Origin of the sequence: Nonomuraea sp. NPDC050383, from assembly GCF_044459125.1 — a bacterium.
GTDB lineage: Bacteria > Actinomycetota > Actinomycetes > Streptosporangiales > Streptosporangiaceae > Nonomuraea.
In genome coordinates this window covers 355757-411192 of the sequence record NZ_JBITIP010000005.1, presented here as the reverse complement: position 1 = coordinate 411192, position 55436 = coordinate 355757, and the positions used below count along the sequence as shown (strand labels likewise).

Sequence of the window (55436 nt, the reverse complement as noted above, 5' to 3'; positions counted from 1 at the left end):
CGGCGGACATCGCCACCGTGTCGGCTGCGGTCGACGAGGCCCCGCTTCCGGCCTGGTCGGTGGCGCGGCCGCTCGCCGCCGACCGCATGTTGGCCGTCCTGCCCAGCGGCCACGAGTTGAGCGTCCGCCATTCGTTGCCGGTGGCCGAGCTGGCGCGGCACCCTTTCATCATGTCCACGGGCGGGTGCGAGCCGCTGATCACGGCGATCGCGCGGGCGGCTGGTGCGAGCCTGAAGTGTCACTACCGAGTGCGCGATACCAACAGCATCCTCGCCATGGTCGCCGAAGGGCTCGGGCTGAGCATCGTCCCCGAACTGTCGCTGCCCGCCCACCACGCCGGCGTGCACGCGATCCCGCTGGAGCCCGCCGCCGAGCGGATCATCCTCCTCGCCTTGCCCGCGGACCCGCTCCCCACAGCCACCGCCTTCGCCGAACTGGCCACCGCCCACCATGCGGCGTCCCTGTGAACTCACGAGCGGTCGGTCAGGCTCCACAGCGCCGCCCCCAGCGGTCTGCGCAGGTCGGCGCGGCGTACGCACAGCTCGACGGGGAGCGGCGCAGGGGCGGGATCGGTCGGGCCCCGGCGAGCGCTCCGGGACGCGGTCGCGCGGCACGGCGGAGAACATCGCAATGCCCTACAACATCGGACCGGTGCGGGAAACGATCATCCGATGTCCGGGAAGCGATCTTCAAGCAGGTCATCTTGCTGGACAACACGACTCGGAACATCCCACCTAGGGCCGTTCGTGAAACGGCTGGACTGAAGTTGACGGGATCCCGTCTGATCACCGCGATCAGGCGGGATCTTGTCGTTTCGGGAGTTTCCGAATCGGGTTCGTCCTGGTTTGGGGCTGCTGAGCGTGTGTTCGGGGAGCCCCGGTGGTGTCAGGGCGCCAAGCGGTCGTTGGCGACGGTGATGAGCAGCGCCACCAAGATGGTCTGGGCGACACGGCCGTGGGCGAGCCGGTTCTTTGGATCACCCAAGTCGAGGTCGTGGCCTTTGAGTCGGCCGTTCAGCCCCTCGGTGTTTGCTCTGGCAGCGGAGTACGTCCCCCGCCACGAGGGCTGAGGTAGGGCAGATCCTGGCGGAACTTGTCGAGGTGTCCGAGGTCGCCGGGGTGCAGGGTGATGGTGTGCTGGTGGCAGATCTTCGGCAGTTCGCCAGTCTTGTGGTCGAGGATCGGGAGGGCAGGACGCGGGGTTTGGCCGCTGGGTGGGCGGCTCGCTGCCGGGCATCGAAGCACCATCGCCTCCTTGTCCCTGCCGGCTGGGAATTCCAAGAGATATTCACCCCGCCGCTTGGTATCGTCGGGCCCATGGAGGTTTCCTCGCGCACTCTCGCCGCAGTCGCACGAGCTACTCGCTCGTCGGTTGCCGCTGCCTGACCTCCTCTACACCGCCGGCGACCGGAAACGGCCGCAGGTGTGTCGTCTGGACTGTGTTGATCGCAGCCCGTTTCTTGTGGCCCTTTCCGGTCTCTCATGACCATGAAGGGCTTATCCCAATGAATGTCGACCAGACCGTTGGCACTTTCCTTGACTTCTTCCGCGAGCGCGGACACCAGCGCATCACCGGAAGTTCGCTCCTCCCGCCTCCCGGAGATCCGGTGCTGTTCACCACCTCCGGCATGCATCCGCTCACTCCGTACCTGGAAGGCCGCCCGCACCCACTCGGACGCCGCCTGGTCAACCTGCAACGCTGCCTGCGCACCACTGACCTGGACGAGGTCGGCGACAGCACTCACCTGACGGTGTTCGAGATGCTGGGCTCGTGGTCGCTGGGTGACTACGACCACCAGCAGAGCCTTCGATGGGGCTACGAGCTGCTGCGCGACGGGTTCGGCATCCGCTCCGACCGCCTGTACGTCACAGTCTTCGGCGGCGATGAGCAGGTTGGGCCCGATACGGAGTCGCTGCGTACCTGGAGCGAGCTGGGCGTGCCGGTGGAGCTGACCGGTGAGGACAACTGGTGGTCCAACGGGCCGACCGGTCCGTGCGGTCCTGACTCGGAAATCTTTGTGTGGATCGGGGATGGACCGCCACAGGGCACCCCGTCCATTGACGAGCGGTGGGTGGAGGTGTGGAACCACGTGCGGATGCGCTACCGCCGCCACGAGGACGGCAGCCTCGAACCTCTGCCACGGCCCAGCATCGACACGGGGATGGGACTGGAACGGCTCCTCGCTATCTTGCAAGGCCAACCGTCGATCTTCAACTGTGATGTGTTCCAGCCGTGGATGAAGACCATCCCGTCCCTGTGGAGGACGGACGAGACGTCGTTACGCGTTATCGTCGACCACGTGCGTTCCGGCATCGTCGTCATCGGCGACGGGGTCATGCCGTCCACCACCAGGCGCGGCTACGTGCTGCGCCGACTCACCCGGCGTGTGCTCACCACTTTGTGGCGCGACGATCCATCCCGTACCTTGTCCGACCTTCCTCGGGACTTGATTGAGCACACGCTGGAGCATTTTCGGCAGCCGTGCGAGGTCAGCCATGTGCGGGAGGTGTTTCTCGATGAAGAGCGACGCTTCTCCGAGCTGCTCAGGAGAGGCCGGCAGGTACTGACTCGAGAGGGTTTCATCAGGGAATTGAGTGAGGAGGACTTCGACTATCTGCACCAGACCCATGGCCTGCCCCGGGACCTTGTTGTCGGCCTCCTAGCCGAGGGCGGATCAGATCCATTCACTCACACACCCGGCTCTCGGGGTTAGGGAAAGCCCAGTCACGGTAGCCGTAAGCCGAGCCCGGCGACCACATCACACCGCGGGCTTCCTCGGTGCGGATGCCCGTGGTGAGGCTGATCACCACATAGGCGTGCAGCTCGGACGAGGCTGCGGCCTTGAGCACCGCTTGTGCCTGGTGCCGGTTGAGCGCCTTGCTCGGGCGCCCGTCCGTGCCCTTCGGCGTGGTGACCAGCTCGGCGACGTTAGACGTCGCCTCCCGAGAGGAGAAGCAGTCGCATTCACCCGCCGCACACGCCATGCAGCCAACAGCTCCACGCTGTAAATGGCAAAACACTGCAATCACTACGGCGTTTCAAGATCCTTGGGCCCTAGATCACACACCTCATGGACGGCCCCACATCGCACTCGCGAACACCCTCAATACGGGCCGATTCCTGCAGTCGCCGGCCACGGTCCCACGCGCCTGTCCAGATCCACTATTGGCATCATGTGACCGTGGGCATGTTCGAACGCATTGAGCGGGACGCTGGCGTCTCAGGCCTGGTCGAGATTCTCGCTGCGCTCGCCCCGTCGGACCTCCAGTCGGTCTTGCTGGGCGTTTACCGGCTCCGGGCCGACAACCTGCAGCCGGCACAAGTCCTACGCCGCTACGAACAAGACCGGTTCTCCGTTCTGCCCGCGTCCGATCCGAGGGCACTTATGGCCTTCGACCTGCAGGCATTCACTGTCCTGGCGGAGTTGGGCTTCACCACCGTGGAACTATCTCCGGTGTGCCCCCTCGGCACGGTCTCCACCGTCGCCACCGTGAACCAGAACAAAGTGGTGACAACTGCGCGCAACGGTGAAGTAGTGGCCGACCCGACCAACGTGCTCGCCCTGGAGGCCGCGGTGCGGCGCCGTACCCAGGGAGTGGTCCGTCTGGCCACGTCTCATCGCGTCGTACGCGCGCAGATGTTTGACCAGCCTGGCGCGTTGCCGCATTTTCGTCTGCTGGCGCTGGCAACGGCGGGGCGAGACCGCGGCTCCAAGCGCTTTGAGCTCGCTGCGCTGGCAGAGCATCTTGACGCCTATCTCCGCCTCGTCGAGGGACTACGCGTTGAGTTGACGGAACTCCCGGACGGGCCCCGTACACAGGACCTGGAAGAACAGGTGATCGGCCCACTGACCGAGCGTTATCCGAATGCGTCGATCGGTCTGGACAACTCTCGGGAGAGTGGGCGCGGCTACTACATCGCCGCCTGTTTCAAGCTGCGGCTCGGCGGCGTTGAGGTCGGCGACGGCGGCTTCACCACGTGGACCCGCCGACTGCTCGGCAATGCCAAGGAACGCCTGCTGATCAGCGCGCTGGCTCAGGAGCGGACACTTCAGGTGTTGAAGTAGCAACGTCGGGCCACAGGCGCTGACCCGTGGCGGGATCTTAGCGTCCAGAGTCACTTATGCCACTGGTCGCGTCAGCAGAAGAGGCACAAGGATCCTTCCATGCCATCTGTGCTTCCTAGGCCGCCCGCACCTCTTGAGCAGGCCGTCGACCACTTCACCGTCAGGCGGTCCTTCGAAACCGAGGTCGATCACGACTGCAGGCCGCTGCGCCCAGACTCGCGATGATGGACACCCGCAGCGTCACCTCCTGCACAGGATCCGGCTGCAACGGCGTCAGCCCGTCCACCCTCGTGTTCCCCGGGCTTGGGTACCCGATCAAGAAGATGATCGATGTGGCAGCGGTCCCTGAGGGAGTGACGCGTGCCTGCTGAGCAGATGCCCCAGCAGAGCGCGTCCAGCCAGACGCCGTCATATGAGAGTCGGCGCAGGTGGCGCGACTTCCGGCTCCTGTGGAGTGGTCAAAGCGTCAGTCTGCTCGGCGATCAGGTCTTTCTGAACCGCCCCGGCTTTCTCGGAGGCTCTGGTGTGCCCAAGCACGTTCAACCATGAGCCAAATCCCTGTTCGCGCAGCAGGGCGTTCGCCACCGCCGTCACCGTTTCGCCTGTTGCCGTTGCTGTTGGGCAATCCTCAGCGCCGCGCGGCACCCACCCCTTGTCGTGGTGAAGGCCGCCGCCGACGGCTCGGGACCGCCCGAGGGCACGCGTCTCCTCCTTCGCAGGCACAGGTGGGTGGGCTGAGCTGCGTGCCGTCGATACCGCGGACCTGGCCGTTGTGCCCAGCGGTGTCGATCTCGGTGCAGCTTGTGCCCTGCCCGCGGCCGGCGCGACAGCCCTGCAAGCGGTCCGCCGGCTGGGCTCTGTCCTCGGCCGCCGCGTGCTGGTGACCGGGGCATCAGGAGGTGTGGGACGACTCGCCGTGCAACTGGCCGAGCGCGCAGGCGCGCAAGAGGCCCGGATACGACCTCACCCCCAGATAGCCGGACGATTCCTCGGGCTGCGTCCACCAGTCCCACGCGTAGAATCCGGGGAACAATCAAGAGCGGCTCGGGAAGCGATCTACAGAGGGGTGTTTCACCCCCGGGTCACACCCACTCGTGAACGGCCCACCCAGGTCGATGGCCGTTACCAAGAGATTGGTAGCGGCCATTTGCATTGCTGAGTGACTAACTGAGTGACTACGCCAAAGGGAGAGCCAGCGATGCGGACCCGTCGAGGTGCTCGGATTGTGCTGCTGGACCAGGACGATCGGATTCTGATGATCCGGCACAGGTACGACGGCGTCATCGTCGTTCCCGGGTCTCCAGTCCGGGAGTCTTTCTGGGTGCCCCCGGGCGGAGGGCTGAAGGATGACGAGGACTTCCTTCAGGCCGCCCGCAGAGAGTTGCTGGAGGAGACCGGACTGACGGAAGTCGACTGGGGGCCGTGTCTGTGGACCCTCGACGTGGACGTCTCCTGGGCCGGCCAACCGCTGCACATGCATGAGAGCTACTTCTTCGCCCGAGTTCGCAGCAGTCAAGACGTCAGCAGAAACTACCTGGAGCCCGGAGAACGCGACGCGATCGCCGAACACCGATGGTGGTCGCTCGCCGACCTGGTCACCGCACAGCTCAACCAGACCTTCCGGCCTCCAGGGCTGCCTCTCCTCCTCGCTGACCTCTTGAGCGGGAAAGGATTGCCCAGCGAACCGCTCGCCTTGGACGTGGAGGCCGGCTGACCACGCCGGGGAACGATCAGCCGGGATCTGGGAAGCGATCTTCGGGTGGCTCCTGTCCCGCCAGGTCGTTACCTCTCGTGAACACCCCATCACGATCGCACTCGGAAGGAACCCGACTTTCCCGGAGGGCCAGGCGCACCTGTACTGCAGACCACCCAATTCTCCTGAAGAGCCACGGCTAGTCTTGATCAGCCGCATGATGCTCAGGGGAAGGGAGTCACCAGCTGTGCAGTCTCTGCAAGGACAGGACCCCGACCGGATCGCCGGCTACCGGCTCATCGGCAGGCTGGGGGAAGGCGGCATGGGCGTGGTCTACCTCGCCCGCTCGCCGCGTGGCCGGATGGTGGCGGTGAAGACCATCCGCGCTGAACTGGCGGCGGCCCCGGATTTCCGCCGTCGGTTCGCCCAGGAGATCGCCGTGGCGCAGCAGGTAGGCGGGGAGTGGACGGCAGCCGTGCTGGCCGCCGACCCCGACGCGGCATTGCCCTGGGTGGCCACGGCTTACGTTGCCGGGCCGACTCTGCATCAGGTGGTGACGGAGCAGGGTGGGCCGCTGCCAGAGAGCTCGGTGCGCGGTCTGGCCTCCGGATTGTGCCGGGCGCTGGGCGACATCCATGCCGCCGGGATCATCCACCGTGACTTGAAGCCGTCGAACGTGATGGTGACCATCGACGGCCCGAAGGTGATCGACTTCGGCATCGTCCGCGCCTTGGACGCCTCCACCGCCGGGGGCCTCACCTCCACCGGGGCATTGATCGGCTCTCCCGGTTTCATGTCGCCGGAACAGATCCGGGGCGAGAAACTGACCGGGGCGAGCGACATCTTCTCGCTGGGCACGGTGCTGGCCTTCGCCGCCGCCGGGCGGCTGCCGTTCGACGCGCAGGACAGCCAGGTACACGCTCTGATGTACCGGGTGGTGCACGAGCCGCCGGACCTCACCGGTGTGCCAGGGCCGCTGCTGGGGCTGATCAAGGATTGCCTGACCAAGGACCCGGCCGGCCGACCGACCCTGGACGAACTGCTGGCACGGGAAGAGATGCAGTACCGCTCGCTGGGGCCGTGGTTGCCGTCGGAGGTGCTGGTCCGGCTGGGCCAGGAAGCGGTGCAGCTTCTGGACCAGGAGGATCCGCGCACCCGGATGATCCTCGCGGCGGGCGCCGCACCTGGCGCGGACCCGGTCACCGAAGCAACGGCCGTGGCCCTGGCCGCCTCACCGCAACCGCTCACAGCCCGGCTCACCAGGTCTTTCGCTGACCCTGAGGACCCTGTCGCCGGCGATCAGCCGCATCAGCGGGCTGCCCGGGCCGGGCAGTCGGAGGCACCACAGTCCCGGCTGGTCGACGAACGCCGCCGCGCGCGCGGTCGGGCGCTCCCGGCCGACGGGTACCGGGCCGCTGTCTACTGGCTCCTCGCCCTCTTCACCCTCGTCTCCGTGCTCACAGCCGTCCAGCAGCTCGTTGTCGCTGTCGAAGGAGCAGACCAGGAGGGGTTGTGGGGCTTGTGGAATTATCGGTCAGAAATCGAGGACATCGCCTACGTCCTGCTGGGCGCCCAGGTTCTCATCGGCGTCGGTCTGGTGGTGGGCTGGCTGATCTGGTTCGCCCGGGTGCGCGCCGTCGCCGAGCGGCTCGCGCCCGGACAACTGCGGTACCGCGAGTCCATGGCGGTAATCGGCTGGTTCGTCCCGGTGGGGAACCTCTTCCTTCCCAAGCAGATCGCCAACGACGTCTGGCATGCCTCCAGTCTGTCCGGCCGAGGCGGCGGCATGGACCCCGCAGGTCTGCTGCACACATGGTGGTTCGGCTGGCTGGCCACCTTCCTGACCTGGCCTCTCTACTGGACCCCATGGACGGAGATGGCCGATACAAGGTTTTCCGACGGTGACCAGCCCTCCTGGTACGAGTTCGAGTCGCTGACCTGGATCAGTCTGGCCCTGCACGTGCTGGTTGTGCCGACGACGGTCGTGGCGGCTCTTTATGTCCGCCGGCTGACCGCCATGCAGGCGGCCAAACTCGGCGAGCGACCGCCCACCCGCGCCCCGGCGGTGTGACATGCCGGGCACTGCAAGCAGGTGGCGCCGCCTGCATTCGGGCTCTGTTTGAGACGCAGCAAGGACGGCTCTCGCGCGGTGATCAGCGCGGTGAGTTCTTGCGATGGTGTGCGGATGGCGGCGTCGTCCAGGCCGGTGGTGGCCTGCGCGAGCCTGCCGGGCATCAACGGGCATGCCAGGGAGCCGTCGATGAGCAGCGCGCCGTGGGCGCTGCCCCGCACTCCCCGCTCATCCTCTTTGTCATCGAGCGTCGCCGGCTGGCCAGTCAGGTGGCAGGCGTGGACTGACGGGCGCGGTGGCGGCGGACCGCATCCCGGTTGGCGCACGGCTGGGAGCAGTAACGCTGCCGTGCGGTGCGTGAGGTGTCCGCGAAGATCGTCTCGCAGCCGGCGGCAGCACACCGTCCGAGCCGGTCCATGCCCCGGCTGACGAGGTGCATCGCAGTGCCCACGGAGATCAGCGCGAACAGCACCGCGCCGAGCGGCTGCATGTCGTCGCGATAGTGCAGGTGCCAACCATGAGCGTGGTCGGTCAGCCGGGGGTAGGCGGCCGACCGGGCCAGCATCTCGTTGACCAACTCGGCCTTCGCGCGCTCGCCCGTGGCGTCGACGACGTTCGTCCAGGCGTCGATGACGGCGAGGGTCTGGTCGAGATCCGCCTGTTCGACGGGGCGTTCCAGCACCAGACCGGCCGTGCGGCAGCGGTCGGCGAGTTCATTGGCGCTCGCCGGTGGGCGGTTCGCCAGTTCCGCGGCGAAGTTCACCACGTCCGCGCCGTAAGGGTTGAGGTGCACAAGCTCATTACATCAGCCTGTACGCCATGACTCGAACAGCAACAGAGCACGACATTCCGGAACTCGTCCACCTCCGGGCACAGCTCTTCGACGACCTCGGCGGCGACTTCTTCAACCCCGCTGACGCCGGTGACCACTGGCGCGACGCGCTCGCACGGGTTTTCAAGCAGAAGCTGACCGAACCCGACTGCCAGATCCTGGTCGTGGACGGCGACACCGGCCTGGCCGCCTGTGGCATCGGCACGATCGAACAGTGGTTCCCCGGCCCCCACTCCCGCAACGGGAGGATCGGCCACGTCATCGGCATGGTCACCGACCCGTCGTACCGGCGGCGCGGGCACGGCCGGGCCATCATGCTCGGCCTGCTCGATCGGTTCCGCGACCGCGACGCCGTACGGGTCGACCTCACCGCCTCCCACGAGGCGGAAGCGCTCTACCGGCAGCTCGGCTTCTCCGGCCACCCCGATCCCCTGCTGTGCTGGAAGCCGTGAAGACATCGCCATACCGCTGGGTCATTCTGGGTGTCGCGACCTTCACTCAGGCCGCGGCCGCGTTTTTCGTGCAGGGCATCGGCGCGATGAGTGTCCACCTGCAACGAGACCTGGAGCTGAACACGACCCAACTGGGCCTGCTGCTGTCGGCGGCTCAGTTACTTCCTCTAGCCGGACTACTCGTGGCGGGACGACTGCTGGACCGCCACGCCGAGCGCTGGATCGTCGGGATCGGTGCCCTTGTGGTCGCCCTCGCGCTGGCCGCCGGCAGCGCGGCCCCGGGGTACGTCTCCTTGCTCGTCGTCCTGCTGATCGTCGGTGCGGGCTACAGCACCATTCAGCCGGGCGGCAGTAAATCGGTGGCGTCCTGGTTCGACGCCTCGCAGCGTGGCTTGGCCATGGGCATCCGCCAGGCGGGGCTCCCGCTCGGGGGCGTCCTCGCCGCCTTCGCACTTCCCTCACTGGCGACGGCCTTCGGCTGGCGGTCGACGCTCGTGGCCGGCGCGCTCGTCGCACTGTCGGGCGCCGTCGCCTTCATGACCTTCTACCGCAGCCCACCGGACCAACGCCCCACGCTGACCACGTCCCGCGTGCGGCTGGAACTGCTCCGCGAGCCGTACATGAAGAAGATCATCTTTTCCGGTACGAGCATGGTGTCGGTGCACAGCGGCGTGGGCGTCCTCACCGTGCTGTACCTGCACGAGGTGACTTCCATGGACTCCGCCTCGGCGGCCTTGGTCTACGTCGCGGTCCAGTGCGCGGGCGCGCTGGGCCGTATCTGCCTGGCGGCCTGGAGCGACCGCCACAGGTCCGGCCGCTACGCCTGCGTCCTGACATGCCTGATCGCGGTGATCATCGGGATGGCGGTGCTGACGACCCCCATCGGCGGCTCCCCCGTCGCGGCCTGCCTGGCCTTCATCTGGCTCGGCTTCTTCGGAATCGGCTGGTATGGCCCCTGGGTCGCCTACGCCGCCGAATCGGCGCCGCCGGACCACACCGGATTCGCCCTCGGCCTGGCCATGGCCGTCAACCAGGTGGCGGTCATCCTGGCGCCACCCGTGCTCGGCCTGCTCACGGACCTGACCGGCAGCTTCGCGCCCGCCTGGGCCCTGCTCGCCGCGTTGACCGCTGTCACCCTGACGACGACAGCCCGGCTGTGACCAGTTCGGACGGCAGCCGCTGCCGCCCTCGGACGACGGCCGGCGTCTCCGCGAACGCCGCCGCTACGACGGGATCGCTGTGCAGAAGACGCGTCAGATGCTCCAATGCGTGCGCCACCGCCGTACTCGTGGACGTCCCACCCAGGGGGTCGTTCTTGGTACGGCCGGACTGAAGTTGACAGGATCCCGTCTGATCATCGCGAGCAGGCGGGATCTTGTCGTTTCGGGAGTTTCCGACTGACCCGGACCGGTTTCACGGCCGACCACGTCCCCTTGCCGGATCGCTACCAGGGCAGGGGGCCGTCCTCACTGAAGAACCCGCCGGTCGGGCCGCCCTCGCCGAGGGTGGCCAGGCGCACGACCACGGCCGCGCCCTGCGCCGGGGTGAGGAAGCCGCTGTGGCCGTTGATGTCGGTGTTGACGTAACCGGGGGCGGCGGCGTTGACCAAGATGTTCTCTTTGCGCAGCTCGTTCGCGTACTGCACAGTCAACGCGTTCAGCGCGGCCTTGGACGGAGAGTAGGCCGCTGACGTCAGCCCCGAGAAGGGCCCGTCGACCTCGGCGGTCAGCGCCAGCGAAGCGGCGTGGCTGGAGAGGTTGACGATCCGGGCGGCGGGGGACCGCCGCAGCAGCGGGAGCACCGCGTTGGTCACGGTGATCACTCCGAGGACGTTGGTTTCGAACACCTCGCGGACCAGATCCACGTCGACGGCGCTGGGGATGCGGTCGAGGGCGTCCTGGGGCGCGGCCTGACCTGATCCGGTGATACCGGCGTTGTTGACCAGCACGTCCAGGCGGCCGAAGCGGTCGTCGATCCAGGAGGCGGCCGCCTGGGCGGTGGACGGGTTGGTGACGTCCAGCTCGATCGCGTGCGCGTCGCCTCCCGTGGCGCGAATCGCCGCCGCGGTCTCCTCGCCGCGGCGCGGGTCACGGGCGCCGACCAGGACGGTCACCCTCTGCGCGGCCAGCAGTTCGGCGACCGCGCGGCCGATTCCCTTGTTCGCGCCGGTGATCAGGGCCACCTTCGGCTGTGACGTGTACTCGTTCATGGGTTGAACTTCCTTCCGGTCCGGGCATGTGATGTGTCGCGAGCGTCGCCGCCCTGTCCATGGAGACGCCGCTCCCGTGGATCCTGTGACGGTTTGAGCATGTGGTGTGCGTCACCTCATTGGCGGGATCGTTCGAGCCCAGCCCTGAGCCGCGTTCTCGCCCCGGTCCGGCCGTCCGGAGCCGGCCAGGATGACGGCGACCCGGCTCGCCGGTACGTCGGGCTCCTCGGCGCACCTCTACGCCCAGCGCACGGGGGACACCTGGCGCAGGTGGACGAGCACGTCGAACGCGTCGGGCAGGGAGGCGACGGCGAGATGTTCGGCCGCGTCCCTGGAGGGGTCGTAAACGCCGCTGATGACGCGTGCCTTCATCGGCCCCTCCCATCCGCCGTCACGCACGTCGAGCCAGCGGGCGGGCTGGTCGGTGGCGCCGAGGCGGGCGTCGAGCCAGTCGGAGGCCGGTTCCGGGACCGTGACGGCGCCGAGGTCGCCGTGGTGGAAGCCGATCGCCGCAGAGACGTAGCCGGTGCCGTCCCAGTAGGCCGCGCGGCGGCAGGTCCGCCGACCTTGGCATACGGCCGGATGCGAAAGGAACCATGGCGATCCCCGACGGCGGCCTCGACCGGCTGATGACCTATCCGATCAAGAACGAGATGTACGTCCTGGACCTGGCCGCGATCAGGTAGGGGTGCCGTGCTTTACGGCACCCCACACCATCGGACCGGAAATCACCTGTAGAGAACGTCCGTTTCGGCCTGGTTCACGGTGAGGGACTTGGATGGTCGGCCCTTCTTGCGCTGGGGGATCTGGCACAGTAGGACCACATTGCGCTTCACCTTGTCGCGGGCCTGAGCGCGAGAGACTGGTGCGGCGTTGACTGCGTTCAGGTGAAGCCCACCCCCAGAGAATCAGGCGGAGGGCAAGACCGTTGGATTTCACGATCTGCGAGTTCCTCGGGCATGTCTGCGACGACAATGATTCGTCGTTCGACTGGGGCGAAGAGATGCAGGTGGCGGCGCATGCTCACCTGCTGAACCGCTGGCTGGACGAGGACGCGGCCGAAGATCCGGCAAACGCCGCGCGCCTTGTGGTGGACGTCCGGGACCATGAAGGCCCGCTGCTTGCCGCCTCCTTGCTGGAGTGCGGGATTTTCCCCCTCCTGTCGCCGGACGGACCGATGCGCGAGCCGTTAGCCTGTGAGCCGGTCGGCATCCAGGACGCTGTCATGGCCGTCCGGCAGGCTCTGTTTCGCGTTGGGCCATCGCGACGCCTGGAACTGCTCTCCGCCGCGCTCGACAGAGCCATCCTCGATTGGGCGGATGAGGCGGTCCTGGTGGCGGTCACCGACCCTGCCACCGGAGAGGTCGTCCGGGACGAGACTCATGTCGTTTTCGCGTTCTGCTCCAGGCTGATCCGCATCAGCGTCAGTCGCGTGGCCGGTCGACGGGTCGACCGGGACCCGGCTTGCTCGTTCGCCGGACATTGGTGCGCGGCCCATGCTCCCCTGCTGGACGCCGGTCTCGCGCTCGCCGAGATACGACTGCGTGCCGTCTGCGCCGGAACGATTCTGCGGGCCCCGCTGAACCTTGCCGGGCACGCCGCGTTCCGGGTGGGCCTGGCCGAGCACGAGCTGCCGCCCGCCCCCGATCTGATCGCCGTCCGCCAGTGGTGGAGCAGCACCGAATGGTGCCGACGCTATGAAGAGGAGTATCTGGAGGACGAATACCCCGTACCCGACGACCCGCAGGCGCAGGAATACGATCTTGATGAGATCCTCCCTGTGGAGGAAGGCGATCCACTCGAACTGGGCGATCCGGCGCAAGGCCTTGAGCCGACAGGATGGATTCCGGGCGAAGGGATGAAGCCCCTGACGGCGGCGGGATTCCTCGCCGAGGTCGAAGCGTTCGCTGTCGCCTGCCGGGAGGAAGCCGCCGGGCACGAGGAGGACGAGCTCGTCTCCTTTCTGCTGGACGAGCTCCTCCACGAGCCCGTCCGGTACGTGGGCGGTCCGCAGCGCCGCCTGCTGGTGTGGGCTGACGCCGAGCACGACGGCCGCTTCTGGCGGACGGAGGAAGGCGGCCTCGAACGGTACGGCGAAGCGCGCAGGGTCCTGGTCGTGGGGCCGAGCCGGGCACTGTACCTGGTGTTCAAGGAGGAGAAGAATTGCTGAATGTGCATCCGACACATTCAGCGGATGCGTGTTCGGCCCGGTGCCGTCCTGCTCGTAGCCCGGACTGCGGTCGACGGGATCCCGTCCGCGGCAAGGTCAGACGTCGGCTCTGGCGTTCGCGTGGCGGCCTCCGGAGTGGAAACCGTGCCAGTCCAGGCACAGGACGGTGGCGTCGTCTTTCACGTGGCCGTTGCAGGCGTCGTTGACCGCGGCGATCAGAGCGCGCACGGCCTCGCGCGGGTGCTCCGCTGCGGTATCACGGATGAGGCCGGGAAGGTCGACCGACTCCGCCTGGCGGTCTTGCATGCCGTCGGTGTAGAGCACGAGGCGGTCACCGGGGCGCAGGTCGAAGTGCTGCACCTGGTACGAGCCCTGCGCCGGGAAGCCGAAGGGCAGGTTCACGGCGAGTTGCAGAACCTCGACCATGCCGTCGCGCAGCAGCAGTGGCCAGGGATGGCCGGCGTTGACGAGCTGGGCGCTGGATCCGTCCAGGGCGATGCGCAGCAGCTGGCCGGTGGCGAAGGTCCCTCGCCCGTGGTCGAGGAGGGCCTGGTGGGTCTGACGGGCCTGCTCGGCGAGATCCGCCCCGGCGCGGCGGGCGCCGCGGGAGGCGTTGACCAGGAGGATGGCCATGAGCGAGGCGTCGACGTCGTGGCCCATGGCGTCGGTGATGGACAGGTGCACGGTGTCGTGGTCGAGGCCGTAGTCGTAGGTGTCACCGTCGATGTCGGAGGTCGGGACCAGGGCGCCGGCGAGGGCGAACTGGGCCGCCTCGCAGGAAGCGGCTGAGGGCAGGAGCTGACGCTGGATCTCTGCGGCCAGGCTGACCGAGGTGGTGCGATTGCCCCAGTAGTAGAGGTCGGTGAAGCGGCGGTCGGCCACGATGATGTACGCCAACGCGTGCGCAGCCTCTTCGACCTGCTCAAGCACGTCCTGGGTGACCTCGGGGAGGAACAGCTCCAGGACCCCGATGGTGTCGCCGCGGTTGGTGACGGGGGCGAGGACCCGCCGTCCTTGCTCCTCCTGTGGCGCCTGTACCAGCTTCTGGGTGCGCAGGACCTCGTCGTAGACGCTGCTGCCGGCGAGGGCCACCTGTTCGGCGTGGCGCTCCTGGTGCGTAGCCGCCTGCTCGTACCCACCAGAAGGCGGGTGGCGTTCCGCGGAAATCCGTTTCGAGTCCTGCCGCGGTGCCTCTACTGTGGCGCGGTGATGACTGAGGTGATCGTTCTCAACGGTGGTTCCAGTTCGGGGAAGTCCGGGATCGTCCGGTGTCTGCAGGCGGTCCTGCCGGATCCGTGGCTGGCGCTCGGGACCGACACGCTGGTTGACGCGATGCCCGCGTTCCTGCAGGTGTCGGATGCGGGGATCGAGTTCGCACCGGACGGAGAGGTGATCGTCGGGCCGGAGTTCCGGACGCTGGAAGCGGCATGGATCGAGGGGGTCGCCGCGATGGCCCGTGCGGGCGCCCGGGTCATCGTCGATGAGGTCTTCCTCGGCGGAGCAGACTCGCAGCAGCGATGGCAGAAGGCTCTGCGTGACCTGTCCGTGCTGTGGGTCGGCGTCCGGTGTGAGAGTGCGGTTGCCGCTGGCCGTGAGGTCGCACGGGGCGATCGGACCATCGGGATGGCCGCGTCCCAGGCAGATGTGGTCCACCGGGGCGTGGTCTATGACCTGGAGGTAGACACCACGCATGCCGAGTCGATGGAGTGCGCACGGACCATCGCTGCACATGTCAGGTGATCGACGGCCCGGCTCTCCGCTGCTGACCGCAGCGCAGCCGCAGCAGCCGTGGAAGTAGGTGACGCCGTGGGCGCGGTGGTAGGTGGCCCGCAGCCGGTCCGGCTCGCCCGCGGGAGCCCAGCCTGTTCCGGCGGTGGGGCGGATCCTAAGTTTGGGATGGATGACCGGTTGCGTCACCTGGCCTCTTGAGCGCCGATCGAACGTGATCAGCACCATCCAACCGGCAATACCGTTCATGCGTGTCCGAGACGGACAGCTCCTCGCTTCATGCGCTGCCTGCTGTTCGATGGCCATCCCGGCAGACCCTCCTTCGAGGCCGACGGCGTCAGCTTCGGCCGCGACGCCGCCGGCACATCGAGATCCAGGGCCGTCGTGCCGGTGCAGCACCAACGGGCGGGTGCGGTTGCCACGTCCCTTCAGGAGATCTTCTCGGAGACCGCCTCATCGGGCAGCCTGGCCGACAGCCGCAGCAGGCCAACGCAGGCCAGCGCCAGCAGGACAGCGAGCACGCCCCACAGCAGAGGTGGTGCCACGCCGAGCAGAAGTGAGAACCCGGCGGGTGCCAGGACCTGGCCCACGGACCAGGTCATCTGATGGATGGACAGGTAGCGGCCCCGCAGGGCGGGGGGCGCGACGCCGGCCGCCAGGGAGGAGGAGGGGGTGGCGTGCATGAGTTCGGCGAGGGTGAAGACGAGGGTGGCGGCCACCAGGGCGGCGATGCGGGGCGGGCCTGGCTGGAGAAGGGCCGCGAGGGCGTACAGGGCGCACGAGGCGATGAACACCACACCGGACAGGGCCATGGCGTGCGTGCGGCGGGCGTGCCGCTGGAGACGGCGCACCCCCATCTGCCCGGCCGCAACCAGCAGGGTGTTGATCGTGTAGAGGATGCCGAGCACGGCAGGTGGGGCGCCGAGCACGGACACCGCGTACAGCGGCAGGCCCACGGAGAGGATGAGCTTGGTCAGTGTGAATGCCTGCTCGACGCTCACGAGGCCCATGAACGGCCGATCGGTGAGCACCTGGCGGTAACCGCCGGGGGCCGTTCCCGGGAGGCGTTCACCTGTGGCGGGGCGGGATCGCAGGAGGCAGGCCGAGGCGATGACGAAGCTGGCCGCGTTGAGCGCCGCGATCAGGCCGTAGCCGCCGGCCGAGGACACGGCGACGGCCGACAGCAGGCCACCCAGACCGAAGGCGACGTTGCGGGCCGTAGCCATGAGCGCGTACATGCGGTCTCGGCCGCCGTCCTCGGTGAGCACCGCGACGTAGCTGCTCGAGGCGGGGTAGAAGGCGCGGTCCCCGCACGAGATCACAGCGGCCACCGCGATGAGCGGGCCGAAGCCGGACACGATCGGATACAGGGCGAAGCCGAGCGCGCGGACCAGGTACGTGCCGATGAGAACGGTACGGGCGTCGAACCTGTCGATGAGCACCCCGGCCAGCGGGTTCGCGGCCAGTCCGATCGTCGCCGCCACGGTCACTCCCAGCCCCACGACAGGCGTGGGCAGGCCGGTCACCTCGCGAATGAAGAGCAGGGTGAGCGGAACGTAGAGGCCGTTGCCCAGCGCATCGACGAACATGCCCACGAGGAAGGGGCCGGTTGTTGAGGCCCTGGTCCGGGGGGAGAAGCGCAGCATGGCGGCCAGTGTGGCAAGAGGAACATGCGTGACGGATCGGGCGCTGGTCGTAGGTCTGAGGTCTGAGGTCTGAGGTCTGACGGAGATCCGGCTGCTGCGCACCCTGGGGACCAAGCCGCAGCAGCTCACCAGGATGGTGTGCTGGGAGACGCTGACCGTGACGTGCGCCGGGACGCTGCGCGGAACGGGCATCGCCGCCGCGTCCCTCACCGCGCTCGGCAAGGCCGCGACCGGCCGGTCGCGGTTCGCCTACTCGGTGCCGCAGTACGCGGGGCTGGTGCTGGTCTGCGTCGTGAGCGGCCTGGCCGGAGCACTGGCCTCCATGTGGAAGGCGCGGCACGGGTCGCTTCGGCCCGATGACTGACCATGAAGGCGTGACGTCGTCATGGTGGGTGCGGATGTTCGGCCTCACTCCCGCCCAAGGTCAGGCCTACTCGTGAACAACCCACCAGAGGCCGTTTTCGAGAGATCGGAAGTGGCCTTTGTCCTGTGGCGCGGCGAACCCTCGCGCGGAACGGCTTCGAGAACGTCCGCGCCCAGCTCAAACGCCTGGTCGGTAAGCGCATCCTGGTGGAGACCGAACCAGGCTTTCGCTCAGGCGGGCACGGGCTCCTGGTCGGCATCGTCGAAGGGGGGACAGCTCTCGCCGGCCATGCGATCGGCTGCAGCGATGTAGTCGGCAAGGGCGTCGCGGGATTGAGCAAGCCTGTCCATCTGATCGTCGAGTCGCCGCAGCCGTGATCGCATCGCGGCCAGCAACTCGGGACATCCGAGCAGCTCCGGGGCCTCTCCGACCGCACAAGGCAGCAGGTACGCGATGTCCTCGGAGGACAGACCCGCACCGAGCAGGTGCCGGATCTGCTTCACCCGCAGCACGGCGTCCTCGTTGTACTCGCGGTAACCGTTCGCGCCGCGGTCTGCCTCCAGCAGACCCTGGAGTTCGTAGTAGCGCAACTGATGGGCGTTCACGCCTGTCCGGCGACTGAGTTCCCCGATCAGCATCGAACCTCACTTGACCTTCATACCGGTATCAACGTTGACGATGCTGCCATGGACCCCAGAACCGGTACACCCGTGACAGTCATCGGACTCGGACTGATGGGCCGCGCGCTCGCCGGCGCGTTCCTGAAAGCCGGGCATCCCACAACCGTGTGGAACCGCACCACCTCCAAGGCCGATCAGCTGGTGGCCGAGGGTGCACGGCCGGCCCCAACGGTCGGCGACGCGCTCGAGGCGAGTTCTCTGACGATCATCTGCGTCACCGACTACCAGGTCATGTACGAGCTGCTCGGCACGAGCGATGTCGAGCCGGACGGCAAGATGTTGATCAACTTGACCTCGGGCGACTCGGCCCAGGCCCGGGAAGCCGCCCGATGGGCCGAGCAGCGCGGCGCCCGTTACCTGGACGGCGCCATCATGGCCATCCCGCCGGCGATCGGGACCGCCGAAGCTGTGATTCTGCACAGCGGGCGGCGGCCGGACTTCGAGGAGCACCGGTCGACGCTCGACGCGCTCGGCACCGTCACCTACCTTGGTGCGGACCATGGGCTGGCGTCTCTGTACGACGTGGCCGGCCTCGCCATGATGTGGAGCGTCCTGAACGCCTGGCTCCAGGGCACTGCTCTGCTCAGGACGGCCGGTGTGGACGCCGTGACGTTCGCGCCGTTCGCCCGGCAGATCGCTGCCGGCGTCGCCGAATGGCTGCCTGGGTACGCCGAGCAGATCGACAGCGGCTCCTTCCCGGCCGAGGTGTCGGCCCTGGAGACCGACGCGCGGGCGATGGCACACCTGATCGAGGAGAGCGAGGCGGTGGGCGTCAACGCCGAACTGCCGAAGCTGATCAAGGCGATGGCCGACCGCTCGATCGCCGCCGGACACGGTGGGGAGCAGTATCCCGTGCTGATCGAAGAATTCAGCAGACCTCGCAACGACTGACCGATCCCGGTACTGGGGTCGGTCGTGCCGGCTCGTCAGCTGATGAAAGTTTCACGGATGTGCACAGTCATGCCGGCGAGTTCGGCCCTGTGGTGCACAAGACGTGCTGCTGGAACGGTCCCCCGAAGCGGGCGGCGTTGACAGGTTCGGCAGGGCTGGAGAAACCTGCATGGGAGCGCTCCCATTCCTGGCTTCGTTTCTGAGAAAGGGCAGTGGATCTGTTGAAGAAGCATCAGGACCTCTTCCTGGCCCTGTACCGGTCGGTGATCGGACTGCTGTTCGCCTGCCATGGCGCGGCCACCCTCTTCGACGTGCTGGGAGGGCCGGAGGGTCAGGCACCCGGCTTCGGGCAATGGCCCGGATGGTGGGCCGCCGTCATCGAGCTGGTCGGCGGCGCCCTCGTCCTGCTCGGGCTGGCCGCCCGCGCCGCCGCCGTCATCTGCTCGGGCACCATGGCCTACGCCTACTTCATCGTCCACCAGCCGCAGGCGTTGTTCCCGATCGAGAACGGCGGTGAGAAGGCCGCGCTCTTCTGCTGGGGTTTCCTGCTCGTCGCCGTCCTCGGCCCCGGCCGCTGGGCACTGTCCGCGCTGCTCACGCCGTCGCGAGCCCTCGCAGAAGACCGGAGGTGAGTGTCTGGGCGCCCGGCGCCTGAACGGCCGAGGATGATCAGTCAGCGCGGCGGAAGGCCGCGCGGTAGTCCCTCGGGCGTTGTCCGGCGTGCTTGGCGAAGAGGGCGGCGAACGTGCTGGGGTCCCTGTACCCGACCGCGGCGGAGATGCTGGCGACGGTGCGGTTCGTGGTCTCAAGGAGATGGCGGGCGCGGCGGACGCGCGACGACTGCAGGTACTCCAGCGGGCTCTGGCCGGTCTCCTCCGCGAAGCGCCGCAGCAGCGTCCGGGTGCTGACCTTGAACGTGTCCGACAACGCGGCGAGGTCGTATCGCGCGGCGAGGTCCTGGTCGAGCCGTCGCATGACCTGGTGGGAGAACGAGTTCCCGGCCTGCGGAAGAAGTCGCGTGTCCACGTACGGAGTCTGGGACGATCGCGCATCGTCGACGAGCGCCACCCGCGCGGTGGTCCGTGCCACGCCGGCACCGCTGTGCCGGCGGATCAGATCCAGCGCGAAGTCGTACATGGCACTGAAGGCCGCCGTCGTCGTCACCCCCGTGTCGGTGACGACCAGACACTCGGGTCGGACGTCAGCCTCCGGGCAGCGTCGAGCCAGCTCGTCCGCGAGAAGCCAGGCTGTCGTGGCCCGGCGTCGGTCGAGGAGTCCGGCCTCGGCGAGCAGAAACGCACCGACACAGATCGAGACGACGACGCTGCCCGCAGCAGCGTGTGAGCGGATCGCCGCGACCTCCGGGGCCAGGGGTGCGAGCTTCGCGTCCACATCCAGGCTGGGCAGGAGCTCGAACCCGGGCACGACCAGGACATCCACCTCGCGCAGCGGAGCGACGTCCAATGCCGCACCGCCCGATGCGGCGACACGACGACGAGGCGAGACGATCGACACCTCGTATCCGGGGCCGCCCGGTCCGGCGACGTGCGTGGCCATCGTCAGGAGGTCGGGTACGCCGAACACCTCGGACGCGAAGCAGCCTGGATAGGCCAGGACACCAACCCGGAGCGTGCTCACGCTCGCCTCCTCACCACCTGCCAATGGCGAGATTACCCGCATACATGGCGATCCGGCCTCTCGCCCTGCGCGGGGGCGTCGGTCCACGCTGTGACCATGAGCGCTCCCAGCGGACGACTTGACGACATGATCACGGACTTCTCCCGCCGACTCGTGGACGTGGAGGGAGTGGTGAAGACGGTGTACGTCGCGGGTTCCGGGCCGGCCGTCGTGTTGATGCCGGAGATGCCCGGCATCAGTCCTGACGTCCTTCGACTGGCGCGGTGGGTGCGGGATGCGGGCTTCACCGTCCAAGTCCCCTCACTCTTCGGCGTCGACGGCGCCTATCCCACGGTCGAGGGCGGTACGGAGGTCGTCCGGCGCGCGTGTGTCAGTGCCGAGTTCCGAGCGTTCGCCGGGGGCGGCACCAGCCCGGTCACGGCATGGCTGCGTGGGCTCGCGCGCCAGGCCCATGCCGAATGCGGCGGGCCGGGAGTCGGGGCGATCGGGCTGTGCTTCACCGGCAACTTCGCCCTGACCATGGCGCTTGAGCCGGCTGTCATCGCGCCAGTGGTCAACCACCCGTCGCTGCCGCTGGACGACCCTGCCGGGCTCGAGATCAGCGACGAGGACGCGCGCGCGGTCCGGGACCGCGTCGCGCGCGACGGGCTGAAGGTTCTCGCCTACCGCTTCGACGACGACCGCTGGTGCACCGGCCGGCGCTTCGCCGCCTACCAGGCACTCCTCGGCGACGCCTTCGACGGCCGTGTCCTTCCGGGCAGCTCCGCGAACACCAGCCCGCCACCGTTCTTCGGCGACGTGGTCGAGACTCCCCACAGCGTGGTCACCGCCCACCTCGTCGACGAGAACGGACACCCCACGCTGAAGGCCAGGGACGAGATCATCGCTTTCCTCGCCGACCGCTTGAGCCCGTCCGGACATGCCGCGACGACATCCGGCTGAGCGCAAGGCCCTTCCGGGAAGCGATCTTCCCGGCCTGCTCTCAAGCAGGTGCGCCGTCAAGAACGGAAACTGTAGGCGCGCTCGACGCGGGCGATCTGGATGTCGTAGTACTCGTACCAGCGCTCGCGTCCGAGTCGTTGCGCCTCCAGGTGCTCGACATCGGCCTTCCAGCCGGCGATCGATTCGGCGTCGGCGTAGTAGATCACGGTCAGTTCGTGGCCATCGGCTCTGGCGACGGACTCGCGGCCCAGGTAGCCCGGCCACTTGGTGCCGAGCTCGACCATCCGGGCCGCCATCTCGTCATACCCCTCCAGGTCCGTGTCCTTCAGCTTCTGGGTGATGATCACCGCATAGTAGGGAGGTGTAATCGGCGTCATGTGCTCATGCTACTGACATCTTTCCTGATCGCCGGATTTCGGTCGTTGTGGTGGGGAGTCCCGGCTCGGCGGGCGTTTGCGGGGGGCTCAGTCTCTGCGGACGGTTCTGAAGGCGGCGTCGACCAGGCCCACACGGTGTGCGACCACCGCAGCCTGGATGCGGTTGCGCAGTCCCAGCTTCTCCATCACCCCCGCCACGTGCGTCTTCACCGTCGTCACCCCGATGTGCAGCTCGTCGGCGATCTCGGCGTTCGACAACCCCGTCCCCAGCAACGCCAGCACGTCCAGCTCCCGCTCCGTCAACCCCGCCGGCGTGGGCAGGTCCGCGTGCGCTTGGGCGTCGAGCGCCCGTTCCACGACCCGGCGCAGAACGGACGGCGCCAGGAGCTGCTCTCCCGCCGCGGCCCGCCGTACGGCCTCCACCATCCGCTCGGCCTCGTCGTCCTTCAGCAGGAACCCGATCGCTCCCGCCCGCAGCGCCGCGTACACGTCGGCGTCCTCGGCGAAGGTGGTCAGGACGACGATCCTGGCCGCGGGACTGGACGACAGGACGCGCTTGATGGCTTCGAGCCCGTCGACCCTGGGCATGCGCAGGTCCATGAGGATGACGTCGGGCTTGTGCAGCTCTGCCAGCCGTACGGCCTTGGCCCCGTCATCCGCCTCGCCCACCACCTCCATGTCGCCGCTCGCCTGCAGCAGCATGCGCACGCCCGCCCGCACCAGAGCCTGGTCGTCGGCCACGACGACGCGGATCACGCCGTCTCCCTGGTGGGCAGCAGGACGGTCAGCAGCCAGCCGCCGTCCTCGTCGGGACCGGCGGAGAGGGTGCCGCCGAGCGCGCGGGCGCGTTCGCGCATGCCACGGAGCCCCTGCCCGGAGGAGGGCAGGCTGCGCCAGGCGGTGGGCGGGGGACCGTTGCGTACCTCGACGGCCAGCCCGTCGGGGGCCGAGGTGAGGCTTACCCGCACCTTCGTGCCCGGGCCCGCGTGTTTGAGCACGTTGGTGAGACCTTCCTGGATGATTCTGGTGGCGGAAGCGCGGGCAACGAGGGGTGCCTGCTCCACTTCCGGGCCGACGTCGAGCTCGACGAGCAGCCCTGCCGCGGCCATGCGTTCCGCCGACTCGCGCACCACGTCGGCGGGATCGGCCGGGTCGGCCGGCAGGTCGGGCCGTTGGCCGGGATCGCGCAGCAGATCGAGCAGGCCGCGCAGGTCTTCGAGCACCTGGTGGCCGGTGTCGCGGATGTCGGTGAGCGCCTGAGCGGAGGGTCCGTTGGGGTCGGCGTAGCGGGCGGCGCCGGCTCGCAGGGCCATGGCGCCGACGTGGTGGGCGACGATGTCGTGCACCTCGCGGGCGATGCTCTCACGCTCGGCCAGCTGGTCGGCTCGCATCTGGGCCAGCGCCAGCCGCTGCGACTCGCGTACGCGCAACCGTTCCGCCTCGCCCGCGGCCTGCCTGACCCGCAGGTAGCGGCCGATCGCCACGGGAGCGACGACGAGCGTCATCAGCACCACGACGCGCATCGGCTCCACCTCGGCGCCCGGCCCGACGATGCCGATGGCGACGGTGAAGAGGGCGACAGTGAGGACGGCGACGAGGTAGACGACGAGCGTCCAGAGCCAGGAGGCCACGCGCATGGCGAACACGCCGGCGGCGATGAGGACGAGCATGACGCAGGTGGCCGTCGCCGCCTGGAAGTACTGGTCGGCCAGCAGCATGAGGGCGACCTGCAGGACGAACACCAGCCCCGGCAGGCGCCGCGCGACGCCGAGGGACAGGCCCGCGAGCACCACCAGCGATCCGACGACCCAGACAGGCAGGCCGGAGGCGTCCCACTCCGTCCAGGTGTTCAGTACGGTCAGGGCGACGCCGCCGCCGGCCAGCAGCACGTCGGGGGTGATGTCGCGCTCGGTGAGGCGCCCGGCCGGGCCGCGCAGGTAGGCGCCGATGAGGACGGGCACGACGGCGGCGCCGGCGGAGTACCACCACGAGTTGGCGGTGAAGGCGAGGCCGGGATCGGCGAGGTTGAAGCCGGTGGCCACGGCGCCGAGCGCGGCGGAGCAGAGGACGGCGAGCGGGCGCGCCTTGTAGGCGACGACGCCGAGGCAGGCCAGGAGGAGGATCTGCACGGTGTTGACGGTGAAGGCGCTGATCTGGTCGGTGAGGATGAGCAGCCCGGACAGGTAGCCGGCCACCGGTACCGGCCACTGCCGTACGAACCCCATGGGAACCCCGGCGAGGACGGAGAACCCGGCGCAGACCACCGCGGGCGCCGAGGAGGTGCCCCAGGTGTGCCACGTGGTCATGACGTCGAAGCCGATGGCGGCCGCCACCAGCAGAACGTCCAGAGCCTGACCACGCCGTCGCATGCGTCAACGGTATCCAGGACGTCACGGAGATCGATCCTCCACAAGGAGGAAGCCGCCTCCTCCAACTGGCCGCAAGCCGGCCGCCAGGCGGACCGAAGCCGAAGGATTTGTCAGGGTTTTCGTCATCGATCCGGCCGGCGTACGGGTGCCTCTACCTGATCCACCTGGATGTGGACCCGTGGTGGCACCCGCACACCGACATCCCGCCGAGCAGGCAGCTCAGCGATGCAGTGTCCGGAACAGCGTGATCCACTGATCCGGGTGGACGAAGGCCACGACCGTGTCCGGGGCGATGCCCGCGGCGCAGAGGGCCTGGGGGACATGTCGGTAGTGCCGTTCGAGTGAGGCGCGCAACGAGCCGCCGACACCGGCGAAGCCCAGCTCCACCAGCTCCCGGTAGGCCCGCTCATCCACGCCCAGCGGGTCCGGCCGCCGGTCGATGCGCAGGATGGCCGAGTCGACCGAGGGCACCGGGCGGAAGCTGGTCCGTTCGATGCGGCCGAGCAGCTCCCAGGTGAACCACGGCCAGCTGAGCACCGTGACCAGGCTCCAGCGGCCGAAGTCGCCCGAGCGCTTGCGCGCGTACTCGAGCTGGGTGAGGAGGGTCGCGGAGGTGAGGTGCTCGGCCGCCAGGCACCAGTTCACGATCTTCGAGGTGATCGAGTACGGAATGTTGCCGACGACCGCGAACGGCTTCGCCGGCGGCCGGGCCGCGGTGAAGTCGCCCTTCACGATCTCGATGCCCGAGCTGTCACGGGTTCTGGCCCGTAGCTTGGCCGCGAGCAGGGGGTCGAGCTCATAGCCGATGACGTGGGCGCCGGTCGAGGCCAGCGCCGTGGTCAGGACGCCTTCACCGGCGCCGGGTTCCAGAATCAGCCCGGCGGGTGCCGCCGCCTTGACGACCTGCTCGACGGCATGCCGATCGACCAGGAAGTTCTGGGAGAGCTCGCGTCTGGCCCGATCTCTGGGCGTGCGACCTCCGCCCTTCCTCTGGGCGGCCTTCTTCTGGGTGTGGGAATATTCGCCGAATGCGAAAGACTGCGCCACAGCAGTTGCCCTTCTGGGTCTTCGAGAGAACTGGAATCTCGAAGGGCCCCGGGCACGCCGGAGGCGATGGGGGGATCGCTCCTAGCGGGCCTGGGCCCGGCTGGAGCGGATGCGAGTGAAGCAGATGCAGGTGCAGGTCATGCGCGAGACGATAGGGAACGGTCCATTTCGACGCAACGTATTATCCGCGGCGTTCCCGGCGTGGAACGTGGTCGACGATGATCCGACCACCGGCTCGGGTCGCCGTCGGACTCCATGGACCCGGACGGGAACCACCCAGTTACCGTCCGGGACCACAGCTAGTTCCAGGCGCCGGGCACCTGGTACGGCACCTTGTCCTTAAGTTGCTCCTGGTCGAGAACATCGCCCCGCAGGGGCAGCAGAACGGTGACCTGCCGTCCCCAGGCGGAGTAGCGGGTGTCCGAGGTGACCCGGAGCGAGCCCTTGCGGGAGCGCAGGACCCCCTCGGCCGACAGCCGCTCCACCAGCCCCGACGAGCTCAGCCGGAGGGTGTAGGAGACGGTGCCGACGGGCTTCTTGCTTCCGGCGTACGCACTGAAGCGTGAGGCGAAGGAGGGGGACGCCTTGGCCAGCTTGTCGGTCTTGATCGTCCCCTTGAGCACTCCGCCCTGCCAGGAGGTGCGGTGCGCCAGCAGCGCCTTGAGCGTGGCGGGCTCCAGGACCTCCAGCAGCAGATTGCTGGCCGGCAGGTCGGTATGCGGGTAACGCACCCAGCTCGCGTCCTGCGGCAACGCCTCGGCGAAGCGCGGGCCTGCGACGTAGTCGTCGTGGCCTGACGAGATCACCTGCAGAGGCATCTCCTCCAGGGCGGCGTCCTCCGCCATGCCGGACTTCTTCAGGCCGCTCATCGCCTTCTTGCTGAACTGCAGACGCTGCGACGTGTCGGAGGCGAGCTCGCCTTGCGGGCCGAACCCGACCGTGCCGTCCACGTACGAGGTGTAGAACACGCCGCTACCGTGATCGACTTTCGCGGTGGACACGATGTTCACGCCCATGCCGCGTGTCCATACGGCTTGGAGGGCTTTCGCCGGGTCGGTCCCGGCTGCTGCCTGCGCGGGGGTGGCGGTCAACTGCGCCAGGCCCGCGATCAGGGCCACGCCCACGACGGTCCGCTTCATCACGATTCCTTGAAATAGTGCGGAAAGACGCACTAATCATGTGCACAAAAGATCGACTGTCAAGCCGAACCGGTCGTGGCAGGTGGAACGCCGCGCACCACCCGTTCACGCTCCGGGCCACCTGAGCAGAGCGCCATCCTCGTGCGCGGTCGCTAAGGTCGCCGCCATGAGCGCTGCTGACACCTCTCGCCACCCCTGGCCCGACCTCCTTGGACGTGTGGGTCAGGTCGCCTCGTCCGGCGCGACCGAAGATGAGATCAGGCAGCTCGAGGAACGTCTCGGTAGCGGCCTGCCGCCGAGTTACCGGGCATTTCTCCACGTCGCCAACGGATGGCGCGGGGGCACGTTGCGGGCGACAGGCGAGGTCGGATGGGTGCGTGATCTCGACGAGTACCTGGCCGCGATGGGGTCCGAGGACGACGAGTACGCGATGACGAGTGCGTCGGATGAGGACTACTTCGTCTATGGCGACGATCAGGACACGGTTTTCTACCGGCCCGAGTATCTGCCGGACATGCTTCTGATCGGCGAGTTCGACGACGGCGTCTACCTGCTCAACCCGCACATCACGACTCAAGAGGGTGAGTGGGAAGCGTGGTATTTCGCGCCCTGGTTGCCGGGCGCTCAGCGCTTTCGCTCCTTCTGGGATCTCATGAATGACGTGTTCGAGAGGCGCCAGTCGTAGTTTGCTCGACGGCAACCAGGTCCATGCGACTGGCGCGCGTGGGAGACACGCGTCTGTACGGGTGTCGGCGGGCTGAGAGGGCGACGCTCTTCCTCCTGGCCCCGTGGGCGTCGACCCGCCGGCCGGCTGTTCGGCAGGGTCACGGCCACATCCTGAGCGGCGGGCCGTCCGGGGCACGACCTCGGTCCCACGAGCGAGCACTGCGGCCGGGCCGGTACGGCGAGGTACCGGCCCGGCCCGGCGAACACGATGGGCGGGTCTGCTACGGCGTTGCCGTCCTGCCGCCGAAGGTCACGACCAGGCGGCCGTCCGCGGCGAACGACCAGCTCAGGGCGCCGGTGTAGGAGGAGCACCGGGACCCGTTCGAGCCGTTCCAGAACTGGTTCGAGCTGTCGGCGTCGCCGACGATCCGGTCGTTGCTGCCGCTGCCGCTGCGGCAGGAGACGTTGTCGCGGAACACCGAGGTGCCGCCGTCGAACGAGTAGTTGCGCTCGGTGTTGTCGATGCTGACGTTGCTCGATATGGACATCGTGCCGAGGTTGCGGTTGTAGGTGAAGCCGTGCTTGCCGTTGTGGTAGGCGATGTTGCGCCGGATGACGTGGTTGACCGCGATGTCCTCGCCGCCGAGCTTGTAGCCGTTGCGGTCGCCGTTGCCGGCCTGGCTGCCGTCGCTGAGGGTGCCGTTGTCGTAGGAGAGGGAGTCCTCGATGGTCACGGGGCCGATGGGGCCGGTGTCCGTCTTGGTGTAGAGGTCCCAGCCGTCGTCGATGTTGTTGTGCGACACGGCGTAGCGGAAGACGTTGCCGGAGCCGACCGTGAGCTTCGCGGCGAAGCCGTCGGCGTCCTCGCCGTCGGAGTCGGCGTTGTCGTGCGACTCCGCGCTCAGCACGAGGTTGTTGGAGGGCCACTGGTCGCGGGGGGTGTCGGAGACGATCCGCGAGAGCTGCAGCCCCGTGTCACGGTTGAACCGCGTCACCGTGCGCTCGAAGATGTTGTTGCTGCCGCCGACGAAGATGCCGTTGTCGCCGGCACGCTCGACGACGATGCCGTAGACGTGCCAGAACGACCCGTTCACGGCGAGTCCGCGGTTGGCCGGGTCCTCGCTCTGCGCCGCGAAGTTCAGCACCGGAGTCTCGCCCGGGTAGGCGGACAGCTTCTTGCGGGCGCTGGAGGTGCCGTTGTTGCCCGGCGCGATGGTGACGGTCTGCGAGAAGGGATAGGTCCCGCCGCGCATGTAGATCGTCCCGCCGGGGGCGATGCGGGTGATCGCCGAGGTGAGGGTCGTCGGGTCCGACTGCGTCCCGGTCGCGGAGTCCTTGCCGCTCGGCGCCACGTACAGCGTGCCGCCCGGCGGGGGTGTCGTGCCGCCCGCGTCGACGTCGATGTAGTCGATGTTGGGCAGCCCGTTCGAGGTGGTCGGGTTGAACCGGATGGTGTTGCTGCCCGAGTTGACCGGCACGGTGAGCGTCTTGGTGACCCAGGTGTTCCACGCGCCGGTGGTCTCGAAGGAGACGCTCTGGACGGTCGAGCCGTTGACGATGAGGCCGGCGGACCGGGTGCTCGTGGTCCCGTTGGCGAACCGCAGGCCCAGCGTCGCCGTCCCGGCCGCGCCGGCGTTGGCGGTGAACTGGGCGTAGGCGCCGGTGGCGTTGGTGCCGTTGCAGAAGCCGCTGCCCGAGTACCCGGACCAGTTGCTGTCGATGGTGCCGGTGCAGACCGCGGGCGAGCTCTCCGCCTCGTACCTCGTCGGCGCGGCGTGCGCGGCGGTCTGTGACAGTGCGACGAATGCGCCCGCCAACAGGCTGGCGCACGCGAGGACGGCTTTCAGGCGCATCATGCTGCTCCCATGGTGTTCGGTACGGCGGCGCGGGCGCGGGTTCCGGCGCCGGCCGTCTGTGTCCTTGGCCGGGCAAAGCATGGAGACATCGATGAAACCGAGGTCAGCGTAGGAAAGCGCTTTCCCTAGGTCAATGGGCGCCGGGTGTCGTCGTGGGGGGCGTAAGGCATCGCCGCTGGCCAGCGACGAAACGGGCATGTGGCTGTCTGTGAAACTTTCATGGGTGGCGGGCCGAAAGGGGCTCCCGCCTCGGACCGGCGCAGCGTCAGGGCTGTCGCAGCGCCGCGTCGAGGATCGTGTCGAGCATCCGCTGCGAGCCCTGGAGCTGGGCGATCAGCTGGGCGACGTGGACGCGTTCGCGCCGCAGCTCGTCGACGAAGGTGGGGCAGCCGGTGGGCACGATCAGCTCGTCCTCGCCGTGCACGCAGCGCAGGACCCTGGCGATGACCGCGGTGGAGAGCCCGGCGGCGAGCAGGGCGCGGATGTGGCGCACCGTGGCGACGTCGGCCTCGGAGTACTCGCGGTAGCCGTTGTCCAGCCGGAGCGGCCTGAGCAGCCCCTGCTCCTCGTAGTAGCGCAGCAGCCGCTTGTTCACCCCGGTCTCACGGGCCAGGTCGCCGATCCGCATCCCTTTGACCTTCACATGGTGTGACGCCTTACCGTCCCCAGTATCGCTGATCGACGAGAAATGAGGAGCTGTCGATGTCAGGTGCAGTGATCATCGGTGCGGGTCCCGGGATCGGGCAGGCGGTGGCCCGCCGGTTCGCCCGGGAGGGCCTGCCGATCGCGCTGATCGCCCGGAGCGAGCGGACGCTGCGTGCCGCGGCCGAGGCGGTGGCTCCCAGCGGTGTCCCGGTGGTCGTGCTGCAGGCCGACAGCGCCGACCAGGCCGGGTTGACCGCCGCGCTGGACAAGGCCGCCGGCGCGCACGGCGTGCCGGACGTCGTCGTGTACAACGCCGCGATCATCCGGGCGGACGCGCCGGGCGAGCTGTCGGTACGCGGTCACATGGAGGCATGGGCGGTCAACGTGGTCGGCGCCCTCAACGCCGCGGCTCACGTCGCGCCCGCCATGGCGGCACGCGGCAGCGGGACGTTCCTCATCACGGGGGGCATGCCCGAGCCCAAGCCGGAGTACGTGAGCCTCTCGCTGGGCAAGGCAGGCGTCCGGACCCTGGTCACGCTGCTCGACCAGGCGTACGGACCCGCCGGGGTGCATGTGGCGAGCGTCACCGTGGCCGGCCCGGTCGCCCCGGGTACCGACTTCGACCCGGACGACATCGCCGAGCACTACTGGCGGCTGCACACGCAGCCACGGCAGGAATGGGAAGAGGAGGCTCTGCACGCTGGGCGCTCGCGATGACCGGCGCCGCGGCCGCCGACGTTCTCGCCGGGTTGCTGGACGACTGGCGGCGGGCCTTCGACGGACACCGGCCGGCCGAGATGGTCGCCCTGTTCAGCCAGAACGCACTCTTTCAGGGCATCAGTCCACGGCTGCGACATGGTCCGGGCGAGATCTTCGAGTATTACGACAAGGCCGCTCCCGGTACGACGGCGCAGGTCACGGTGGTGTCCGCCGCCCGGCTGGGGCAGACCGTCGTGCACGGATTCGCGGAGGTGACGTTCACCGCGCCCACGGGTGGCACCCACCTGGTACGCCTGTCCGTCGTGGCCGAACAGGCAGGGGGCGCCTGGCTCATCCACCAGTACCACGCCGCCACACGCCTGTGACGCCTCATCGGTAGAGGGCGGCCTCGGCGTTCTCCCGCAGACTCCGGGCCACGCTTTCGGCTGCCTTCTGCAGTTCTTCCTCGATCTGTTCCATGGGCGGGGCGGACACCCGGGGCCGCGTGTACGGCAGGGCCAGGAGGCGTCGCACGCGTAGGTGCGTCGGGGGATGAGTCGTGTCCACCCGGGTCCTCTCGGCGCGGGCGGCCTCGCGGCGTCGTTCGAGCTCGGCGTCCGGGACGGCGTCCACGGTGGACCGGAGGGCCGCCCACAGGTTTCCGGTGCCGACGGCCACCGCGCTGGAGCCGAGGAAGCGGCCGACGGATTCGGTGCCGGCTGTCCGGGCCTGCATCTCGTCGGCACGGTATTCGGCGTGCTGGGAGGAGCGGTACAGCAGGAGCTCCTGCAGGAGGATCACACCGCGGACCGGGATGCCCAGGAGGGCGTGGAGGCACTCGGTGATGAAGGCCGACACGCCGTCACCGGGCTGCCATCCGAAGCTCGCGAACAGGCGGAGCTCGTGGAGTGAGTGGAGCGCGCTGCCGACGACGAGGCCGTGCCTGGCGTCGCCGTTGCTGGAATGGGCCATCTCGTGGGCCAGGAGGGCGACGCGTTCCTGCGGGCCGAGGAGCAGCCAGAGCGGGTAGCCGATCTCCACCAGGTGCCTGCGCCGCCGGCCGTACGTGCGGAACGAGGCGTTGACCGCGCCGCTGATGGCGATCAGGTCCGTTCTCGGCGCCCCCAGGTCCGCGCCGATGCGGTCTACGAGCGCGTACAGCCGCGGGGCGTCGGAGCGGGTGAGGGGGACGGCGGAGGCGGGGAAGGGCACCCCGGAGACGCGGTCGGTGATGCGGCGGGCATGGCGGACAACGTGCCAGAAGCCCGGCATGGCGGCAAGACGCCCGCTCCCGCCGGTGGACGTCAGCGAGCCGGCGTCCAGGCCGCGACCAGGTCCAGCAGGCCGGGGAAGCGGGCTTCGAGGTCGGCCGTGCGTACGTGGCTGCGGCGCTCCAGGCCGTACTGGCGCTGCCTGATGATCCCGGCCTCGCGCAGGGCCTTGAAATGGTGGCTGAGCGACGACTTGGGGCGGTCGAGGCCGAACCAGCCGCAGGGGTGGTCGAACCGCTCGCGTTCCAGCAGCAGTTTGCGCACGATGCGCAGGCGCAGCGGGTCGCTCAGCGCGCCGAGGACCACCTCCAGGCGCAGGTCCTGGGGTGCCGGCTCCGGCAGCGGTTCGGGCAGGCCGGGTGGCTCCGGCAGCTCCTTGATGGCGGCCGTGACGGGGGGCGTGGTGGCGGACGCGGTGGCGCGGGCGGGTGTGGTGGCCACGGTCGGTGGCACAGGCGACTCCTCGTGACGGGATCCCGTAGTTCGACTCCAATCGTACTGGATGTTAGGTTCGATTCCATTCGTACTGGTTCGACTTTTTTCGTACTGATGGGAGAGTGCCGTGTCAGAGAGTTCGATCGCGGTCCGTGGGCGGCGGGGGGCCGGTGCCCGTCACCCCCGCCCGGCTCCGGCCTGGTGGATATGGCTGGCCGCCTGGCCCGTCAGCGCCGTCTTCGTGCTGTCCAACGCGGCGACCCCGCTGTACGTGCTGTGGCAGCGCGACATCGGCTTCTCCAAGGGCACGCTCACCGTCGTCTTCGCCTTCTACATCGTCGGGCTGCTCGGGTCCCTGCTCGTCTCCGGCGTGCTCTCCGACCGGCTCGGACGCAGAGCCGTGCTGCTGCCCGCGCTCGGTCTCGCCCTCGCCGCTTGCGCGATCTTCGCGACCGCCCAGGGCGTGGCCGCGCTGATCGTGGCCCGCCTGTTCACCGGCGTCGCCGTCGGCGCCGTCGTCTCGGCCGGCATGGCCGCGGTCACCGACGTGGCCGGACCGGAGCGCAGGCGGCCGGCCGCGCTGCTCGCCTCCTGCTCGATGGTGTTCGGCGCGGGACTGGGGCCGCTGCTGGCGGGTGTGCTGTCGGAGACCGTGCCGGGCCCGACCGTCACCGTCTTCATCGTCGAGGCCGCGCTGCTGGTGACCGCCGTCCTCGCGGTGTCGCGCATGCCCGTGTCCCGCCCGGCCGGGCCGGGCTCCGGCGCCTGGGTACGCGTCCCGCGCGTTCCCCGCGGCGCCGGGGCGCGGCTCGTTCCCGGCATCGCTGTGTTCGCTCCCGGCATCACCGCCACCTCGTTCGTGCTGTCCCTGGGGCCTTCGCTGCTGTCCGCTCTGCTGGGTACGACCAGCCGCATCGTCGCGGGTGCCATGGCGTTCGTGATGTTCCTCGCCGCCACGGGGATCCAGTTCGCCGTCCAGCGGCTGGACCGGCACGTCATCCTGATCGCCGGCGCCGCGAGCACCACGGCGAGCATGGTGACCCTGGTCGTCGCGGTGCACGCCTCCTCGGTCGCGGCGCTCATCGCCTCCGCCCTGCTGGCGGGCGCGGGCCAGGGCATGGGGCAGCTCGGCGGCCTGTCCCTGCTCAACTCCGGCGTCCCGCCCCGGCGTCTGGCCGAGGCCAACGCCGCCCTCAACGTCGGCGGTTACCTGCCCGCCGGTGCCCTGCCCGTAGCGGCCGGCTACCTCAGCGACGCCGCCGGTCTGACCACCGGGGCGACCGTCTTCGGCTCCGTGCTGACGGGCCTCGCGGTCATCGGCGGCATCGTGGTTCTCACCGGCAGGCGCGCTATGGCGCCCGGCTCGGGCTGATCGCGGGTACTCTGCCGGACGTGCGGCGAATGATCACTTCTCGCGGGTTATGGCGTGCGCTGTTGGCCGTCGCGGTGGCAGCGGTGGCGATCGTGGTCATCACGCGCTCCCGCCGCCGGCCCGGGCGGTGGCGCGTGGCCCGGCGGGGCGACGAGCCCCCTCTTCCGGCCGCTCTTCCGGCCGCGGCCGTGGTCCGGTGGCCCCCGGTGCCGGTCCTCGGCACCCCCACCGCCGACGACCTCGCGCGGTACGCCGCCCGGCCGTCCCTCTTCGACCGTCCCGCGTTCACCTCGTTCTTCGCGGCAGGTGAGCCGAGGGGGCCGTTGGACGAGGCGGCCCGGCGCCGCTTGGCCCGCTGGGGCGTGGCCGGACTCGCACTGCTCCTGCTCGCCGCCGGTACTCAGGTCCTCGAGCTCGCGGTGTTCTCCAAGGAGACCGGGGGAGGGACCCGGGAGGAGACGAGCGTCGAGGCCGCGTTTGGGTGGGAGTACGGGCCCGCGTACGGGGACGAGTCGTGTGACGGGACTTCCCCGGACGGCCACGTCGCCTGCTTCTTCGCCACGGTCCGGCCGGAGGACGCGCCGACCGGCGACCAGCTCCCGGTCGTGGAGGACCCGGTCACGGAGGACCCGGTCACGGAGGACCCGGTCACGGAGGACCCGGTCGCTGAGGACGCGTCGGATCCCGATGCGGACTGCCTGCCCGGGGACGCCCGCCCGCGCGTCCGGAAGCCCGACCCGAAGGTGGCCCGGGCGGTGAACCGGCAGTGGCGGCGGATCGAGGTGTGGCTGAAGGCCAACGCCCCCCGGAGCTACCGCACGCTCGGCAGGCCCGCGAAGCCCGAGGCCGTCGCGGCGGCGGAGGCGTCGACGGGCCTGCGGTTCCCCGACGACCTGCGGGCCTCGCTCCTGCGGCACGACGGGGCCGTCATGACGAACGGCACGTGGGGCTTCGGCTTCCTGGGCAACTCGAACATGGCCGTCCTGGACATCCGCGACACGTGGCGGGGGTTGTGCGAGATCGACGGCGACGCCGAGTTCGCGGATCCGCGTATGGACTGGTGGGACGGGCGGATGCTGCCCTTCGGCGCCAGCGGGACGGGCGACCACCTCGTGATCGACTCGGTGAAGGGCGACGTCGGCGAGACCGACCACGAGGGCAGCATGAGGTTCAGACCGGGAGGGGTCCGGATCCGTTCGTACCACGCCCTGCTGAAGGCCACCGCCGACGCCCTGGAGACAGGCGGCTCCATCGGCTACTGGAAGCCCAGGGCCGTGGCCGGTGAGCTCGACTGGGAGGTCCTGCGCGAAGGCGCCGGCTGAGGCGCCGGCCCGTCACTTCTCGGCGAGAGCCACCAGGGCTCGCAGGCCCTCCAGCACCTCGGCCGCCGTGGGGGCGTTGTCCGGGTCGCTGAGGCTCTGGATCATCAGACCGGACATCAGTGCCATCTGCACCATGCCGACGGTGCGGACGGCCCGCTCCGGGACCTCGTCCTCCGGCACGTTCTCCAGGATCGCGGCCATGCCGCGGCGGCCCTCCCTGGTGCCCTGGGCGAGCTGGTCGCGGAGGTCGGGGCGGCGCTGGGCCTGCAGGAAGAGCTCCACGGAGGCCAGCCAGAGGGCCTGGTCGCCGGCGAATCGCCCGAGCAGGTTCTCCCACATGCCGACGAGGCCGACGTCAGGGTCGAGCACCCGGCCCATCGCGTCGCCCCACTCGTCGAGCAGCGCGAACAGCGCCTGGTTGAGCAGCTTCTCCCGCGACCCGTAGTGGTAGCCGATGGCCGCCATGTTGACCCCGGCGGCCGAGGCGATGTCGCGGACGCTGGAGCGGTCGTAGCCCTTCTCCAGCAGGCAGCGCTTCGCGGCGGCGAAGAGATCTTCCCGGTTCCCCATGCGCCCGAGCATACCAGCGAATTTATTCATGCGAACGCATTATGCGATCGCATAAAAACCGTGTACGGTCAGCGATCAGCGAGATGCGTCGTCGGAAAGATCAGTGATCGGAATGAGGAGAGAACCGTGCGCAAGCAGATGATCGTGATGTTCGGGCTCGTCGGCGGGCTGGTGACGGCCGCGCCTGCGATCGCCGCCCCCGTCCAAGCAGCGGCACCGGTGGTGAAGACCGCGGACGGCCTGGTGAGAGGGGTGGCCGGAGCGCGGGTGCGCAGCTTCCAGGGCATTCCGTACGCGGCGCCGCCCGTGGGTGAGAGGCGCTGGACGTCACCCGCGCCCGTCACCCCGTGGAGCGGCGTGCGCGACGCCACGTCCCCCGGCGGGGCCTGCGCGCAGCCGGTGGGTTATCCGATCGGGGTCCCCAGCGACAACGAGGACTGCCTGTACCTCAACGTCACCGCCCCCACCCGCGCCACGGGCCGGCTGCCGGTGATCGTCTGGATTCACGGCGGCAGCCTGATGTACGGCACGGGCGACATGTACGGCCCGCAACGGCTGGCCGCGGGCGGCGCCGTCGTCGTGTCCATGAACTACCGCCTCGGCGTCATGGGGTTCCTCGCGAACGACGCGGTCGGCGGCGGGGGGAGCTTCGGCCTGCAGGACCAGCAGGCGGCCCTGCGCTGGGTCCGCAAGAACGTCGCGGCCTTCGGCGGCGACCCCGGGAACGTCACCATCGCCGGCCAGTCCGGCGGCGGGTACGCGGTCTGCGACCACCTGGCGTCCCCGCGGTCGGCCGGACTGTTCGATCGGGCGATCGTGCAGAGCTCGCCGTGCGCCACCGGCGGCTCGCGCACCATGGCCGAGGCGAAGGCCGACAGCGACCGCGTGGTCGAGGCGGTCGGCTGCGACGGGAAGGAGGACGTGGCGGGGTGCCTGCGCCACGTCCCGGCCGCGACCCTGCTGAAGGCCTACGGCGCCTTCAACGAGCCCCGCCCCGTCTCCGGCACCGCCGTCCTGCCGCTCACCCCGGCCGAGGCCCTGCGCACCGGCCGGTTCAACCGCGTGCCCGTCCTCGTCGGCGTCAACCACGACGAGGAGAACGGCATGGTCCTCGGGCTGGAGCTCGCCCCGGGCGGCGCGCCCATGAAGGACGAGGAGTACGCGCCGGCCGTCAGGAAGCGGTTCGGCGAGCGTGCCGACGAGGTGCTCCGGCGCTACCCGCTGAGCAGGTACGACTCCGCCGGCCAGGCGCTGGCCGCCCTCGGCACCGACTCGGCGTGGTCGGTCCCGTCGCTCGACACCGCCCGCCTGCTGGCCCGCTGGACGCCCACGCGGATGTACGAGTTCGCCGAGCGTGACACGCCCTGGTTCGCCGGCTACCCCGCCCCGAGCTTCCCCGCCCGCGCCCAGCACATGGCAGAGCTGCCCTACCTCTTCGACATGAAGCTGTTCGGCGAGCTGACCCCCGCGCAGGCCCGGCTCGGTGACCGGCTGATCGGCGTGTGGACCGGCTTCGCCGCCGACGGCCGCACCGGCTGGCCCTCGTTCCGGGACGGACAGTACGTGCAGTCGCTGACGTCGGGCGCCTGGCGCCGCACCGCGTTCGCCGAGGACCACGACTACCGCTTCTGGAAGAGCCTGCCCGCCGCGTGAAGCCAGGCCGTCGCAGAAGGCCCGAGTCCCGTCCAGGAACTCGGGCTTTTCGTGACATACGGACCGTTGACACCGTACCTTCCGCACCATGAAACTCTCCTGAAACAAGAACGTCCAAGCTGTAAACGTTTACGGGAGTGCCGATGCCCATGCCCAGGTGGAGTGGCGCCGGGTTGCTCGCCGCCCTCGCGATGGTCCTGCTGCTGGCCGTGCCGGGTGAGGCGGTCGTGCGGGCGCCGAAGGGCGGAACCCTGACCACCGGCTCGGCACCCTCGAAGGCGTTGGGGGAGGACATCGCGTTCAACCTCTACCTGCCGTACGGGTACGAGACCGGCAAGGACCGCCACCCGGTGCTGTACCTGCTCCACGGCCGGGGCGACACGATGCAGGCATGGACCCGCGTCAAGGACACCCTCGACCAGATGATCCGGACCAGACGGATACCGCCGGTCATCGCCGTCATGCCGGACGCGCCGTGGAGCGAGCGCGGAAGCTGGTACGTCGACTCCCGCTACACCGGCGCCGACCTGCCGGGTCGCCCGGTGGAGACGGCGCTGACACGTGACCTGGTGGCGTACGTGGACGCGACCTACCGCACGGCGCCGATCCGCGAGGCCCGCCTGATCGGCGGCTACTCGATGGGCGGGGCCGGCGCGTTGCGCTTCGCGCTCGCCCACCAGGACCTGTTCAGCGCCGCGGTCGTCCTCAGCCCGGCCGTCTACACGCCGCTGCCCCCGTCCGACTCCTCCGCCCGCGACTACGGGGCGTTCGGCAGCGGCGCCCAGAAGTTCGCCGACGACGTGTACCAGGAGCTGAACTATCCGGCCCTGCTGCCGAAGCTCGACGCCGACCGGCCCGTACGGCTCTTCGTGGCCGTCGGCGACGACGAGTACGCCAACCCCGCCCCCGCCGACGCGCACCACGACCTGGACTTCGAGTCCGCGGCGCTCTACAACGCCGCCCGGCGGTCGCAGGCGGTCTCCGCGCAGCTCCGCGTCCTCGACGGCGGCCATGACTGGACCGTCTGGTCACCCGCGTTCGAGCAGGCGATGGCCGAGCTCGGCCCGGGCCTGAGCGTCACTCCGCCCGCCGGCCTGCCCGCTCCGCTGCTGGGAACGGCCGCCGCCGACTGGGCCGGCGGCGTCGCGGCCCACGCCGACGGAACGGTCACCACCGGCTTCGCCGCCGGCGGCCCGGTGGCCGGCCAGCCGTACGCGGGCCGCCTCGACGCGGTGCTGACCAGCACGGGCGCCCGCACCTGGACCAGGCAGCTCGGCACCGCGGCCGACGAGCGCCTGTACGGCGTGGCGGCGCTGCCCGACGGAGGCGTGCTCGCCGCCGGGTACACGAAGGGCGATCTGGACGGCCGCCACCCCGGCAACGCCGCCGACGACGCGTTCGTGGCCCGGCTCGACGCGAGCGGGACCGTCCGGTGGATCACCCAGTTCGGTGATCCCGGCGCGGCCGACCGCCTCTACGGCCTGACCGCCGCTCCTGACGGCGGCGCCTACGTGGCGGGCTACACCAAGGGGTCGCTCGACGGCCCCAACAGCGGCGACAAGGACGCCCTGGTCGCGCGCCTCGCCGCCGACGGCACTCTCTCCTGGGTCCGCCAGTACGGCGGCGCGGGCGAGGACAAGGCATACGGCGTGGCCGGTGACGCCACGAACCTCTACGTCACCGGCAGCACCACCGCCGCCCTGCCCGGGACGAACGCCCTCGGCGGCCTCGACGGCTGGATCGCCGGGTACGCGCCCGACGGGACCAGGCGGTGGGCCACCAGCGCCGGAGGACCCGGCGACGACCGGCTGAACGCGGTGACCGTCACCACGGCGGGCCTGGCCGTCGCCACCGGGAGGAGCGGCGGCGACCTGCTCGCCGCCGCCTACACCAGCGCGGGCCGGCAGCGCTGGAACGCCGCCCTCGCCACCCCGGCCGCCGACGAGGGTGCCGCCGTGGCGCCGTTGCCGGGCGGCGAGGTCGAGGTCGTCGGCTACACCAGGGGCCGGGTCGGCGTCATGGCGGGCGGCGCCGACGTCCTGACGGTCCGGCTGGACGGCAGGGGCGAGCAGCGCGGCGCCGCGCAGTTCGGCACGGCGAGGGACGACGCCGTCGACCCGTTCGCCGAGCCCAACCTGTACGCCGCCGCCACCGCCTCGGGCAAGGTGGCCGTCTCCGGCCTGACCTACGGCACCCCGGCGGACGGCACGGCGCCCGGCAACGGCGACGTCTTCGCGACCACCATCGACCCCTCGACCGGACTGCCCGCCGGCTGACGGGGGCCCGGTCAGCCGGCGCGCGCGGCGGCTGACCTTCACTCCTGGGCCGGGAAGGCCACGCTGTCGTCCCGGGAACGGCCGGTGGGCCCCCACCCCTGCCGGTGGAGCCGCTCGAATCCGTCCAGGAGCAGATCCAGGGCGAACTCGAACTCGAACTGATCGTCGCACCCCTGGCCCACGACCGACTCTTCGTCGTGAGCCGCCGCCATCGCCACCTCCGCGATGTGGGGGTATCTGCCGGCCATCTCGCGCAGCATGTCGGCTTGCGCGTCCAGGTCGGCGCTCTCCGGGTCGCTCGGCGAGTCGTCGAACAACTCCTGGCTGAACCCCAGCATGCGGCTGCCCAGGGCGTGCATCACATGATGGGTGAGATCGACGGAGAAGCCGCCGGCCCGGAACAGTCCGATCATCGAGTCCATGTACTCCAGCACGACCGGTGTCGCCTTGGCCCGCGACTCGATCGCGCGGGACATCCAGAGATGACGTCGCAGCACTCGCCGGGCCGAGAGGATCCTCTGCCGGACCGCGCTCTTCCAGTCGGCGTCGTGGACAGGCGGGTCGATCTCGCAGACGACGATGTCGACCATGCCGTCCAGGAGCTCTTCCTTGTTGGCCACATGCTTGTAGAGCGCCATCGGCACGACGCCCAGCTCGCGGGCGAGGGTGCGCATGCTGAGGGCTTCGATCCCGACGTCGTCGGCAAGCGCGACGGCTGCTCGCAGCACGCGGTCCCTGCTGAGGGGAGTCCTTCGCGCGACGTCCAGGTGCTCAGCCGTCTCGATCATCCTCCTCGCGTACAGGCGTCGACCGACGCCTTCCCCTTGACGAGCGTACGCCGTACACCATACCGTGACGGCGTGGGTGTACACCGTCCACCTGAGCGGGTCGCCGAGCGGCCGCCATGAACAAAGGAGTCCGGATGAGCTCGACCAGAAAGGCCGCGTTAGTCGCGGGCGTGTTCTTCGTCCTCACCGAGATCACCGGGATCGCGGCACTGGCTCTCTACGCCCCGGTCGTCAACGCGCCCGACTACGTCATCGGCCCCGGCGCCGACACCCGCGTGCTCCTGGGGGCGTTGTCCGAGGTGATCCTGGTGATCGCCGTCATCGGCACCGGAGTGACGCTGTTCCCCATCCTCAAGGCGCAGAACGAGGCCGTCGCCCTCGGCTATGTCTGCGGCCGTCTCATGGAAGCCGCGGCCATCGCCGTCGGCATCGTCAGCGTCCTTTCGGTCGTGACGTTGAGACAGGACCTGGCGGGGGCCGCGGACACGGACACGGCCTCTCTCGTCACCGTCGGCAGGTCCCTGGTGGCCCTTCATGACGGGACGTTCCTGTTCGGGCCCAACATCGCCTTGGGCGTGAACACGCTGTTGCTGGCGTACCTGATGTACCGGTCCGCGCGCGTGCCGCGGCCCATCGCCGTACTGGGGCTCGCCGGCGGCCCGATCATCTTCGCTTCGGCGACCGCGGTGATGTTCGGGCTGTACGAGCAGGTCTCCGTGTGGGGGGTGATCGCGGCCGTCCCGGTGTTCGCCTGGGAGGTGGCGCTCGCCGTCTGGCTCATCGCCAAGGGGTTCAGGCCCGCGCCCGGCGCGAACGCGCTGGTCCCCAGCAGCTGAGACGCAGGCGATACGGAACGGTACGAAGGAGGAGCCATGGCGGCAGAGTTCGAGCTCGGCGATTACATCCTGGTCCAGGACGGCAGGACCCTGGAGGTCTTTCACCGGGCTGTGGAGGGCATGCGGTACCACGTGGCGTTCCTCGGCGTGGATGCCCGGCCGCACGGTGACGGCTTCAAGGTCCACCTGGGTGCCAGGCAGGGCAACGACGACATCTACGGCGGGGTGAAACTGACGATGAACCAAGAGGAGTACGCGCGTTTCCGCTCGTTCATCGCCCTGGCCATCGCGGCACGTGACCGCCCTTCGGATCAGTCTGCCTCGTACTGAGTCCGCCCGGATCGAGTGGCCCGCCGCGGTGCCCGTGGACGTCGGTGACGGCGGGTGAGGGCCCCCTCATAGGAGCGTGAAGTGTCGGTGGCGGCTGGCATGCTGCGCCGGACATTCCGATCGATGCCCGCGACGGCGGCGGACCACGCCTGATCCCGCCCGGCCCCGGCCTCCACCGCGCGGGTGGAAGCGAGGCGCACCGTGACCGAGCCCGGCCGCACGACGTTACGCGCGATGGCCGCGCCCCTGGAGGTCGGGGACTTCCGCCGCTACTACGTCGGCCAGACCGCCTCCTCCTTCGGGGACGCGCTGACGCCGCTGGCGATCGCGTTCGCCGTGCTCGACCTCACCGGCTCCCCGGCCGACCTGGGGATCGTCGTGCTGAGCACCCGCGTTCCCGTGATCGCGCTGACCCTGCTGGGGGGTGCGCTCGCCGATCGGTTCCAGCGCCGGAGCGTCATGCTCCTCGCCGACGTGGTCCGTTTCCTGGCGCACGGGGTCACCGCGGCGCTGCTGCTCACCGGGACGGCTCACGTCTGGATGCTGGTGTGCCTGCAACTCTTGGCCGGCATGGGATCCGCGCTCTTCAACCCGGCCGCTGTGGGGCTGGTGATGTCGCTGGCCGGCAAGAACCTCCTGCAGGAGGCCAACTCCCTGCTCTCGATGTCGCGCAGCGCCACCTCGATCGTGGCGCTCGGCGCCGCCGGGGCGCTGGTGGCGACCGTGGGGCCGGGATGGGCGGTCCTCGTCGACGCGCTGACGTTCCTGACCAGCGCGGCGTTCCTGAGCCGCCTGCCCCGCGCGGTCGCCGAGGAGCGACCGGCGCGGCGCCCCGGCCTGCTGGCGAGCATCGGCGAGGGGCTCGGGGAGGTCGGCAGGCGATCATGGCTGTGGGTCTGGATCCTCCATGTCGCTCTCACGAACCTGATCGCGGTGTCGCCCGTCCTGGTGCTGGGCCCGTACGTCGCCGAGGAGCATCTCGGCGGGGCGCCCGCCTGGTCGGCGATCGGCATCGCCTACGCCGTCGGAGGGCTGGCGGGAGGCGTCGTCGCCGCTCGGTGGAAGCCCGCGCGGCCCATGGTCGCGGCCTTGTCGTTCTTCCTGCTGATGGCGCCGCTCCCCGCCCTGCTCGCCGTGCCCGCCGCGACCTGGCTGCTGGTACCCGCGGCGGGCCTGGCCGGCCTCCAACTGGTGGTCTACAACGTGTTGCAGACCACCGCCCTCCAGCGGAGCCTGCCCGAGGAGGTCGTCGCGCGGGCCGGCTCCGTCGTCATGCTCGGGGCGCTGGTGGCCGCCCCGGTCGGCATGGGGCTGGCCGGTCCCCTGGCGGCCGTGGCGGGCGCCGGCACGGTGCTCGCGGTCAGCGCGGCGCTCGGCGTCCTCTTCACGGTCGCGACCCTGCTGGTCCCGGCGGTGTGGCGGGTCCGGGCCGGATATCAAACCGTGGTCTGACGCGCGGGGCCGCGGTAATCCGCCAGAGTGTCTCCGGTAGACCGGCTCGGCAAGCAGGGAGGACCTGGACGTGCACGCCCCGCGCAAGAGATCCCGCAAGTGGTGGGCACGGCTCGTCGCGGTGCTGGCGGCGCTGCTCGTGGCCGCCGTCGCCGGAGTCTCCCTGGCCTATCCCTCCGTCGCGGCGACCACCTGCCCCGGCTGCTACGGCCTGACCGAGCTGGAGCCCGGCGTGTACGCCGAGAAGGACCTGTCCGACGCGCAGCGCGAGCAGATCCGCCGTACCGTGGCGAGCGCCCGCGACCGAATCGGGTCCTTCTACGGCACGCCGCTCAGCTCTCCGCGCCTGCTCGTCTGCGTGACCGACGCCTGCTACTCCCGCATCGGCGGGAAGAAGGAGCGCGGCATCGCGATTCTCAACCGGTCGGTGATGCTGTCACCCCGGGGCCTCGACGCCGTGATCGCCTCCCACGAGATGTCCCACGTCGAGCTGCACGCCCGCCTCTCCTCCGGCGTGGACGTGCCGCAGTGGTTCGACGAGGGTCTGGCTGTCGTGGTCTCGGACGATCCCCGCTACCTCGCCCCGGCGGGCTCCGGCGACCGCTGCACGACGCCTCCGGCGGGGCCGCTGCCCGTGACGCTGGAGGAGTGGCTGGCCGCGGCGAGCAAGGACGTCACCACGTACGCCCGGTCCGCCTGCCAGGTGAACCGCTGGCTGCGGGCCCACGGGGACCGGCAGGGCCTCATGTCCCTGATCGACCGCCTCAACGCCGGCGCCTCCTTCGCCTCGGCCACGCGGTGAGACCGTCCTGCCCCAGCGTCCCCGGCACAGGCTCGCCGGGAGCGGCGCGTTCCGGTGTTCCTGGCGCTGGGCTCGTTACCGGCCGAGCGCCGCCGCGAGATCGGCGGCCGTGCGGAAATGCACTCCGGTCATGCCGAGTGACCGGGCCGCCTCCACGTTCTCCAGCCGGTCGTCGACGAACAGGCACCGCTCGGGTGCGGCCCCGGCCAGCTCCGCCGCGAGCTCGTAGATGCGGCGGTCAGGCTTGGCCAGCCCGACGCGCGCGCTGCTGACCAGGGCGTCGGCGAAGTAGGTCAGCCCCATCCGGTCGAGATGTTCCTCCACGGTGTCCATGGCGTTCGTGACCAGCACCACCGGCACGTGCTCCTGCGCCTTCGCCAGCAACGCCCGCACCTCTTCGTCCACCCAGAACGGCACCTCGATGAACTCGGCCACCGCCTGCCTGGCCCGCTCGTCGTCGCCCAGAGCCACGGCGATCGCCTCCGCCCACTCCCGTTCGGTCGTCACGCCGAGAACGGCCGGGCCGATGAGGGCCGGGTCGAAGGCGGTCCGCATCAGAGGCAGGCCGTAGCGGGCTTCGATGTCGGCCTGGACGGCATGGTCGAACTGGCGAAGCACACCGTCGAGATCGCAGAGCACAGCGTCAAAGGGGGTCACGCCGTCATTGTGCCGTGCAGGTGGAGGGAGGACGGACGGCCGCCCGGGGGTTGCGGGAGTGCTGGCGTTGCAGGAGTGCTCCGCGTTGCGGGAGTGCTGGCGGTTGCGGGAACCGCCGGTGACCTCCGGCATCTCCGGAACGCCTACCTGAGCGGGTCGTGTCCCCAGTTCATGAGGGAGTACCGCCAGGCGGTGTGCTCGACGTCCCCGGACGGACGCTGCGCCAGATGGCGGTGCACGTAACCCGTCACCTTCCGCATGTGGGCGTAGTCGTCCTTCCCCAGGTCGCTCTTCTTCGTCCGCAGGATCTCGACGATCCGGCGGCCGGAGGCGTGGCCCGTCGACTCGCCGCCCCCGGACTTGTCCCCCACGCTTCTGGACTCCTTCGTGCCGAGCCAGCGTTCCAGCTCCGCGGCGGTCATGTTGACCGCCTCGTCGAAGTCCGCGCTGACCGCCCGTTCGTCGTCAGTCATGGCGGTCCTTCTTCTGCAGGGCCGACGGCTTGTGCACGGCGGTCCGGTCGCTCTTGTCACTGCGCACGCGGTACTGCGGGTCGTCGGGCGAGGCGTTCACGGTACGTCCCGCCTCCTCGGTCCGTTGCGTGATCTTCTTCTCGACCTTGCCCGAGGTGGACGAGCCGTGGCTCTTCCAGGTGACCTCGTCGCCTGCCGAGAGTTCGTCCTTCTTGCGCTTACCGGTCATGACCTGGGGCTACCCGTGGAGGCATGGCCGGAACACCCAGCGATCACGGCTGTCCCACCTTGCGCAGCACCACGCCGAGCAGGCGATCCGTGGTCATATATCCGGAATGGCGGGAGTCGTGTGAACGGTCTGGATTGTCGCCCAGCACGACCAGGTGCCCGGCGGGTACGTGTGTGCCGGGCGCGGTTCGCAGCGGGGGCACCGTGTCCCGCGGGATCGGGTCACCCGGTACGGCCGAGACCCGCTTGATGATCCAGCGCGGGCCCATGCCCTGCTCGTCCCCGGCCGGCCGCGGCGCGGGCACCCCGCCCACACGGTCGCGCGCCGGACGGTGGCCCAGGCCGGTGAGCACCACGACCTGCCCTCTGCGCAGGGAGCGGGCCGACGTCCGCCGGACCACCAGGCGCTCGCCCGGCCGGTACGTCGGCAGCATGCTCTCCCCCTGAACGGTCACCACCACGTACCGCCTGCGCAGCCAGGCGACGGCGAGCACGACGGCGAGCACGAAGGCACCGGTCAGCGCACCGGCCAGCGCACCTGCCGGCAGGCCGGTCATCGAGCGGCCTCCGCCGGTCGGGCGTCGTCCCGGTAGCCGCTGGCCTGCCGGGTGAACAGCCGGGCGTACGTGCCGCCGTCCGCCAGCAGCGTGGCGTGCGTGCCCTCCTCGATGATGACGCCGTCGGCCAGCACCACGATCCGGTCGGCGTCACGGACCGCGCCGAGGCGATGGGAGATCACCACGCTGGTGCGGCCGGACCTGAGCCGCGCGAGCCGGCTGTGTATCTCGTACTCGGCCTCGGGGTCCAGGCCCGCGCTGGGCTCGTCGAGGATCATCAGGTCCCGGTCGCTGCGCAGGAACGCCCGCGCGAGCGCCAGCCGCTGCCACTGCCCGCCGGAGAGCAGCACGCCGTCCCCCTCGCCGTCCTCCTGATCGTCGGCGGCGTCCTGGGCGAACTCGCGGCTCAGGAGCGTGTCGTAGCCGCGCGGCAGAGCCGCGACCGCGTCGTGGACGCCGGCGTCCCGCGCCGCCCGCTCGGTACGCGTCCGGTCCTGGGCGGCGCCCAGGTCGCCCACCGCGATGTTGTCAGCCGCGGTCAGCTCGTACGCCACGAAGTCCTGGAACACCGCCCCGATCCGGGCGCGCAGCGTCTCCGGCGGCACGTCGCGGATGTCCACGCCGTCCCACAGGATCGCTCCGCGCGTCGGGTCGTAGAACCGGCACAGCAGCTTCACCAGCGTGCTCTTGCCGGCGCCGTTGAGGCCGGCGAGCGCGACCGTGCAGCCGTGCGGGATGAACAGGTCGACGCCGCGCAGGATCCACGGATGATCCTCGCTGTACCGGAACCAGACGTCGCGCAGCTCGATGCCCCGGCGCAGAGGCGGGAGCGACCTGGGGGAGCGCGGCACGGGCAGGTCGGGGCCGGCGGTCACGATCGAGACATGATGGTGGAACGTCAGCAGCTGCTCGTAGGCCATCACCCCGGCCGACACCATGATGTTCAGCGCGGACTGGACCCCGGCGGCGGCCGCCACGAACATCGACACGTCGCCCACGCTGAGCTCGCCGCGGCCGGCCGCGAGGATCGCCCAGACCAGTCCCACGCCGATCACGCCCGCCGAGGCGCCCGACAGGCTCGCCTGCACGGCGAACTCGCGCCGGTCCATCCGGCGGCGCGCGGCGTTGGCCGTCCGCAGCTCGGTCAGCATGCGAAGGCGCAGGAAGGCGCCGAGGTCGAAGAGGCGGATCTCCTTGGCGGCCTCCGCCGTGGACATGAGGCGCGCGTAGAACAGCTCCCGGCGCTCGGCCGGCCCGATCCGCCACAGCATGGCGACCCGCTGCCGCGACATGCGCAGCTCGATGAGCAGCGCGGGTACGGCCGACAGCATGACGAGCACGGTGAACCAGGGGCTGATCAGCAACAGGGAGCCGACGAACCCGGCGACGATCACCGTGCTCCGCGCGGCGGACAGCGCGGTGTCCACCAGCCTGCCCGGGTTGGTGGCGCTCTGCTGGGCCAGGCGCAGCCGGTCGAGGAACGCGGGGCTCTCGAAGCCGGCCAGTCCGGCGAAGCCGGTCACCGCCTCGAACAGCTCGTCCTTGGCCCGCAGCGCCGTCCGCCGGTCCACCTCGGCACGCAGGTACTGCGCGGCGTGCGCCGCCGCCGCGGCGGCCGTCGTCACGACGGCCATCGCCACCGCCAGGCCGAGCAGCGCGGTGGTCCGCCCGTGCGCCAGCCCGTCCAGCACGGACTTCGTCAGCCACGCCAGGGCGATCGGGGTGGCGGCGCCCACGAGGGTGACCGCCAGGTATCCGAGGAGGTGCGCCGGGGCCGAGCGCCACACCGTCCGGGCCGCGCGTGCCGCGCATCCCGCCAGGCCGGCGGGCGTCGGTACGGCGCCCGGCCGGCGGCTGGTCACGCCGGCGCCCCGGCCGGCAGCCGAGTGACCCGAGGCGCCGTGGCGAGGAGCTTGCCGCCCGCGGCCACCTGGAAGAAGGTCGGGAAGGCCTGCACCTTGAACGCCTCGGCGACCTGCGGCGGCGACGTCTTCTCCACGATCACCTGCGCCACGGGTGACAGCGTCGTGACCAGCTCCGCGGGGTCGCCCGAGCGGCCGTCGACCACCGCGAGCACCCGTGACCGGTCATGGCGCGCCGCCCAGGAGGTCAGCTCCGGAAGCTGCTCGTGGCAGCCCCGGCAGTCCGGTGACAGGAACGCGACGACCGTCCCCTCGGGCAGGCCGTCCCGCGTCACGCGCACGTCGTCCACGGTCGTCGCGTCGAAGTCGCCGACGGCCTCACCGATGGGCAGGCTCGCGCCCGCTCCGGGCATGCCGCCCGCGCCGACGACCTCGTACAGCGCGTCGATCAGCTTCGTGTGCTCCCGGATCCGCCGGACCACGCCGAGGGTCAGCAGCAGGTCCGCCAGACACAGGACGCCGACGAGGACCATGATGGCGACCAGGTAGGGCACAAGACACCTCCGTGTGGAAAAGGGCATGAATGTGCCCGGCCGCGGCCGTCCGCGGCCGGGCACCGTTCAATCACAAGTGCCGGTTACCGGCAGGACGTGGTGGACACGCAGCCGCCGCAGTGGTGGCTGCCGTTGGGGTAGTAGCAGCAGTACTTCCAGGTGGAGCTGTTGCAGCACTGGTAGTCGCAGTCGGTCGCCCGAGCCGCGGTGTGCGGCGCGATCAGCTCCAGGAGCCGGTCCGCCATTCTGGTCACGACGCGCATTGAACCTCCCTGTCAGGGTTCCGGGTGGGCCCTCCCTCACCCGGCGCGGCAGGGCCACGGCCGTCCTGCGCCGTCGTCCCGCCGCACGTCGCAGCCTGCGCCGGGGATCTCAGCGATTTCTCAATGATTTCTCAACGGCCTGCCGCCGGGGGCGGGGCGTGGGCGGCGATGCGCTCGCGTACCTTGCCGGCCTGCGCGTCGCCGACGGCGTCGTAGCACTCCGCCGCTCGTTCCCAGGCGGCGAGGGCGGCCGCGGTGTCACCGGCCCGCAGCTGGGTCTCGCCCAGGCGGACCAGCGTCTCGGCGGCCGGGTGCAGGTCGTCGCAGCCGCGCAGCAACTCCGCCGCCCGCTCGTAGCACGCCACCGCCTGCGCGAAGTCCCCCTTGACCTGCAGGATGTACGCGATGCTGTCCCAGGCGTGCCCCTCGCCCTGGGCGTACCCGAACTCGGCCAGGATGCGCTGCGCCCTGCGGCAGTCGGTCAGCGCCTCGTCGTAGTCGCCGCCCTGGGCCCGCCACCAGCCCGCGTTGTTCAGCGCCCTGGCCTCGCCGATGACGTCGCCGGCCCGTCGGAACAGCTCCCGCGCCCGCACCGCGTGCTCCAGCACCTCGGCGGGGCGGATCTGGGCCAGCGAGACCGTCAGGCCCAGCTCGACGTGCGCCTCCAGGACCGGCTCGTCGAGGAGCCGGTGCAGGCCGACGGCCTGATCGAAGTGCCCGACCGCCTCCTTGTGGCCGCCCAGCCTGGCATGGGCGCGCGCGATGCTGTTGTGGCAGCGGGCCTGGGCCAGCAGGTCGCCGGCCCGGCCGGCCGCGTCCAGCGCCACGGCCTGCACGCGCAGGATCTGCTCCCACGGGCCGCGGCGCTGCATGAACTCCGCGAACGCCCACGCCAGCTCGTACGCGTACCGGTCCAGCCCGGCCTCGGTCGCCTCCGTCAGCAGCGCCGGGAGCGCCACGCATTCGTCGGCGTACCACCGCAGGGCGTCCGCCTGCCCGGCGAACCGCTCCACCGCTGCCCCTCGCGCCCGGGGCCGTAGTTCCAGCTTCTCGCGATGGGGGTAGCACGCCTCGCTCGCGGCGCACGCCGAATGCAGGTAGTAGTCCAGCAGCCGCCGCGTCGCCCCACGCCGCACCGCCCGGCTGTCGGCGGCGCGCTCCTGCTCCGACGCGTACACGCGCAGCAGGTCGTGCAACCGCAGGCGGCCGGGCGTACGCATGTCGACCAGACTGGCGCGGTCGAGCCGCACGGCCAGCTCCCTGGCCCGGTCCACCGGCAGGGCGGCCAGGCTCGCCGCCGCCGCGAGCGGCACGTGCGGTCCGGGGTGCCGCCCGAGGCGCCGGAACAGCCGGATCGCGGGCTCGGGCAGGTCCCGGTACGACCGCCCGAACACGGTGCGCAGGTCGATCGCCGGGTCGCTGTGGGCGAACGGCTCCAGATCCGCGCCGGCCCGCGAGAGGTCCGCGGCGACTTCGGCCAGCGGCAGCTCCGTGCGCTGCGCGAGCTGCGCCGCGACGATCGCCAGCGCGAGCGGTAGCCGGCCGCACTGGCGGATGATCAGCGCGGCGGCCTCCGGCTCGGCCACCAGCCGCTGCTCGCCCAGCCGCGCGGCCAGGAGGTGGTAGGCGTCGTCATCCGGGAGGACGTCCAGCCCGACCAGGGAGGCGCCCGCGGCGACCGCGAGACCGGACAGCTCCGAGCGACTGGTCACCAGCGTCAGGCATCCCGGCGCGGCGGCCAGCAGCGGGCGTACCTGGTCGGCGCCGCGCGCGTCGTCGAGCAGGACGAGGACCCGCCGGCGGGCCAGCACGCTGCGGTAGAGCCCGATCCTGGCCTCCACACCCGACGGCACCTGCGCTTCCGGGACCCCGAGCGCGACGAGGAAACGGGGCAGGATCATCGCCGCGTCGGCGGAGCCGACCGTGCTGAGATCGGCGTACAGCTGCCCGTCGGGGAAGTGGCCGCGATGCAGGTGCGCCCAGCGCAGCGCGAGTGACGACTTGCCCACGCCCGGCGGTCCCGAGATGGCGCAGACCGCCGCGGTGCCCGCCGGTTCGCCGGTCGCGACCGCCGCCAGCCGTTCCAGCTCGGCCTCCCGTCCGACGAAGCACCTGAGGTCGACCGGCAGCTGGGCCGGGACCACGCGGACGGTCTCGGCCGCGTCGTCGGACAGCAGCAGTGTCCGGTGCACGCGGCGTAACTCCGTACCCGGCTCGACGCCCAGCTCCTCGGCGAGCGTCTGCCGTACCCGGGCGAAGTGCGCCAGGGCCTCGGCGGTCCTTCCCCAGGCGTGCAGGGCCTCGATCAGCGCGCTGGCCAGCAGCTCGTCCAGCGGGTACTCGTCGGCCAGCGGCGACAGCGCCGCCACGGCCGCCGCGGCGTCGCGCCCGGTCACCAGCCGGGCCCAGCGCAGCGTGGTCTCCTTGCGCTCGTCGCGCAGACGGTGGCGGGCCCGCTCGGCCCATCCGCCCGGCAGCCCGGTCAGCGGGTCGCCGCGCCACAACGCGAGAGCCTCGCCCAGCAGCGGCGCCGGGTCCGGCTCCGCCATCGCCTGGAAGGTGAGCCCCCGGAACCGCGACACGTCCACCGCCGACTCGTCCACGTCGAGCAGGTAGCCACCGGGCCGGTGGACCACGGCGCCGTCATCCTTCAGGAGCTCGCGGCGGATGCGGGTGATGACGGTGTAAAGGGTGCGCCGCGCGCCGGTCGGAACCTGCTCGCCCCACACGCGGGCAAGGAGCGACTCGACCGGCACGACCCGGCCGGCCTCCCACGCGAGCGCCGCGAGCGTGAGCGCGACCTGCGGAGGGCGCACCGGCTGCAGCCGGCCCTCACGCTCCACCTCGACAGGTCCGAGCAGTCGAATCAGCACGACGTCCATCCCTTGCTTGTGGATCTTCGAGCGTAACGAACACCGGGGCGCCGAGACCGGTGATCTTCTCCTGCGCACGCTTCGAGTGGACATGTCCCTCGGGGACACGCTAGAGTCCTTTTAAGTCAGTCAACTAACTTACTGAAGGGCAACAGCCATGATCGTCGTCACTGGAGCCACCGGCAACGTCGGCCGCGAGCTCGTCAACACCCTCCTCGCCGCGGGCGAGCGGGTCACGGCCGTGTCCCGCAACTCCGCCGAGGTCCCCGACGGAGCACTGCACCACCGGGCCGACCTGAACGACCCCGTGAGCCTGCGCCCCGCGCTGGACGGCGCCGAGGCGGTCTTCCTGCTCGTGGCCGGGGACGACCCGCACGCGATCCTCAAGGAGGCCGCGGGCGTCAAGCGCGTCGTGCTGCTGTCCTCGCAGGGTGCGGGCACCCGGCCCGAGGTCTACCGGCACCCGGCCATGTTCGAGCAGGCCGTACGCGAGTCGGGGCTGGACTTCACGATCCTGCGGCCGGGCGGGTTCGACTCCAACGCCTTTGCCTGGGCCGAGTCGATCCGGACCACGCGCACCGCCGCCGCACCCTTCGGGGACGTCGGGCTGCCGACCATCGACCCGGCCGACATCGCGGAGGTCGCGGCCGTGGTGCTGCGCGAGTCCGGGCACGCCGGCCGTACGTATGAGCTGACCGGGCCCGCGCTCACCACTCCGCGCGAGCGGGCGGCGGCGATCGGCGAGGCGCTCGGCGAGCCGGTGCGGTTCGTGGAGCAGACCCGCGAGGAGGCGCGGGCGCAGATGCTCCAGGTGATGCCCGAGCCCGTCGTCGAGGGCACGCTGGCCATCCTGGGCGAGCCCACCGCGGCCGAGCTGGCCGTCAGCCCCGACGTCGAGCTCGTGCTCGGGCGCGCGCCCCGCACCTTCGCCCACTGGGCCGCCCGCAACCTGCCCGCCTTCCGATGAGCCCGGCCGATGGGCGCGGACCGATGAGCGTGGTCCGATGAGTGCGGCCGACGGGCGCGGACCGATGAGCGCCGCGGTCGAGCGTTTCCTCGCCGAGCCGCACGTGGCCACCCTCACCACCCTGCGCCCGGACGGCTCGCCGCACGTCGTCGCGGTGCGATTCACCTGGGACCGTGCCGCGGGCATGGCCCGGGTCCTGACCACCGGCGCCACCCGCAAGTCCAGGAACCTCGCCCGGCCGGGCGGGCGTGTGGCGCTCTGCCAGGCGGTGGGGTTCCGATGGGTGACGCTCGAAGGCGCCGCCACGGTCCACGACGCGCCCGAGCGGGTGGCCGAGGGCGTACGCCGCTACGCCGCCCGCTACGGGGCGCCGCCGCCGAACCCGCCCGGCCGCGTGGTCATCGAGATCGCGGTCGACCGCGTCACCCGGCTCAACCTCTGAACCCGAACTCCACACGAAGGACCACCAGATCATGCCTGTTCAGCACATCCTCGACTCCACCATGCACCACCGGGAGTCCGGCGCCGGGACGCCGATCGTCTTCCTGCACGGCAACCCGACCTCGTCCTACCTGTGGCGGGACGTCATGCCGGCCGTGGGCGCCGGACGGCTCCTGGCACCCGACCTCATCGGCATGGGCGAGTCGGGCAAACCCGATATCGAGTACACCTTCGCCGACCACGCCCGCTACCTCGACGCCTGGTTCGACGCGCTCGGCCTCCAGGACGTGGTGCTGGTCGGGCACGACTGGGGCGGCGCCCTGGCCTTCGACTGGGCCGCCCGCCACCCGGATCGGGTACGCGGCATCGCGTTCACCGAGACCATCGTCAAGCCGATGACCTGGGAGGAGTTCCCCGAGGGCGGCCGCGAGCTGTTCCGGGCCATCAAGACGGACGGCGTCGGCGAGGCCATGATCCTGGACGACAACGCCTTCATCGAGCAGGCCCTGCCGGGCACCGTCGCGACGCCGCTCTCCGAGGGGGACCTGGACGTCTACCGCAAGCCGTACCCGACGCGCGAGAGCAGGCTGCCGCTCCTGCGCTGGCCGCGGTCGATGCCGCTGGGCGGCGAGCCGGCCGACGTCGTGGCCAGGATCGAGGCGTACGACCGGTGGCTGGCGGACAGCCCCGACGTGCCCAAGCTGCTGCTCACGTTCGCGCCCGGGCCGGGGGCGATGATGCACGACGACATGGTCGCGTGGTGCGCCGCCACCATGGCGGGCCTGGAGATCGAGCGCTCCGAGGCCGTCGCCGGGCACCACACGCCGGAGGACCAGCCCGCCCTGATCGCCGCGGCCGTCTCGTCCTGGGCGGATCGGCACGGCCTCCGACGAACCGGCACGGAATAACGCCCCACGTGTCACGGCTGACCCGTGGCGTGACCACGATTCTTGTGACCGGTGCCACCGGCAACGTCGGCCGGGAGGTCGTCGCCCGGCTGGCGGCCGCCGGCGTCTCCGTCCGGACGCTCGTGAGGGACGCGCGGCGGGCCCCGCAGGGCGTCGAAGCGGTGGAGGGGGACCTGGCCGTCCCGGCCACGCTGGAGCCGGCGCTGGCCGGGGTGGAGGCGGTGTTCCTGATCTGGCCGTTCCTCACCGCCGAAGGCGCCCCGCCCGTCCTCGACGTCCTGGAGCGCCACGTCCGGCGCGTCGTCTACCTGTCCTCGTCAGGCGTGAACGCGGCAGGGGTGAACGCGGCAGGGGTGGACAGCGCCTCCGGGCGGCAGACCGACCCGATCAATCAGCTCCATGCCGACATGGAGCGCCTGATCACCCGGTCCGGTATGGAGTGGACCGTCCTGCGGGCCGACACGATCGCCTCCAACACGCGCGGCTGGGCCGCCCAGATCCGCGACGCGGGCGTCGTGCGCGGTCCCGAGATCGCCCCCACGGCGGTGGTCGATCCGCGTGACGTCGCGGCCGTGGCGGCGCTGGTGCTGGCCGGCGGGGAGCACACGGGGCAGACGTACGTGCTGACCGGCCCCGAGGTGATCGGGCGGGCCGATCAGGTACAGGCGATCGGGGAGGCCGTCGGGCGCCCGCTGCGCTTCGAGAAGGTCCCCGTGGAGGAGGCGCGGGCCCGGATGCTCGCCGACGGCCGGCCTCCCGCACTGGTGGAGGCCCTGCTGTCCGCCGCCGGGACGCGAGCGCGGTCAGGAGTGGTCACCACCACGGTCGAGCAGCTCACCGGCGCGCCGGCACGCACGTTCGCCCAGTGGGCCGCCGACCACGCCGCCGACTTCCGCTGACCACCCGCCCGCCTGACCACCCGCCCGCCGCGGCGCCCCGGTTCCCGCGATGCCGGTTCCCGCGATGTCGGTGAGGTCTGAAAGCCGCCGGTGTCAGACGTGTCGTGACTGTTTGGCTGAGTCGTTCCCCGAAGCAGCCATCAACGTCCGAACGGAAGCCCATGTCCACGGCAGTCCTCACCCGCTCGCGCCCGCCCATCGTCGGCTGGCTCGCCGTCACCACGCTCACCCTCGGCATCTTCGCCATCGTCACCAGCGAGATCCTGCCCATCGGCCTGCTGACCACCATCGCGGCGGACTTCGGCGTCTCGGAGGGCACCGCGGGCCTGACCATGACCCTGCCGGGCGTCGTCGCCGCGGTCGCCGCCCCGGCCGTCACCCTGGCCACCGCGCGCCTGGACCGCCGGGTGATGCTGTGCGCGCTCATGGTGGTGCTGGCCCTGGCCGACGTGCTGGCGGCGGTCGCCTCCGCCTACTGGGTGATGCTGGTCTCCCGGGTGCTCGTGGGGCTCACCATCGGCGGCTTCTGGTCCATCGGCGCCGGGCTGGCCGCCCGGCTGGTGCCGGCCCGGTCGGTCGGCACGGCCACGGCCCTGATCTTCTCCGCCGTGCCGCTGGGGTCGGTGCTCGGCGTGCCGGCCGGAACCCTCATCGGGCACGTCGCGGGCTGGCGGACGGCCTTCGTGGCCCTGGCCGTCCTGTCGGCCGTCGTCCTGGCGGCCCTGCTCGTGCTGGTGCCCCCGCTGCCCGCGCGGCAGGTGACCAGCGCCCGGGTGCTGCGCGACCTGCTGCGCGGGCGGGGCACCAGGGTGGCGCTGCTCGCCACCGCCCTCGTCGTCCTGGCCCACTTCGGCACCTACACCTACGTCACGCCGTTCCTGGAGCAGGTCACCGGGCTCGACCCGGCCTCCGTCAGCGCCGCCCTCCTCGCGTACGGGGTGGCGGGCATCGCGGGCAACTTCGTGGCCGGCCGGGCCGTCGCCGTGGCCCCGAGGGGCACGTTCGCGGCGGCCGGCTGCCTGATCGCCGCCGCGACGCTCCTGCTGCCCGTGGCCGGTACGCGGGCCGGCGGCGCCTTCGCGCTGCTCGTGCTCTGGGGGCTGGCCTACGGGGCCGTGCCGGTCTGCTCCCAGGCATGGTTCGCCAGGGCCGCGCCCCACGCTCCGGAGGCCGCCACGGTCGTGTTCACCTCGTCGTTCCAGGCCACGTTCGCGCTCGGCGCGCTGCTCGGCGGGGTCGTCGTGGACGCGGTCTCCGTCTCGGCGGTGATGGTGTGCGGCGCTCTGGCGGCGCTGCTCATGGCGGCGTCACTGGGACGGCTGGGCCGCTCCGGCTGACGCCGGAGCGTGCTCGCGGCGTAGGCGCAGCAGGCGGCGCATCGCCACGATGCCCGCCAGCGGCCCCACGGCGAGCACGGCGAACGCCCACCGCCAGCCGACGGCCTGCTCGGCGGCCGGGACCAGCCAG

The 55436-nt window shown here is 70.5% G+C and carries 56 protein-coding genes and 2 pseudogenes (2 of these 58 running past the window's edge); 29 read left to right on the top strand and 29 right to left on the bottom strand.

The annotated features are described in order from the left end of the window. Nucleotides 1-467: the 3' portion of a LysR family transcriptional regulator gene (locus ACIBG4_RS16045; protein ID WP_397202402.1), read on the top strand. It extends 418 nt beyond the left edge of the window; only the last 467 of its 885 coding nucleotides appear in the window; its start codon lies off the left edge, out of view; its stop codon occupies nucleotides 465-467. A 1037-nt stretch (nucleotides 468-1504) separates the two neighbouring features. After that, nucleotides 1505-2713 carry an alanine--tRNA ligase-related protein gene (locus ACIBG4_RS16040; protein WP_397202401.1) on the top strand — a complete coding sequence of 403 codons (1209 nt, stop codon included), beginning with the start codon at nucleotides 1505-1507 and terminating at the stop codon, nucleotides 2711-2713. Here ACIBG4_RS16040 and ACIBG4_RS16035 read toward each other — a convergent pair. Next, the gene (locus tag ACIBG4_RS16035) at nucleotides 2685-2984 is read right to left on the bottom strand and encodes a hypothetical protein (RefSeq protein ID WP_397202400.1); all 300 of its coding nucleotides are present in this window, start codon (nucleotides 2982-2984) and stop codon (nucleotides 2685-2687) included. The two genes, ACIBG4_RS16040 and ACIBG4_RS16035, sit on opposite strands and share 29 nt — an antisense overlap. Nucleotides 2985-3181: 197 nt before the next feature. Between ACIBG4_RS16035 and ACIBG4_RS16030 the strand changes: the two genes are divergently transcribed. The 3 genes from ACIBG4_RS16030 to ACIBG4_RS16020 all read left to right on the top strand — a co-directional run bounded on the left by ACIBG4_RS16030 (nucleotide 3182) and on the right by ACIBG4_RS16020 (nucleotide 7830). Then, on the top strand, nucleotides 3182-4066 hold the full coding sequence (locus tag ACIBG4_RS16030) for a hypothetical protein (protein ID WP_397202399.1): 885 nt from the start codon (nucleotides 3182-3184) through the stop codon (nucleotides 4064-4066). A gap of 1198 nt (nucleotides 4067-5264) precedes the next feature. Next, nucleotides 5265-5780, top strand: coding sequence for an NUDIX hydrolase (locus tag ACIBG4_RS16025; protein WP_397202398.1), 516 nt, complete (start codon nucleotides 5265-5267; stop codon nucleotides 5778-5780). Nucleotides 5781-6006: 226 nt separating this feature from the next. Next, nucleotides 6007-7830, top strand: coding sequence for a protein kinase (locus tag ACIBG4_RS16020; RefSeq protein WP_397202397.1), 1824 nt, complete (start codon nucleotides 6007-6009; stop codon nucleotides 7828-7830). 265 nt (nucleotides 7831-8095) lie between these two features. On the opposite strand, the gene ACIBG4_RS16015 is transcribed toward ACIBG4_RS16020, so the two are convergent. Further along, the gene (locus tag ACIBG4_RS16015) at nucleotides 8096-8596 is read right to left on the bottom strand and encodes a CGNR zinc finger domain-containing protein (RefSeq protein ID WP_397202396.1); all 501 of its coding nucleotides are present in this window, start codon (nucleotides 8594-8596) and stop codon (nucleotides 8096-8098) included. A gap of 53 nt (nucleotides 8597-8649) precedes the next feature. Here ACIBG4_RS16015 and ACIBG4_RS16010 point away from each other — a divergent pair, with 53 nt between their 5' ends. Both ACIBG4_RS16010 and ACIBG4_RS16005 read left to right on the top strand, forming a co-directional pair. Beyond that, nucleotides 8650-9114, top strand: a complete 465-nt coding sequence (locus ACIBG4_RS16010) for a GNAT family N-acetyltransferase (protein WP_397202395.1) — start codon at nucleotides 8650-8652, stop codon at nucleotides 9112-9114. Further along, nucleotides 9099-10274 (top strand): MFS transporter, encoded by a 1176-nt coding sequence (locus tag ACIBG4_RS16005; protein ID WP_397202394.1) that lies wholly within the window; start codon nucleotides 9099-9101, stop codon nucleotides 10272-10274. Before ACIBG4_RS16010 ends, ACIBG4_RS16005 begins: the two co-directional genes overlap by 16 nt. Before the next feature lie 284 nt (nucleotides 10275-10558). Here ACIBG4_RS16005 and ACIBG4_RS16000 read toward each other — a convergent pair whose 3' ends face one another. Next, nucleotides 10559-11323: an SDR family oxidoreductase gene (locus tag ACIBG4_RS16000; RefSeq protein ID WP_397202393.1), complete on the bottom strand. Its 765-nt coding sequence runs from the start codon at nucleotides 11321-11323 to the stop codon at nucleotides 10559-10561. Nucleotides 11324-11560: 237 nt separating this feature from the next. Next, nucleotides 11561-11842, bottom strand: a pseudogene (locus ACIBG4_RS15995) (erythromycin esterase family protein); the annotation flags it as partial. A gap of 409 nt (nucleotides 11843-12251) precedes the next feature. Between ACIBG4_RS15995 and ACIBG4_RS15990 the strand changes: the two are divergent. Beyond that, nucleotides 12252-13493, top strand: a complete 1242-nt coding sequence (locus ACIBG4_RS15990) for a hypothetical protein (protein ID WP_397202392.1) — start codon at nucleotides 12252-12254, stop codon at nucleotides 13491-13493. Nucleotides 13494-13589: 96 nt separating this feature from the next. On the opposite strand, the gene ACIBG4_RS15985 is transcribed toward ACIBG4_RS15990, so the two are convergent. Beyond that, nucleotides 13590-14585: a PP2C family protein-serine/threonine phosphatase gene (locus ACIBG4_RS15985; RefSeq protein ID WP_397202510.1), complete on the bottom strand. Its 996-nt coding sequence runs from the start codon at nucleotides 14583-14585 to the stop codon at nucleotides 13590-13592. 117 nt (nucleotides 14586-14702) lie between these two features. On the opposite strand from ACIBG4_RS15985, the gene cpt reads away from it, so the two are divergent. Next, nucleotides 14703-15233, top strand: a complete 531-nt coding sequence (gene cpt / locus ACIBG4_RS15980; RefSeq protein WP_397202509.1) for a chloramphenicol phosphotransferase CPT — start codon at nucleotides 14703-14705, stop codon at nucleotides 15231-15233. Nucleotides 15234-15275: 42 nt separating this feature from the next. On the opposite strand, the pseudogene ACIBG4_RS15975 reads toward cpt, so the two are convergent. Next, a pseudogene (locus tag ACIBG4_RS15975) lies at nucleotides 15276-15383 on the bottom strand (IS630 family transposase); the annotation flags it as partial. 266 nt (nucleotides 15384-15649) lie between these two features. Continuing rightward, entirely contained in the window at nucleotides 15650-16867 is a 1218-nt protein-coding gene (locus ACIBG4_RS15970; RefSeq protein WP_397202391.1) for an MFS transporter, read from the bottom strand. A 76-nt stretch (nucleotides 16868-16943) separates the two neighbouring features. Here ACIBG4_RS15970 and ACIBG4_RS15965 point away from each other — a divergent pair, with 76 nt between their 5' ends. After that, nucleotides 16944-17231 (top strand): FtsX-like permease family protein, encoded by a 288-nt coding sequence (locus tag ACIBG4_RS15965; protein WP_397202508.1) that lies wholly within the window; start codon nucleotides 16944-16946, stop codon nucleotides 17229-17231. Between the two features lie 230 nt (nucleotides 17232-17461). Here ACIBG4_RS15965 and ACIBG4_RS15960 read toward each other — a convergent pair whose 3' ends face one another. Then, on the bottom strand, nucleotides 17462-17869 hold the full coding sequence (locus ACIBG4_RS15960) for a MerR family transcriptional regulator (protein ID WP_397202390.1): 408 nt from the start codon (nucleotides 17867-17869) through the stop codon (nucleotides 17462-17464). A gap of 48 nt (nucleotides 17870-17917) precedes the next feature. Between ACIBG4_RS15960 and ACIBG4_RS15955 the strand changes: the two genes are divergently transcribed. After that, nucleotides 17918-18802 (top strand): NAD(P)-dependent oxidoreductase, encoded by an 885-nt coding sequence (locus tag ACIBG4_RS15955; protein ID WP_397202389.1) that lies wholly within the window; start codon nucleotides 17918-17920, stop codon nucleotides 18800-18802. A gap of 212 nt (nucleotides 18803-19014) precedes the next feature. After that, nucleotides 19015-19434, top strand: a complete 420-nt coding sequence (locus ACIBG4_RS15950) for a DoxX family protein (protein ID WP_355436175.1) — start codon at nucleotides 19015-19017, stop codon at nucleotides 19432-19434. 37 nt (nucleotides 19435-19471) lie between these two features. On the opposite strand, the gene ACIBG4_RS15945 is transcribed toward ACIBG4_RS15950, so the two are convergent. After that, nucleotides 19472-20440 carry a GlxA family transcriptional regulator gene (locus ACIBG4_RS15945; protein ID WP_397202388.1) on the bottom strand — a complete coding sequence of 323 codons (969 nt, stop codon included), beginning with the start codon at nucleotides 20438-20440 and terminating at the stop codon, nucleotides 19472-19474. A 171-nt stretch (nucleotides 20441-20611) separates the two neighbouring features. On the opposite strand from ACIBG4_RS15945, the gene ACIBG4_RS15940 reads away from it, so the two are divergent. Further along, entirely contained in the window at nucleotides 20612-21382 is a 771-nt protein-coding gene (locus ACIBG4_RS15940) for a dienelactone hydrolase family protein (RefSeq protein WP_397202387.1), read from the top strand. A gap of 56 nt (nucleotides 21383-21438) precedes the next feature. On the opposite strand, the gene ACIBG4_RS15935 is transcribed toward ACIBG4_RS15940, so the two are convergent. The 5 genes from ACIBG4_RS15935 to ACIBG4_RS15915 form a co-directional block, all read right to left on the bottom strand. Then, entirely contained in the window at nucleotides 21439-21759 is a 321-nt protein-coding gene (locus ACIBG4_RS15935) for an antibiotic biosynthesis monooxygenase family protein (RefSeq protein WP_397202386.1), read from the bottom strand. Nucleotides 21760-21846: 87 nt separating this feature from the next. Then, nucleotides 21847-22515: a response regulator transcription factor gene (locus ACIBG4_RS15930; protein WP_355436195.1), complete on the bottom strand. Its 669-nt coding sequence runs from the start codon at nucleotides 22513-22515 to the stop codon at nucleotides 21847-21849. After that, complete coding sequence (locus ACIBG4_RS15925; RefSeq protein ID WP_397202385.1) at nucleotides 22512-24128, bottom strand: histidine kinase; 1617 nt, start codon at nucleotides 24126-24128, stop codon at nucleotides 22512-22514. Before ACIBG4_RS15925 ends, ACIBG4_RS15930 begins: the two co-directional genes overlap by 4 nt. 219 nt (nucleotides 24129-24347) lie before the next feature. Next, complete coding sequence (gene erm, locus ACIBG4_RS15920; protein ID WP_397202384.1) at nucleotides 24348-25175, bottom strand: ErmE/ErmH/ErmO/ErmR family 23S rRNA (adenine(2058)-N(6))-methyltransferase; 828 nt, start codon at nucleotides 25173-25175, stop codon at nucleotides 24348-24350. A 299-nt stretch (nucleotides 25176-25474) separates the two neighbouring features. Beyond that, nucleotides 25475-26314: a hypothetical protein gene (locus tag ACIBG4_RS15915; protein ID WP_397202383.1), complete on the bottom strand. Its 840-nt coding sequence runs from the start codon at nucleotides 26312-26314 to the stop codon at nucleotides 25475-25477. Nucleotides 26315-26480: 166 nt separating this feature from the next. Here ACIBG4_RS15915 and ACIBG4_RS15910 point away from each other — a divergent pair, with 166 nt between their 5' ends. Continuing rightward, the gene (locus ACIBG4_RS15910; protein ID WP_397202382.1) at nucleotides 26481-26999 is read left to right on the top strand and encodes an SMI1/KNR4 family protein; all 519 of its coding nucleotides are present in this window, start codon (nucleotides 26481-26483) and stop codon (nucleotides 26997-26999) included. Between the two features lie 262 nt (nucleotides 27000-27261). On the opposite strand, the gene ACIBG4_RS15905 is transcribed toward ACIBG4_RS15910, so the two are convergent. Continuing rightward, the gene (locus ACIBG4_RS15905) at nucleotides 27262-28833 is read right to left on the bottom strand and encodes a carbohydrate-binding protein (protein ID WP_397202507.1); all 1572 of its coding nucleotides are present in this window, start codon (nucleotides 28831-28833) and stop codon (nucleotides 27262-27264) included. 268 nt (nucleotides 28834-29101) lie between these two features. Continuing rightward, a complete protein-coding gene (locus tag ACIBG4_RS15900; protein WP_397202381.1) occupies nucleotides 29102-29464 on the bottom strand; it encodes a MerR family transcriptional regulator in 363 nt (120 codons plus the stop codon). A 74-nt stretch (nucleotides 29465-29538) separates the two neighbouring features. Here ACIBG4_RS15900 and ACIBG4_RS15895 point away from each other — a divergent pair, with 74 nt between their 5' ends. Both ACIBG4_RS15895 and ACIBG4_RS15890 read left to right on the top strand, forming a co-directional pair. Continuing rightward, the gene (locus ACIBG4_RS15895; RefSeq protein WP_397202380.1) at nucleotides 29539-30198 is read left to right on the top strand and encodes an SDR family NAD(P)-dependent oxidoreductase; all 660 of its coding nucleotides are present in this window, start codon (nucleotides 29539-29541) and stop codon (nucleotides 30196-30198) included. Next, nucleotides 30195-30566: an SgcJ/EcaC family oxidoreductase gene (locus tag ACIBG4_RS15890; protein WP_397202379.1), complete on the top strand. Its 372-nt coding sequence runs from the start codon at nucleotides 30195-30197 to the stop codon at nucleotides 30564-30566. The genes ACIBG4_RS15895 and ACIBG4_RS15890 overlap by 4 nt, the downstream gene beginning before the upstream one ends. Nucleotides 30567-30570: 4 nt before the next feature. On the opposite strand, the gene ACIBG4_RS15885 is transcribed toward ACIBG4_RS15890, so the two are convergent. Both ACIBG4_RS15885 and ACIBG4_RS15880 read right to left on the bottom strand, forming a co-directional pair. Further along, complete coding sequence (locus tag ACIBG4_RS15885) at nucleotides 30571-31452, bottom strand: M48 family metallopeptidase (protein ID WP_397202378.1); 882 nt, start codon at nucleotides 31450-31452, stop codon at nucleotides 30571-30573. A gap of 32 nt (nucleotides 31453-31484) precedes the next feature. Then, the gene (locus tag ACIBG4_RS15880; RefSeq protein WP_397202506.1) at nucleotides 31485-31832 is read right to left on the bottom strand and encodes an ArsR/SmtB family transcription factor; all 348 of its coding nucleotides are present in this window, start codon (nucleotides 31830-31832) and stop codon (nucleotides 31485-31487) included. 181 nt (nucleotides 31833-32013) lie between these two features. Here ACIBG4_RS15880 and ACIBG4_RS15875 point away from each other — a divergent pair, with 181 nt between their 5' ends. Then, nucleotides 32014-33258 carry an MFS transporter gene (locus ACIBG4_RS15875; protein ID WP_397202377.1) on the top strand — a complete coding sequence of 415 codons (1245 nt, stop codon included), beginning with the start codon at nucleotides 32014-32016 and terminating at the stop codon, nucleotides 33256-33258. 62 nt (nucleotides 33259-33320) lie between these two features. Continuing rightward, nucleotides 33321-34580: an SMI1/KNR4 family protein gene (locus tag ACIBG4_RS15870; protein ID WP_397202376.1), complete on the top strand. Its 1260-nt coding sequence runs from the start codon at nucleotides 33321-33323 to the stop codon at nucleotides 34578-34580. 12 nt (nucleotides 34581-34592) lie between these two features. Here the strand turns inward: ACIBG4_RS15870 and ACIBG4_RS15865 are convergent, their stop codons facing one another. After that, nucleotides 34593-35150: a TetR family transcriptional regulator gene (locus ACIBG4_RS15865; protein WP_310709585.1), complete on the bottom strand. Its 558-nt coding sequence runs from the start codon at nucleotides 35148-35150 to the stop codon at nucleotides 34593-34595. Nucleotides 35151-35276: 126 nt separating this feature from the next. On the opposite strand from ACIBG4_RS15865, the gene ACIBG4_RS15860 reads away from it, so the two are divergent. Continuing rightward, nucleotides 35277-36803, top strand: coding sequence for a carboxylesterase/lipase family protein (locus tag ACIBG4_RS15860; RefSeq protein ID WP_397202375.1), 1527 nt, complete (start codon nucleotides 35277-35279; stop codon nucleotides 36801-36803). A gap of 149 nt (nucleotides 36804-36952) precedes the next feature. Then, nucleotides 36953-39079, top strand: a complete 2127-nt coding sequence (locus tag ACIBG4_RS15855) for an alpha/beta hydrolase-fold protein (RefSeq protein ID WP_397202374.1) — start codon at nucleotides 36953-36955, stop codon at nucleotides 39077-39079. A gap of 38 nt (nucleotides 39080-39117) precedes the next feature. Here ACIBG4_RS15855 and ACIBG4_RS15850 read toward each other — a convergent pair whose 3' ends face one another. Beyond that, a complete protein-coding gene (locus ACIBG4_RS15850) occupies nucleotides 39118-39867 on the bottom strand; it encodes a TetR/AcrR family transcriptional regulator (RefSeq protein ID WP_397202373.1) in 750 nt (249 codons plus the stop codon). A gap of 134 nt (nucleotides 39868-40001) precedes the next feature. Here ACIBG4_RS15850 and ACIBG4_RS15845 point away from each other — a divergent pair, with 134 nt between their 5' ends. The 4 genes from ACIBG4_RS15845 to ACIBG4_RS15830 all read left to right on the top strand — a co-directional run bounded on the left by ACIBG4_RS15845 (nucleotide 40002) and on the right by ACIBG4_RS15830 (nucleotide 43287). After that, a complete protein-coding gene (locus ACIBG4_RS15845) occupies nucleotides 40002-40703 on the top strand; it encodes a DUF4386 domain-containing protein (protein WP_397202372.1) in 702 nt (233 codons plus the stop codon). A gap of 36 nt (nucleotides 40704-40739) precedes the next feature. Next, nucleotides 40740-41033: a hypothetical protein gene (locus tag ACIBG4_RS15840; protein WP_397202371.1), complete on the top strand. Its 294-nt coding sequence runs from the start codon at nucleotides 40740-40742 to the stop codon at nucleotides 41031-41033. Nucleotides 41034-41234: 201 nt separating this feature from the next. Further along, nucleotides 41235-42485 (top strand): MFS transporter, encoded by a 1251-nt coding sequence (locus ACIBG4_RS15835; protein WP_397202370.1) that lies wholly within the window; start codon nucleotides 41235-41237, stop codon nucleotides 42483-42485. Between the two features lie 70 nt (nucleotides 42486-42555). Beyond that, nucleotides 42556-43287, top strand: a complete 732-nt coding sequence (locus ACIBG4_RS15830; protein ID WP_397202369.1) for a hypothetical protein — start codon at nucleotides 42556-42558, stop codon at nucleotides 43285-43287. A gap of 75 nt (nucleotides 43288-43362) precedes the next feature. On the opposite strand, the gene ACIBG4_RS15825 is transcribed toward ACIBG4_RS15830, so the two are convergent. The 8 genes from ACIBG4_RS15825 to ACIBG4_RS15790 all read right to left on the bottom strand — a co-directional run bounded on the left by ACIBG4_RS15825 (nucleotide 43363) and on the right by ACIBG4_RS15790 (nucleotide 50754). Continuing rightward, nucleotides 43363-43944, bottom strand: a complete 582-nt coding sequence (locus tag ACIBG4_RS15825) for an HAD family hydrolase (RefSeq protein ID WP_397202368.1) — start codon at nucleotides 43942-43944, stop codon at nucleotides 43363-43365. A 143-nt stretch (nucleotides 43945-44087) separates the two neighbouring features. Next, entirely contained in the window at nucleotides 44088-44417 is a 330-nt protein-coding gene (locus ACIBG4_RS15820; RefSeq protein ID WP_397202367.1) for a DUF3140 domain-containing protein, read from the bottom strand. Then, nucleotides 44410-44646 carry a DUF2945 domain-containing protein gene (locus ACIBG4_RS15815; RefSeq protein WP_397202366.1) on the bottom strand — a complete coding sequence of 79 codons (237 nt, stop codon included), beginning with the start codon at nucleotides 44644-44646 and terminating at the stop codon, nucleotides 44410-44412. Before ACIBG4_RS15815 ends, ACIBG4_RS15820 begins: the two co-directional genes overlap by 8 nt. A gap of 43 nt (nucleotides 44647-44689) precedes the next feature. Further along, nucleotides 44690-45202: a S26 family signal peptidase gene (locus tag ACIBG4_RS15810; protein WP_397202365.1), complete on the bottom strand. Its 513-nt coding sequence runs from the start codon at nucleotides 45200-45202 to the stop codon at nucleotides 44690-44692. Beyond that, the gene (locus tag ACIBG4_RS15805; protein ID WP_397202364.1) at nucleotides 45199-47064 is read right to left on the bottom strand and encodes an ABC transporter ATP-binding protein; all 1866 of its coding nucleotides are present in this window, start codon (nucleotides 47062-47064) and stop codon (nucleotides 45199-45201) included. The genes ACIBG4_RS15810 and ACIBG4_RS15805 overlap by 4 nt, the downstream gene beginning before the upstream one ends. Further along, nucleotides 47061-47618 (bottom strand): hypothetical protein, encoded by a 558-nt coding sequence (locus tag ACIBG4_RS15800; RefSeq protein ID WP_310709597.1) that lies wholly within the window; start codon nucleotides 47616-47618, stop codon nucleotides 47061-47063. The genes ACIBG4_RS15805 and ACIBG4_RS15800 overlap by 4 nt, the downstream gene beginning before the upstream one ends. 83 nt (nucleotides 47619-47701) lie before the next feature. Next, nucleotides 47702-47872, bottom strand: coding sequence for a hypothetical protein (locus ACIBG4_RS15795; protein ID WP_310709598.1), 171 nt, complete (start codon nucleotides 47870-47872; stop codon nucleotides 47702-47704). Nucleotides 47873-48012: 140 nt separating this feature from the next. After that, nucleotides 48013-50754 carry a BTAD domain-containing putative transcriptional regulator gene (locus tag ACIBG4_RS15790; protein ID WP_397202363.1) on the bottom strand — a complete coding sequence of 914 codons (2742 nt, stop codon included), beginning with the start codon at nucleotides 50752-50754 and terminating at the stop codon, nucleotides 48013-48015. Between the two features lie 157 nt (nucleotides 50755-50911). Here ACIBG4_RS15790 and ACIBG4_RS15785 point away from each other — a divergent pair, with 157 nt between their 5' ends. The 5 genes from ACIBG4_RS15785 (at nucleotide 50912) to ACIBG4_RS15765 (ending at nucleotide 55306) form a co-directional block, all read left to right on the top strand. Then, the gene (locus ACIBG4_RS15785) at nucleotides 50912-51721 is read left to right on the top strand and encodes an NAD(P)H-binding protein (RefSeq protein WP_397202362.1); all 810 of its coding nucleotides are present in this window, start codon (nucleotides 50912-50914) and stop codon (nucleotides 51719-51721) included. A gap of 37 nt (nucleotides 51722-51758) precedes the next feature. Beyond that, complete coding sequence (locus ACIBG4_RS15780) at nucleotides 51759-52163, top strand: pyridoxamine 5'-phosphate oxidase family protein (protein ID WP_397202361.1); 405 nt, start codon at nucleotides 51759-51761, stop codon at nucleotides 52161-52163. A 31-nt stretch (nucleotides 52164-52194) separates the two neighbouring features. Beyond that, a complete protein-coding gene (locus ACIBG4_RS15775; protein WP_397202360.1) occupies nucleotides 52195-53070 on the top strand; it encodes a haloalkane dehalogenase in 876 nt (291 codons plus the stop codon). Nucleotides 53071-53099: 29 nt separating this feature from the next. Further along, entirely contained in the window at nucleotides 53100-53969 is an 870-nt protein-coding gene (locus tag ACIBG4_RS15770; protein WP_397202359.1) for an NAD(P)H-binding protein, read from the top strand. 161 nt (nucleotides 53970-54130) lie between these two features. Then, the gene (locus tag ACIBG4_RS15765; protein WP_397202358.1) at nucleotides 54131-55306 is read left to right on the top strand and encodes an MFS transporter; all 1176 of its coding nucleotides are present in this window, start codon (nucleotides 54131-54133) and stop codon (nucleotides 55304-55306) included. On the opposite strand, the gene ACIBG4_RS15760 is transcribed toward ACIBG4_RS15765, so the two are convergent. Beyond that, nucleotides 55277-55436: the final stretch of an MFS transporter gene (locus ACIBG4_RS15760; RefSeq protein WP_397202357.1), read on the bottom strand. The gene runs 1061 nt beyond the window's last position; 160 of the gene's 1221 nt are visible here — the last part of the coding sequence; its start codon lies off the right edge, out of view — the gene reads right to left on this strand; the stop codon is at nucleotides 55277-55279. The two genes, ACIBG4_RS15765 and ACIBG4_RS15760, sit on opposite strands and share 30 nt — an antisense overlap.

Excerpts from the sequence above, each read along its gene's own strand:
- ACIBG4_RS15895 (WP_397202380.1), top strand. The coding sequence starts at position 29,539 with ATGTCAGGTGCAGTGATCATCGGTGCGGGTCCCGGGATCGGGCAGGCG.
- ACIBG4_RS15900 (WP_397202381.1), bottom strand. The coding sequence starts at position 29,464 with ATGCGGATCGGCGACCTGGCCCGTGAGACCGGGGTGAACAAGCGGCTG.
- ACIBG4_RS15955 (WP_397202389.1), top strand. The coding sequence starts at position 17,918 with ATGGACCCCAGAACCGGTACACCCGTGACAGTCATCGGACTCGGACTG.
- ACIBG4_RS15970 (WP_397202391.1), bottom strand. The coding sequence starts at position 16,867 with ATGCTGCGCTTCTCCCCCCGGACCAGGGCCTCAACAACCGGCCCCTTC.
- ACIBG4_RS15890 (WP_397202379.1), top strand. The coding sequence starts at position 30,195 with ATGACCGGCGCCGCGGCCGCCGACGTTCTCGCCGGGTTGCTGGACGAC.
- ACIBG4_RS15820 (WP_397202367.1), bottom strand. The coding sequence starts at position 44,417 with ATGACTGACGACGAACGGGCGGTCAGCGCGGACTTCGACGAGGCGGTC.
- ACIBG4_RS16010 (WP_397202395.1), top strand. The coding sequence starts at position 8,650 with ATGACTCGAACAGCAACAGAGCACGACATTCCGGAACTCGTCCACCTC.
- ACIBG4_RS15840 (WP_397202371.1), top strand. The coding sequence starts at position 40,740 with ATGGCGGCAGAGTTCGAGCTCGGCGATTACATCCTGGTCCAGGACGGC.
- ACIBG4_RS15915 (WP_397202383.1), bottom strand. The coding sequence starts at position 26,314 with ATGAAGCGGACCGTCGTGGGCGTGGCCCTGATCGCGGGCCTGGCGCAG.
- ACIBG4_RS15960 (WP_397202390.1), bottom strand. The coding sequence starts at position 17,869 with ATGCTGATCGGGGAACTCAGTCGCCGGACAGGCGTGAACGCCCATCAG.
- ACIBG4_RS15905 (WP_397202507.1), bottom strand. The coding sequence starts at position 28,833 with ATGCGCCTGAAAGCCGTCCTCGCGTGCGCCAGCCTGTTGGCGGGCGCA.
- ACIBG4_RS15925 (WP_397202385.1), bottom strand. The coding sequence starts at position 24,128 with ATGCGACGGCGTGGTCAGGCTCTGGACGTTCTGCTGGTGGCGGCCGCC.
- ACIBG4_RS15845 (WP_397202372.1), top strand. The coding sequence starts at position 40,002 with ATGAGCTCGACCAGAAAGGCCGCGTTAGTCGCGGGCGTGTTCTTCGTC.
- ACIBG4_RS15765 (WP_397202358.1), top strand. The coding sequence starts at position 54,131 with ATGTCCACGGCAGTCCTCACCCGCTCGCGCCCGCCCATCGTCGGCTGG.
- ACIBG4_RS15780 (WP_397202361.1), top strand. The coding sequence starts at position 51,759 with ATGAGTGCGGCCGACGGGCGCGGACCGATGAGCGCCGCGGTCGAGCGT.
- ACIBG4_RS15785 (WP_397202362.1), top strand. The coding sequence starts at position 50,912 with ATGATCGTCGTCACTGGAGCCACCGGCAACGTCGGCCGCGAGCTCGTC.
- ACIBG4_RS16025 (WP_397202398.1), top strand. The coding sequence starts at position 5,265 with ATGCGGACCCGTCGAGGTGCTCGGATTGTGCTGCTGGACCAGGACGAT.
- ACIBG4_RS15910 (WP_397202382.1), top strand. The coding sequence starts at position 26,481 with ATGAGCGCTGCTGACACCTCTCGCCACCCCTGGCCCGACCTCCTTGGA.
- ACIBG4_RS15775 (WP_397202360.1), top strand. The coding sequence starts at position 52,195 with ATGCCTGTTCAGCACATCCTCGACTCCACCATGCACCACCGGGAGTCC.
- ACIBG4_RS15935 (WP_397202386.1), bottom strand. The coding sequence starts at position 21,759 with ATGACGCCGATTACACCTCCCTACTATGCGGTGATCATCACCCAGAAG.
- ACIBG4_RS16000 (WP_397202393.1), bottom strand. The coding sequence starts at position 11,323 with ATGAACGAGTACACGTCACAGCCGAAGGTGGCCCTGATCACCGGCGCG.
- ACIBG4_RS16040 (WP_397202401.1), top strand. The coding sequence starts at position 1,505 with ATGAATGTCGACCAGACCGTTGGCACTTTCCTTGACTTCTTCCGCGAG.
- ACIBG4_RS16035 (WP_397202400.1), bottom strand. The coding sequence starts at position 2,984 with ATGGCGTGTGCGGCGGGTGAATGCGACTGCTTCTCCTCTCGGGAGGCG.
- ACIBG4_RS15810 (WP_397202365.1), bottom strand. The coding sequence starts at position 45,202 with ATGACCGGCCTGCCGGCAGGTGCGCTGGCCGGTGCGCTGACCGGTGCC.
- ACIBG4_RS15850 (WP_397202373.1), bottom strand. The coding sequence starts at position 39,867 with ATGATCGAGACGGCTGAGCACCTGGACGTCGCGCGAAGGACTCCCCTC.
- ACIBG4_RS15865 (WP_310709585.1), bottom strand. The coding sequence starts at position 35,150 with ATGGGGAACCGGGAAGATCTCTTCGCCGCCGCGAAGCGCTGCCTGCTG.
- ACIBG4_RS15815 (WP_397202366.1), bottom strand. The coding sequence starts at position 44,646 with ATGACCGGTAAGCGCAAGAAGGACGAACTCTCGGCAGGCGACGAGGTC.
- ACIBG4_RS15885 (WP_397202378.1), bottom strand. The coding sequence starts at position 31,452 with ATGCCGGGCTTCTGGCACGTTGTCCGCCATGCCCGCCGCATCACCGAC.
- cpt (WP_397202509.1), top strand. The coding sequence starts at position 14,703 with ATGACTGAGGTGATCGTTCTCAACGGTGGTTCCAGTTCGGGGAAGTCC.
- ACIBG4_RS15855 (WP_397202374.1), top strand. The coding sequence starts at position 36,953 with ATGCCCAGGTGGAGTGGCGCCGGGTTGCTCGCCGCCCTCGCGATGGTC.